Below are 56,439 nucleotides of genomic sequence, written 5' to 3' on the forward strand. Positions count from 1 at the left end.
CGCAACCAATATAATGCGCAGCAACTGCGCACACTATCATGGGAATTCGCCGGTTACGCCGCGCTCCTCCGCATTACCGCTTCCTCGCGATAAGCGATTTTATGCGCAGCTCGCCATAAGATCGCCCACGCATCGGCATAGGCGTCGTACACGCCGATCTGGTCGAGAGTGAGCTTATGTTCGAGGATGTCATACTCGACGCCGGCGAAGCTGAGCGCGCGTGCCGCATAGAGGCCCTGAGTCTTGAGGTCGCGGGAGATCAGCTCCAGCGCGGCGATTCCGCCACGGCGCAGGCTTTCGACGAACGCCTTGCGATCGGCGAACGCCGTGCCGGTCCCCCAGAGGCCGAGCCGCGTGGCATAGGCGAGGTTGTTCACGTCGGATGCGCCCGTCGCGGAGACGTAGAGGACGCGGGCGCGCGGCAGTAGGTTTTGCAGGCGAACGCCGGCGATCCCCTGATCGGACCCATCCTTTGCGCCGAAGCGGCCTTCGCCGCCGGCGACGCCCGCCATCTCGTGGGCTTCGTCGAACACGATCATGCCGTCGAAATCATCTCCCAACCAATCGAGGATCTGGCGGAGGCGCGTCCCCTTGTCGCCGCGATTGGAACGCAGCGTGGCGTAGGTGAGGAACAGCATGCCTTCGCCGGCGCCGACGGGGGTGCCGAGCTTCCACTGATTGAGATGCTGGATGTCGAGCGCGAGACCGCCGACGGCGGTCCAGTCGCGACGGGCATCCTCCAGCAGCGTTTCGGTCTTGGAGATCCAGACGTGCTTGCGGCGTCCGCGGAGCCACTGGTCGAGGATGATCGACGCGACCTGGCGCCCTTTGCCGGCGCCGGTGCCGTCGGCGAGGAAAAAGCCGGTTCGATAGGGCTTGCCCGTATCGTCGGGCGTCAGCGACAGTCCCTCCTCCACGGGCAGGAAGCGCCCGGTGAGGTCGCGCTCGAAGGCGTCGCCTGCATAGATCAGGGTCTCGAGCTGAGCGTCCGAGAGCACCTCGTCGTCGACGATGCGGGCCGGGAGCTGGGGTCGGAAGGACGGCCGCGGCGCGGTGATCGAACCCATGGCGATCGACTCCACCAGTGCGGTGGGATGCTCGGAAGCGCAGCCGATGACGATCCGGCTCGGACGATAGGGGAGGTAGATCCCGACGGCGTCGCCAACGGGTGCGGGGTCGGCCAGCACGGCATAGTCAATGTCGCGAGTAGCGGCTGCGATGATCGGGCGCGCGCCAGCTGGGGACAACAGGCGCGGGCGGGCCACCAGGCCCCCGAGAAGCGACGCCGGGCCAGCCTTCATGGAGCGGGGAGAGGGTGCGGCGATCGCCGGGGCGTTAACCGCGGTGACGTAGGCGAGGGCGGCTTCGAGCGTCTCACAGGCGACCATCCCGGCATCGCTGGGCGTTCCCTTCTCGAGCACCATGATCTTCACGGCGTGACCGGTGCCATGCTTCGCATAGGCGTTGGCCGGGAGCAGGAGGTGCAGGGACAGACCGCAGCCTTCGGTCGCGTTGATCCAGGCCCGGCTCGATGTGTCGACCCTGTCGGGAAGGATCGCGGCGCAGCGGCCTCCGGGGACAAGGCGCAGGAGGGCGGCGCGAAGGTGGCGGAACGCCGCGAGCGGGTCGGCATGGCGGCCGAGACTGCGCGAGAAGGGGGGATTGATGAGAACGGCCGTCGGGTGGATGCCTGGGGCCAGAAGGTCATGGATCAGCTCGGCATCGTGGCGCGTGACGGTCGTGTCGGGGAAGGCTGTCTGAAGCATCTCGGCCCGCGCGGGGTCGAGTTCGTTGAGCACGAGGCGGGCTCCGGCGCGGCGCGCGAAGGCTGCGAGCAGGCCAGTGCCAGCAGACGGTTCGAGGACAAGATCCAGAGGCGTGACGCGGGCCGCCAGCGCGGCCAAGTAGGCGATCGGCGCCGGCGTCGAAAATTGCTGAAGCTCGATCTGCTCTTCGCTTCGGACCGTGTGGGTAGGCAGGCTGGCGACCAGCGTGATGAGGTCGGCGAGGCATGCGGTCGGCGCGGAGGGCAGGGTAGCAGCCTGCAGGTGGAAGACCTGAGCCAGCTCCAGGACATCGTAAGCGTCGCGAAGCGACCAGCGGCCATCGGCGGCGGAGGTGCCATAGGCCTGTTCCATCACCCAAAGCAGCGTAGCGCGCTGAAGTGAGCCATTCTTGGCGATCGCCGCGGCAATGGCTTTGGCGGCGGTGATTGAGGGTTCGGCAAAGTCGAGTTCAAGGGCTGCAGCTGAGGTACGCATCGAGGAGCTCCGTTCTGTCGCCCGGTGCTCATCACCGGATCAATCAGCCGGAGGCTCCCTCTCCTCTGGAACCTTGACGGGGCAGCTAACGCCCCAGTTGCTGCCTTTCCTACCGTTTCGCTGTGATCCCGTAAGCTGCCGTTGCGACCAGTGGCATCTTCCGCCTATCATCGAGCTATGGATGACGATCGACCCGTATTGGGATCAACGGATGCAGACCGGCTGAATGGAGCGGTCGCGCTCGTCGGGTTGACCTACGGGTCCGAGAACTGCGGTCGCGTGTGGACGATTTTGAGACTCGGATGAATGTCTGACCCAGAGACCACACCCGAGATTCCAAAGTTACTTTATAAGTATCGTGCGCCAGACATCGACAAGCTGCGGCACATCTTGATTGATGACGAGCTATGGGCCTCCAATCCGACCGACTTCAACGATCCGTTCGACTGTTTTCCCTTCATCGATAAACGCGGAACATACGATGAGGCGAAGAACTGGATCGGCGTTCGACAAGGGCGCGGTGCCGCACCAGTGGGTCGCAACAAACGCCGCGCCTTCGCTCAGAGGATCGCGAAGGATGGCGTCGCAGCGATCAGCGAGAAGAGCCCGGCCGAGCTTTGGAAGGAATCGATCGCAGGTTTCGGCGTCGTGTCGTTCGCGGAGTCCTGCCAAAACATCCTTATGTGGAGCCATTACGCCCACAATCACTCGGGCGTCTGCCTCGAATTTGCCACCGCTCACGTCCCATTCAAGGGTGCAGGTAAGGTCGTCTATGATGTGAACAGGCCGGTGTTCCGGCCGCTAGACATCGACCGAACCAACCTTATGGAGCGCATCCTCCTTCGCAAGGCAGATTTTTGGGAATACGAGCAGGAATGGCGCTGTATCCAGATTAAGGAGGGCCCCGGCAAGATGCCGTTCCCGGCTGCGGCGTTGACCACGGTCATCTTGGGAGCCGCCGCAAAGCATGATTTTGTCGAAAAACTCGAATCTCTTATCACCCAACGCAAGACGCCCGTTCCCATCAAGAGGGTCGAGTTTGATCCGGAATTCTTCAAGGTTCATTTGAGACACGGCTGATCGAAGCTGAGGAGCCAATCCATCATTTGGGTATCTGCGGCTGTGACAGCTTTTCTCGGTTTACTCCCTGATACTTGGCCGACCGCTAACCGCCACTAGCTACTTTGACGCGCCCGCCAGGCATCATTCCAATCGTCATGATCCTCGGGAATGCGGCTGACAAGTTCGCGGCCATTCTCCGTCAAATGGTCGCGGGCCTTATCCAGCAGGCGTTCGGCGGCCCGTCCGCGATCGCCATAGACGATCACGCGCCGAACCTTTTCAGGAACGGCGACGAAGGCGAGCCGTTCGACGCCGCCCAGCGCCCAGGTGGGCGTCCCGAACCATTCCATCGCCGACAGCGCATCCTCGATCCCTTCGGCCAGGCCCAACTCGTCGGTGGCCGGCGCGAGCCTGATCGCCGCGGTGCCGAGCAGGCCCAGCGAGACCTTGGGCTTCGGGATCGGCTTGCGCAGCACGTCTTGCGCGTCGAGGAATGTGCGCTGGACGGCAACGACACCGAGGTCGCTCTCGACCGCAGCGATCATGGCAGGCATCGACCGCTTCTCGGCGCCGGAGCCGAGGACGGTCGCCGGGTTGAAGCGGAGCGCTCGGGGAAACGGCTCGGAGAGGCCGCGGGCGAGCAGATAGTCCTCGGCGAGGGTCCCGGCGATCGGCACGCTCGCTTTCCAGAGCCGTGTCGCGAGGGCACTCATGTCACGCTTCGGCTTGCCTTCGGGCATTGTTACGGCGGTTCGGTCGTGGAGGTGCCTGCGCTGCAGGGCCTTCATAACGTCGACGGGAGTGCAGCCGGCGAAGCAGTGAAAGAGGATGGCGGTATCGCCGAGCCGAACCGAGAGACTGGGGGTGCCATCGTTGTGGGCCGGACAGCGACATTCGCCACGGGTGCCGCGCCAGACACCGCCGAGTTTCTCGACGATGTTCTTGGCACGGATTTCAGCGTCCAGCGGGAGTCGCGCCATCGTGATCGTCCTGTGGCTCTGATAAACTTCGGTCATTCGGGCCTCCGGAAACATTGAACCGAATGGCACCCGGCATCCTCACCTCTGAGCTAACCTGGTCGATGAAAGGCGGGCAGCACCCGGGGAGGCCGGTTTGAGACGTCTCGACCGCATCCTGCAGCGGGGTTCGGGGCACAGAAACCGCGCATCCGCTCCGCGCCGCCCTAATGGCACCTGGCTGTGTCACGGCCAGAGCCCAGGACCGTGAGCAAGAGGGGAGGGCCGCCCCGAAAGATTGTGCTCCTGCCAGGCGAGGATCGTTACCCGGCAGGGCCGAGACCGTTTGCGGGCTCGGTCGCCGCCAAGCGGCGATAGAGCCGTGCCGAAGGCCGTCCACGCGCTGCATCACTCATTCTCGCTGTCGGCCTTGGCCAGGATCGAGAACGTATCCGCGACTAGCTCGGTGCGGTAAGTCACGTCATTGCCTTCGCCATGATTGTTCTCGCGGACACGCCCGGTGACGTGAACGAGATCACCCTTCCCGGCATTTTCGACCTGATTCGCGACGTTCGAGAAGCACACCACGCTGTTCCAAAGTGTGTCGGTCTTCCACTCGTCGCCATCTCGACGATTATAGTTCGCCGCTACGCTCACATACTTCACCTTTTCGCGCGGCGTAATCTTCCCGATGCGTCCGATGATCCGAAACTCGGCGATATTCTGTGGCATCTTTTCCTCCTTTGGACGTGGACAGGGAAAGCCGTTGAGATGGGGCTATTCGCCTCCGGTTTCGCGGTGCCGGAAGTGATATCGCGCCACGTTCTCGGGCGTCGCGTAGATCTGGTAGGCGTGGGTCCAGTCACGGCTGATGTCGCGCTGGGCGGTCGCGAGCGGCACGCGGTGCTCGCAAACCAGGCGCCAGAGGACGTAGGCGAGCACGTTCTTGTCGGCGGCGTTGGCCCGCCCGCGGCGGGGCTGGAGCCAGAGGTCGCGCCGATCGAGAGGCGCGCCGCCGATGGAGATCGGGATCAGATGGTCGAGTTCGTAGTCGGCCATGGTCTCGCCGGGATGCTGAAATTGCATCAGGCGGCGCTTGAGCGTCCCGGTGACAGCGTAGGGAGGGCGTGCCGATCGGGCGTATCCGGGTCGGCAGATCGTTGTGTCGATGTTCGCTTGGGTGATGGCGGGATCGATGGCGCCCGGCGTTTCGCGGGGTGGGAGGGTGCGGACCTGGTTGAAGGGCAGGATCGGGTCGCGCAACGCCTTGGAAAGACCGGTCACGGCGTCGCAGAGGGTGCCGGTTCCGGCAGCGGAGCAGCCCATCATGTCCGAGACACCGGCTGAGGACTGATCGGGCGACGGACGATGCACCAAAGCGACGGCAGCGACGACTGCCAAGCCGCCGAGAAGCGCCTTCGCCCTCAAGGTTGGCGCGCCTTGCGCCAGATATCCTCGCTGTCCTGCAGGATGGTCCATGTGGTTGACCCTGACATCTGCGTCATAGTCCAACATACAACATAGGACGATAATGGACAGTCACTTTCGACTCCGCCAGCCTGCCATGCAGCTGGCGTGACATTATTCGTCGCCGGAGAAGCGGGTATGCTGGGGCTGGGTTAGTCACAGCGTCTGCACGTAGGGACCGTCCGAGCGCTGAAGTCGCCGATCGTCGGTCCTGGAGTGAGCGCGAAGTGGAGCATGCGGGGGATCGGCGCCAAGCGGGCGCTCAATTCGCTATGCGGCGACAGCCTCGAGCATCGCTGCGGTCGGGCGGTCCCTCGGCGCCAGCACCACGACAGTGTCGGGCTTCGTCACGCGGCGCCCGCGCGTGTCGAATCGTTCCGTGTGCGGGATCACGTCTCGCAGCGATACCTTATATTCGGGAAGGTCGTCGCTGGCCTCGACTGCCTTCAGGTGCTGCTTGAACTTGGAGAGCGGCGCCGTGGAGCCGACCTTGAGGGCAAGGGCATCGAGCGGGAACTCGATCGACTCGCCTACGCAATGGCAGTGCGCGATCTCGTAGAGGCGACGCTCGATCGTCCCCAGCCGGAAGTAATCGTGGTTATAGTGATAGATGTGACCATCAAGCTGGATCGCGCGGTGAAGCCATGGGCACAAGCGGACCTTCACGACGCGCAGCTGCTGGTCGCCGTTGGGCATCTCGATATATTCGGCGGTCGCTTCCGAGAGCCAGGAGAACCAGCCCTTTTCGATCTTCGATCCGGTCTGGATGTTTGTCTTGATCTGTGTGCCCTGAAGGCGCTCGAGTGCATCGGTGAAGCGGTCGTAATCGCGCTTTGAGGGCCGGGCGACACCGGTGATCCTGAAGAAATCATGTGCGGTGAAGGTGAAGTTCTGATCGACCTCCTCCCCGCGACTAACCGCCTGGGCCATCAGCGACGCGACGTAGAGGATGATCTCTTTGTCGTACATCGTGGCGATACCGGTCGCGCTCGGCCTGATCTGGATGCTCAGCTTGCCGATCTTGAACTCAAGCTCCTTATCGATCGCAACCTTCGACAGGGCAAAGAACGGGAAATCCATCACGCTGCGCTCGCCGCGGACCTTGCCGTGGAGCGGACTGTCGGGTTCGAACAGGTTTCCCTGCCGAACGATGATGGATTGCTTGCCCGCCATGCCTTTCCCCTCGGCGCTGTTAATGTGCGACATCGAAGCATAGCGCGATTTTGCCGACGGGGCAGCTTTGCACGCAACGATCTGCCCGAAAGCACGAGTCTTTGACCGCGACTCCCGCCCTTAGCCCGGCTTCCGTGCGTCGCGCCAAAGGGGCGCGCTGGGGCGACTCGTGCTTTCGGGCATCTCGTCCCCCACGGCCCGCGATGTTTGGGCGTGCACCGCCCCTCACGACGATCTGCCCGAAAGCACGAACTGCCGGGAAACCGCACGCGCAATCTGACCGATAGACCGGGGGTCGCCGCCCGCCTGCATCGCCTTCATGTTGCCGGCGCGGCTGAGATCCTTGAGACCGTGGAACGTCCGCCCGAGGTTGAGCTCGCCCTTGGCCGCACGGCCGCTCATGCCGCGCAGGTACGCCCCCGGCCGCTCGACCTCTCCCGCCTGATACTTTCGGACCGTGGCGATAACCGAGGCCGCCGCGCCGCGCTGACCCATGATCCGGCAGGCCTCGTGCCAGGCGTGGCGGTGAATGTGGTGTTGATCGGCGAGGCGCTCGGCAAGCTGGACCAGCTCGCCCCAACCTCGGCGGCCAAGATCGAGCGAACCGCACAGTTCCGGCACGATCGACTCGATGAAGTCCAGATCGACGCCATGTTTCTCCAGGTCCTCTTCCACCTCCGACTGCGGCAGCATCGACCTCACGTCATAATCGCCACTACTCTTTTCCGCTAAGCCGCTACGGGTAACTGCTTTAGCAGTTTGGGGTTGAGTTGTAGTTGTAGAGTCGATGCAATGTGTTACATCCGCGGATGCATTATTATTGGTTTCGACGGGATGATTGAGCGCGTCGCGCTCGAGAAGTACGGCCGCGACGCGGCCTTCCAGGTCCCGGCCGCGCTGCTCGATCTGTTCGACACAGCCGGTGAGCAGCTGAACGTCTCGAACATAACGCATCTGCCGAGCGGCGCTCTGCGCCAGGGCGAGCTCTTCGTCGGCTCCGGTATTCTGGAGCGAGGCGTCCACAGCAGCCTGGGCAAGGCTGGCGGTACGCCGGCGAGCGGAGGCCAGCCGGCGCCGGAGAGCATCGATTTCCTCGTCCTCGCGAGCCCCTCGCTCGGCGATGGCCCTGAACTCGTCGATTCTCGTGCCGATCGGGCTCAGGACGATGCCGTAGGCCCATTTGATGGTGCCGTCGGGGCCTCGCGCGCCGCCACGGTTGCCGTTGGGGCTGTCCTTGTGACTGATCAGTCGGAGCGCGATCGCTCGATCGAGGAGGTTCTGGACCTGCCTGACCTTCAATCCCAGCTTGCGCGCCAGCTTGTCGTTGCGCGGCCAGACGATCGGGGTCGAGGCCGCCCGCCAGTCCTCGGGCTTCGTCCAGGCGAACAGCACGTCGACCAGCTGCACGACGCTTGGAGGGACGTTGAGATAGGCTGCCGCTCGCTTGAAGGCGGCGAGCGCCTGCCCGGGTCCATTGCCCTCAGGCAGGCCGCGAAATGCCTGTGCGGCGCGTTCGGCCTCGGCCGCGGCGCCATCGAAGCGGCGGAAGCCGGCGCCCGGATGATAGGCGTAGGTCATCGTTCGGTAACTCCCCTTGTCGGAGCCCGTGCGGACACACAAAGCCGTGGCGCCTGATGCGCACTTTCGCTTGTGATTTGAGGGGCGTTCCGCTAGGGAGTGATTGTCACCTCGCTCCTAGTGGGCACCCCGAAAAGCCCGGCCTCGCGCCGGGTTTTTCATGTCAGCACAGCATCTCCCTGCACGATCGTGGCGCCGTCGAGACGTGCGTCCTCGGCCGGCGGCGCGACCCCTTTCCGTGTCTCAGGACCTCCCGGTCCGAATCGACGAATGTCACGCAAGCTGATTGTTACCGACAGGGGAGGGGGCCGACGCCGCCGGATGCTCGTGCTATCGGGCAGATCGCCGGAAAAATGTTCGTGCTTTCGAGCAGAGCGTCCCGTTGGACGGTGAGCGCAGCCGCTCGCGGCTCGTGCTTTCGGGCAGAACGTCTCGATTCCGGCGCCTCGTGGGGATATGGCGGAGGCGATGTTCCTGGTCCGGGTTCGGGCTTATGGGTCGAAAGAGCACGATTCCCGGAACTTGTGTTGCGATCTTACGGGCATGTTGCCGAGATTGCAGCAGAGCCCATAGCGTCTCAACCTATTGATGTTGCCGAGATCGTGAGGCCAGGATGGGGTCAGTTGATCTCACTCTGTTCCGCTAAATCCGGCACATTTTGGGGGACCGATCGTGTCACTGACCACGCTCAAAGTCCGCCATGCCAAGCCCGGTCGGCACGCCGATGCGCACGGGCTCTACCTGCATGTTCGGGAGAGCGGCGCGCGATCCTGGGTGCTGCGCATCCAGCATCGGGGCAGCCGCCGCGACTTCGGCCTTGGCCCGGTTCACGAGGTGTCGCTCGCCGAAACCCGCGCACTCGCCGCGGAGCTGCGCAAGCAGGTGCGCACCGGGCTTGAGCCACAGCGCGAGCGACCGGGACGCCGGCGGTCCGCTCCGACCTTCGAGAGCGTGGCACGCGACTGCTAAAGCCCTGCGCGGCGGCTGGAAGGACCAGCGCCACGCCTCCTGGTTGTCGAGCTTCGAGCGCCATGTGTTTCCGCGCATCGGCAAGACGCCGAGCGATCGCGTCGACAGCGCGGCGGTGCTGAACGTGCTCGAGCCGGTATGGCTGTCCATCCCGGATACTGCGCGACGCATCCTGCAGCGGATCGGGGCGGTGCTGGACTTCGCGCACATCAAGGGCCTCGTACCGGAAGAGGTATCGCTGCGTTCGGTGACCCGCGGCCTGCCGCGCCAGAGTCGACAGGTCACCCATCGCGCCGCCATGACTTATGGCGACATCCCGGCGTTCATGCGGGTGCTGGCGGCGCTGCCACCCGCCGTCGGTCGCGACGCGCTCAAGCTGACCGTGCTGACAGCCGTCCGCTCAAACGAGACAAGGTACGCGACGTGGGGCGAGTTCGACTTGGGGGCCGGTACATGGTCGATCCCGGCGCGCGCATGAAGATGAAGGAGCCGCACGTCGTGCCGCTCGCGCCGCCGACCGTGGCATTGCTCCGCGACCTCAAGCTCCGCCGGATGGGTGTGTCGGAGCAGACCTTCTACCGGTGGAAGAAGGTGTACGGCGGGCTCGGCGTCGGCGGGCTGCGGCGGGTGAAGCAGCTCGAGGACGAGAACCGCAAGCTCAAGCAGCTGGTCGCAGACCTGAGTCTCGACAAGCACATCCTGCAGGACGTTCTGCCAAAAAGTTCTGGCGCCTGGGCGGCGGCGCGAGATCGTCGCGCACGTCCAGGCGTCTCATGGTGTCAGCGAACGGCGCGGGTGCGTGGCGCTCGGCGTCGATCGTTCGTCGGTGCGGTACGTGCCGCATATGTCAACGGGCACCGAAGTTTCCCCGATTGTGGGCGTTTAAATTCCCTGGTTTGGCGGCGGGTCAGGGATCGGTGATCAGCCGGTCTGGTGATCGTCGTTTTCCTTTTTCGGCGGCGTCCGCGCCGCTTAGGCTCGGCGGGCAGAGGTAGTGCCCCATGGCGTGGTGTAGGAACACCGATCCTCGGCAGGGTCCAAGGATGATCAGGCTGCCAGTGCTGGCAGGCTGATGCGTGGGTTATCGCTCAAGGTGCCGATTGTTTCCAGCGTCATGTAGCGACGCGACACCGACCACTCGTCGTTCTGCTCGAGCATGAGTGCGCCGACGAGGCGGATGACCGCGGCGGTGTTGGGGAAGATGCCGATGACGTCGGCCCGGCGCTTGATCTCCTTGTTGACGCGTTCGAGCGGGTTGGTCGACGAGATCTGTGCCCAATGCTCCTTGGGGAACGCCATGTAGGCGAGCACCTCTTCGCGCGAGCCGTCCATCATCACGGCGAGCTTCTCGTATCGCTCGCGCAACGCATCGGCGACGTGGCGCCACTGCTCGTGGGCGTCGTCAGCGTTCTCCTGGGCGAAGATCGTCTTCAGCATGGCGACGACGGCGGGGCGCTGCTTGGCACCGACATGGGCCAGCGCGTTGCGCATCCAGTGCACCCGGCAGCGTTGTTGCGTCGCGTTGAACACCTTGCCTGCGGCGCTGCGCAGCCCTTTGTGATCGTCGGAGATGACGAGCTTGACGCCGCGCAGCCCGCGATCGGCGAGCGCGCGCAGGAAGCTCTTCCAGAAGGGTTCGGCCTCGGACGGGCCGCTCGCGACGCCGAGCACTTCGCGCTTGGCGAGCGTGTTGACGCCCACTGCCACTATCACCGCGGTCGAGACGATCCGGCCGCCCTCGCGCTCCTTCAGGTAGGTGGCGTCGATCCACAGGTATGGCCACTCGCCTTCGATCGGGCGGTTGAGGAAGGCGTTCACCCGCTCGTCGATCTCGGTGATCAGCCGGCTCACCTGGCTCTTCGAGACGCCGGTGCCGCCCATCGCCTTCACCAGGTCGTCGACCGAGCGCGTCGAGATGCCCTGGATGTAGGCCTCCTGGATCACCGCCACCAACGCCTTCTCCGCCGTGCGGCGCGGCTCCAGGAAGCTCGGGAAGTAGCTGCCCTTCCTCAGCTTGGGGACCGACAGCTCGATCCGGCCCGCACGCGTGTCCCAGTTGCGTTCACGGTAGCCGTTGCGATGGTTCAGGCGGTCGGGCGAGCGGGTGCCTGCCGGCGCTCCCGTCTTTGCCTCGATCTCCAGGTCCATCATGCGCTCGGCGGCGAACGCTAGCATCTCGCGCACCAGGTCAGCATCCGCCTCTTGCTCGACCAGCTCGAGCAGGGCCATCTTGGCATCGGTCATCGTCGTCTTCTCCAGGTTCGAGTTCGCATCCGAACCCTAGCCGAAGACCGGCGATGGCCACCTCATCCGGGGCCGCTTCCTACACCACGTCCGGGGGCACTACCCGGGCAGATTTACGAGATGGCTGGCGCGCAGGTTTTCGGGGATGAGCGCGGCATGCTCGCGCGTGCGGTAACTCGAGCCTTCGATCTGGATGACGACGGCGTGGTGGAGGAGTCGATCGAGTAGCGCGGTGGCGACGACCGGGCTGCCGAAGATGTCGCCCCATTCGGCAAAGCCGCGGTTCGAAGTGAGGATCATGGCGCCCTTTTCGTATCGAGCGTTGACCAGCTGGAAGAACAGGTCCCGCCACCGGGCGTCACCGGCAGGTAGCCGATCTCGTCGACGACGAGCAGCGAGGCGCGGCAGAGGAAGCGGATGCGTTCGCGCAGGGGGCCTTCGCGTTCGGCCTTGGCGAGCTGCGCGACGAGGTCGGCGAGCGGGATGAAGTAGACAAGCTTGCCGGCACGCACCGCCTCGACGGCGAGTGCGGTGGCGAGGTGGCTCTTGCCGGTTCCCGGCGGCCCGAGGAGATGGACGACCTCGGCGCGGGGGATGAAGTCGAGCCCGGCGAGCGCCATGATTCGGTTGCGGTCGAGCGACGGCTGGAACGAGAAGTCGAAGCCGGCGAGCGTCTTGACCACTGGCAGCCGCGCCATGCGCAGCGCCGCCTTGATCCTTCGGTTCTCGCGTAGCGACAGCTCCTCGAGCAGCAGCTCGTCGAGCGCTTCGATGCCATCGATCTGGCCCTGCTCGATCCGGCGCAGCGTCGCGTCGAGCATCTCGAGTGAGCGGCTCGTGGCCGGCCGCACCCGGCTGATCAACCAGCTTCGTGCGGTTCTGCTCGAGCGCGCCATCATCCTGACGAAGCGGCGCTCATGCTTGGCGAAGAGGCTTGACGAGTTGATGGAGGATGGCGCGCTGGCGATCAGGTTGTTGCGGGATCTTCGGAACGAGTGGGCGAGCCTCGACCGGCGGATCGGCAGCTACGACGATGAGTTGGCGGCGTTGACCCGAGACGACGAGCAGGCGAGGCGGCTGGCGACGATCCCGGGGATCGGCGTGATCAACGCTACCGCGCTCCTCGCCGCGGTCGGCGACGCGTCCGCGTTCGCCAAGGGTCGCGATCTTGCGGCGTGGCTCGGGCTGACGCCACGGCAGCACTCAACCGGCGGGAGGACCAAGCTGCTGGGAATCAGCAAGCGGGGCAACAAGTATCTTCGCACGCAGCTGATCCACGGCGCGCGAGCCGCCTTGGTCCACTTCTCGAAGAAGCTCACGCCGGTCGGCGCGTGGGTGCGTCAGATGCTCACCCGCGCTCACCCCAACGTCGTGGTCGTGGCACTCGCCGCCCAGCTGGCGGGTACAGCGTGGGCGGTGCTGCGAAACGGCCAGAATTACGAGGATGGGGCCGCCTGGCCTGAAGAGGTTAGCGGCCGGCCTTCGGCCTCGCCGCTCACGATGTCTGTGGAGGTGAGGACAGATGGCGTAACGGTCGAACCGGCGCCGCGGCAGCCTGGCGAAAAATGTGGTGCTCGACAACGCGATCTTTATGAGGCCCGGAGTGCGCGGAACCCATCTTAGCCAGGGCTCATGCCCTGAGACCCGATACGTTGATGCAGACCAGCACGCCGTCCAACATCACCCTTGCAGACGGGGCGGGCCATACGTTTTCTGGCAAGCGGAGGAGAGGTTGAGGATGTTAAGTAGCGACCTGAGGCCAATTTGCTCGGGCGGGCGAGGGATCAGGCATCCGTCGAATTCAAACGCATCCGTATTAACACCTATGTCGGCATTGCTTTGTCGAATGCGGTCGCTTTGTTCATCATCCTGGCCACCGCCGCGACGCTGCAAGCGCATGGCACCACCGATATTCAAACGTCGTCGCAGGCGGCCGACGCGCTCAGGCCGATAGCAGGGCGGTTTGCGTTCCTCGTCTTCGCGGTAGGGATCATCGGCACCGGCATGCTCGCTCTACCGGTGTTCGCGGCATCTTATCCCTCAAGTTCCTTTTCGAGCGCGTCGAGGACGCGGTAACAGGGGAGAACCTGCCCGACCGAACTGCTCGGCTCGCGCCCCTCGCGGATCGCGGCGATGAACTCACGGTCCTGCAGCTCGATGCCATTGTTAGATACCGCGACGCCCGAAAGATCGATCGCCTCCTCCTTGCCCGTCACCAGATCGTCGTAGCGCGCGATCCAGGTGCCGTTATCGCAAATGTAGCGGAAGAAAGTGCCGAACGGGCCGTCGTTGTTGAAGGACAAAGACAGTGTGCAGATCGCATCGCTCTCGCTTTTGAGCTGGATCGCCATGTCCATCGCGATGCCGAGCTCGGGATGACGCGCGCCTTGCAGCGCGTTGGCCTGCACGATCGGTCCCGCCTGATAGGCGAAGAGATCGACGGTGTGCGCGGCGTGGTGCCACAGCAGGTGATCGGTCCAGCTGCGCGGCTGGCCAAGCGCGTTCAAGTTCTTGCGGCGAAAGAAATAGGTCTGGACGTCCATCTGTTGGAGGGCGATCTCGCCTGCGTCGATCCTATCGTGGATATATTGGTGCGAGGGATTGAAGCGGCGGGTGTGGCCGACCATTGCGACAAGGCCGGTCTCCCGCTGCTTGGCCAGCACCGCCTCGCCCTCGGCGAGGCTGTCACACAGCGGAATCTCGACTTGGACGTGCTTGCCCGCCTCGAGGCAGGCGATGGTCTGGCCGGCATGCATCTGCGTCGGCGTGCAAAGGATCACCGCGTCGACGTCGTCGCGGGCCAAGGCATCCGCGAGCTCGGTCGAGTGATGCTTCGCGCCGTACTTGGCCGCGACGTCTGCTGCCTGCCCCGCAGTGCGGCTGATGATCGATACGATTTCGACATCGGGGATGTTCTTGAGGCCATCGAGATGCTTGATTCCGAACGCGCCGGCGCCGGCGAGGGCGATGCGGGTCATGATCTTTCCTTTGCTTATTAGGCGGCGGCGGGAGTCGCCTCGGCGGGGCGAAGCACGATGTGTCCGACCGCGGTGTTGGAGGCAGGAACGTGGTAGAAGCGGTGAAGCTCCTCCGGTTCGGCGCCCAATGCGCCGCGCATGATGAGCCACATCACGAGCTCGATCCCCTCCGAGCCTGCCTCCCGCAGATACTCGATGTGCGGCATCGTGCGGAGCCGCTCGGGATCGGCGGTCAGATCGTCCAGAAACCGCTGATCCCAGGCCTTGTTGATCAGGCCCGCGCGCATGCCTTGCAGCTGGTGACTCATTCCGCCCGTGCCCCAGATCTGGACGTTGAGATCCTCGCGGAAGCTCGCCACCGCCTTTACGATCGCCTCCCCGAGCCGCCAGCAGCGGTTGCCGGATGGTGGCGGATAGGTGACGACGTTGACGGCGAGGGGGATCACCTTGGCCGGCCATGCGGCGGGCTGGCCGAACATCACCGACAGCGGGACGGTGAGGCCGTGATCAACGTCGAGTTCGTTGATGATCGTCATGTCGAATTCGTCGAGGATGCAGCTTTGCGCGATGTGCCACGCGAGGTCGGGATGCCCTTCGACCTCCGGCACCGGGCGCGGACCCCACCCTTCGTCGGCGGGTCTGAACCTCTCGCCGCAGGCGATGGCGAAGGTCGGGATCAGGTTCGCGTCGAACGCCGAGGCATGGTCGTTGTAGACCAGGATGACGACGTCGGGCTTCTCCTCGACCTCCCATCGCTTGACCCATTCGAAGCCGGCGAACACCGGCTGCCAATAGGGCTCGCCGGTCTTGTCGTTGTCGAGTGCCGCGCCGATCGCGGGGATGTGGCTCGAGGCCACGCCTGCGGTGATGCGCGCCATCAGCGGTTCTCTTCGGGAGCAATGGAAGAATTGGCGATCTCCGCCGCGGCGTCGGCGACCGCGTCCAGCCCCGCCTGCTCCCGCAGCGAACGCACGCCTGCGGGGTCGCGGCCGCCGGCGACCATCATCGCCTGATACCTTTCCGGCCCCATTCCGGTCATCGTGCCGACCGCCTGGAGGAAGCTCAGCCCATCGGTGGAGAACAGCTTCGCCAGGAAGTAGATGTTGCCGCCCTCGTCGAGCAGCTGGTTGTAGTCGCGCCGCAGGACGCCGTCGCGCTGGGCCGGCGTGAGCTTCCAGCCGTCGAGATAGGCATGCTCGTCCACCTTGAACGCGGCGCGGTTTTCGGGCTTCATCAGGCTCATCGCGAACTGGTTGAGGTGGTAGCCCGTCCGCGCACGCTTGGCGGTGTAGACACGCGTGCCCGGTATGTCGTCGAACTCGGCCAGATAGGCGTGGATATCGGTCGGGCTCGTCATACCATCTCCTCCGGCCAGTATAGGCGCATCGGATTGGCGACGAGCAGCTTGCGCTGGAGCTCCGCCGTCGGTGCGATGCGCGGAATATAGTCGACGAGCTTGCCGTCGTCGGGGATGTGGCTCTTCATGTTGGGATGCGGCCAGTCGGTGCCCCAGAGCACGCGGTCGGGAAAGCGCTCGACGATCGTCCGGGCGAACGGCACGACGTCGTCGTAGCCCGGGGGGCCGGAGGCCGACAGCCGTTCGGGGCAGGTGACCTTCGACCAGATATTGTCTCGCTCCATGAACGTGATGAACCGGGCGAGCTCGGGGCCGTGCGCGTCCTTGGACACGTCGGGCCGGCCCATGTGGTCGACCACCACGGTGGTCGGGATGGCAGTGAAGAAGTCCCACTTCTCGATTAGGTCCGCCGCCTCGAAATAGATGACGACGTGCCAGCCCAGCGCGGCGATCTTTTCGATGATGCCGAGATAATAGGCATCGGGCTGGGGATCCACCAGCCGCCTGACGTAGTTGAACCGCACCCCACGCACGCCGGCGGCGTGCATCTCCGCCAATTCGTCCGCGGAGACGTCGGGCTTCACGGTCGCGACGCCGCGCGCCTTGCCGTCCGAATGGACGAGCGCGTCGAGCATCGCGCGATTGTCGGCGCCATGGCAGGTCGCCTGGACGACGACGTTGCGTTCGAAGCCGAGATAGTCGCGCAGCGCGTAGAGCTTGTCGCGCCCCGCGTCGCAGGGCGTGTACTTGCGTTCGGGGGCGTAGGGAAAGGCGGCGCCCGGGCCAAAGATGTGGCAATGCGTATCCACCGCTCCGGCCGGCAGGCGGAACGTCGGCTTGGCCGGCTGCGGATGGAAGCAGCGCCAATCGAGGTCCATCGCGAAGGCAGGGGGCGTCAGCGTCACAGGCCGCGCGCCTCCAGCTGCGCATCGAGCCGCGGGAAGACCGTGCGCGCGTTGCCCGAGAAGATCGCCGTCCGCGCTTCGTCCGAAATGTCCAGCGCGTCGACATAGCGCTTGGTGTCGTCGAAATAATGGCCGGTCTGCGGATCGATGCCGCGCACCGCGCCGACCATCTCGGAACCGAACAGGATATTCTTGTGCTCGATCACCTCGGCAAGCAGGTCGATCCCAGGCTGATGGTAGACGCAGGTATCGAAGAAGACGTTGTTCATCAGGTGCCTGCCAAGCTCCCGCTTCTTGAGCATGTCGGCAAGCCCTCGGTAGCGCCCCCAATGATAGGGCACCGCGCCTCCGCCATGGGGAATAATGAAGCGCAAGCGCGGGAAATCGGCGAACAGGTCAGCCTGCAGCAGCTGCATGAACGCGATCGTGTCCGCAGCGATGTAGTATGCACCGGTGGCGTGCATCGCCGGGTTGCAGCTGCCGGAGACATGGATCATCCCCGGCACGTCGAGCGCGACCATCGCTTCGTAGAACGGATACCAGTAGCGGTCGGTCAGCGGGGGCGAGGCGAAATGGCCGCCGCCTGGATCGGGATTGAGGTTGCAGCCGACGAAGCCCGCCGCCACGCACCGCTCGAGTTCCGCGATCGAGCTGGTCATGTCGCTGGCCGGCGACTGGGGCAGCATGCAGACGCCGGCGAAACTCTCAGGATAGAGGCCCACGACGCGCGCGATCAGGTCGTTGCAACGGATCGCCCACTCCTTCGCCACTGCGGCGTCGCCCACGTGCGGCGCCATTGCGGAGGCGCGCGGCGAGAAGATCGTCATGTCGGCGCCGCGCTCGCGGATCAGGCGCAGCTGGTTCGCCTCGATCGTCTCGCGGATCTCGTCGTCCGAGATGGCGGGGTAGGGCGGGTTGGCCTCCCCCGCCTTGAACGCCGCCGTCTGCGCCTCGCGCCAGGCGTCGTGCCCCTTGGGCAGCACGGTGTAATGGCCGTGGCAGTCGATGATCATGCGGCATCCTCCAAGCTGAGCTGGGCGAGCTTGGCTGCGAGGCCTTCGCGAGGCGCGAGCAGGCCGAGCGCACCGATCGCGCCATGGCGGGCGGCGGTGGCGCGGCTGAGCGCGGTGCCGGTGCCGAGCGCGTCGAGCGTCTTCACCACCTCGTCCATCTCGGCGGCGCGGCGCAGGCCGTGGACCATCATTCGCTCGATGTTGTAATCGGCACGGGCGGTCCAGGCGGGCGGCGGCGGGCTGGCGTCGAGCGAGGCGAGCACCTCGTCGAGCACGCCGGCACGATCGGCGGCGAGCAGGCATTCCGCGGTCAGCGCCTCGATCCCCTTGACCATCACCGAGCGGAGCATCTTGATCGACGAGGCGCGGCCGACATCGCCGGGCACGACGCGGGCATCGGCGAAGCCGATATGGCCGAGTAGCGCGGCGCCCTCTTCGGCGTGCGGCCCCGAGACAAGCAGCGGCACGCCGGTGCGCGACGGATGGACCGGCGCCATCACCGCGACGTCGACGTAGCGCCCGCCCGCCGCCTCGACGGCAGCCGCGGCGTCCCGCTTGGTCTGGGGCGCGACGCTGTTCATGTCGAACCAGATGGCGCCGCGCGGCAGCAACGGCGCATCGACCGTCGCAGCGGCGAGCGCCTGGTCGGCGGTGACCAGGCTGAGCACGCCGACTGCGTCCGCCAGCGCCGTCGCGGCGCTGTCTGCGCCGCTGACGCCGGCCGCGGCAAGATCGGCTCGCTTCCCCGGGGCGGTAACCGGATCGTCGGTCTTGCAATCGTAGACGCTGAGCGTGGTGCGCGACGCGAGCCCGGGAGCGAATGCGGCGCCCGCCTCTCCGAAGCCGATGATCGCGATCCTCTCCCGCATGGTCCGCGCGATAGTCGCCCGACTATCAGGCGCCCAATCGGAAGGTCACGGCGCCTATTCGATTTCCTGAACCGTCACTAGATTTCTGTCTCGTCGAGATGCTCGAGGAAGCGGCGCTGGGCAGCCGTCGGCCGCCAGTCGGCTCGGTTGGTAACGCCGATCGTGCGTACGCACTGCGCGAGCGGTGCGCCGACAAAAGCGAGAATGCCGTTGGCCACCTCCAGCGCGACCTGCTCGGGGGAGAGCAGGGTCAGGAAATCGCCGCGGGTCAGCAGCCCGCGCAGCACCATCACCGAGCCGCACTCGATCGGTCGCGGCGGAGGCGTGCGCCCGGCGAACAGCTCTTCCCAATGCGCGCGCAGCGGCGAGCCGGGAGGGGCAACCGCCCAGGGGAAGGCGGCAAGCGTTGCGCGTGAGACCTCGGCAGCGCCCGCGAGCGGGTGCTGCGCTCCAGCGACCACCACCGGGCGATCCTCTATCAATGGGCGCTGGCGGAGGTCCGGCGGCACGACCGGACGGAGCGCGCCGATCATCAGATCGATCACGCCCTCGCGCAACGGCTCGATCAGCTCGCGCCAGCTGCCCTCGACGATCGAGAGAGTGACGTCGGGGCGCTCGGCAATCAGCCCGGCCACCGCGCGCGGCACCAGCGACGCGCGCGACAGCGGCATCGCCCCGATCACGATGTTGCCGCTGCCCTCGCCCGGCGGCCGGGTCTCCGCGATGGCGGCCGCGATCTCGGACGCCGCGAGGCGGATGCCCCGCGCCAACCGCCGCCCCGCGCCGCTCAGCGTGACGCCGCGCCCGCGCCGCTCGACCAGCGAGACGCCGATTACCTGCTCAAGATCACGTACCGAGCGGTGCAGCGCGGGTTGCGACAGCGCGGTCGCCTGAGCCGCGGTGACGAAGCTGCCGGCGTCGGCGAGCGCCAGGAACGCGCGCAACTGGGTCGCCGTCATTAGCCACTCGGGCCGGCCGAACCCGCGCGTGCCGCTCCGCTTCGCGGCGGAGAGATACTCGAACGCGGCTTCGACACGGTCGACGAGGAGCAATCCTGCGGATGTCGCCTTCATCCCGTCGGGCCGCCGCTCGAACAAGCTAACCCCGAGCTGCGCCTCGAGTTTGGCGAGACCTTGGGTCAGCGCAGGTTGCGACATGCCGATCGCATCTGCCGCCGCACTCATCCCGCCGCGACGGACGATCGCGCCGAGCGCACGGAGATGGTGCAGGTTGAGATCGAAGGGGGCCGGCATCGCTGCCCAGATATCATGAAAACTTATCGCGCGTCCGCAATTGCGATTTGCCTCGGGAAGCGCGCGGCGACACCCACCCACGACGGTAGGAGACTGACATGGCCGGGCGGGTGGTGCGCAACATCCAGCGCACCGATATGGCGGTAATCGACGGGCTTGGGGCGGCCGGCGTCGCGACAGTGCACGAGGCGCAGGGCCGCATCGGTCTGCTCGCGAGCCGGGTGCGGCCGATCTACGCCGGCGCTCGCATTGGCGGATCCGCCGTCACGATCTCCGCACCGCCGGGCGACAATTGGATGGTCCATGTGGCAATCGAGCAGCTCGGTCCCGGCGATGTCCTCGTCCTGGCGCCGACCAGTCCCTGCGAGGACGGCTATTTCGGCGATCTGCTCGCGACCTCGGCGATGGCGCGCGGATGCCGTGGCCTCGTGATCGACGCAGGCGTGCGCGACGTACGTGATCTGACGCAGATGGGCTTTCCGGTATGGTCGCGGGCGGTCTTCGCTCAGGGAACGGTCAAGGCAACGCTCGGCTCGGTCAACGTGCCGATCGTCTGCGCGGGAGCGGCGATCGTGCCGGGCGACGTGATCGTCGCCGACGACGACGGCGTCTGCGTGGTCAGGCGCGGCGATGCCGCGGCGGTCCTGGAGATGGCCCGCGCACGCGAGGCGGCCGAGGAGGCGAAGCGCCGCCGCCTCGGCGCGGGCGAACTCGGCCTCGACATCTACGGCATGCGCGGCAAGCTGGAGGCGGTTGGTCTGAAATATGAGTGAGGGGGGCGTGCCTTGTGCCTGGATGCGGGGCGGCACGTCGAAGGGTGGCGTCTTCCTCGCGGGCGATCTTCCCGCCGACCCGGCGGCGCGCGACGCCTTGCTGCTGCGGGTAATGGGGTCGCCCGATCCGCGCCAGATCGACGGGATAGGCGGCGCCGATCCGCTGACCTCCAAGGTCGCGGTTGTGCGCAGGTCCGCGCGCGAGGGCGTCGACGTCGATTATCTCTTCCTGCAGGTGTTCGTCGATCAGGCAATCGTCAGCGACAGCCAGAATTGCGGGAATTTGCTGGCGGCGGTCGGGCCGTTCGCCGTCGAGCGTGGCCTGGTCGCGGCGCGCGACGGCGAGACGCCCGTGGCCATCTTCATGGAGAACACCGGCCAGGTGGCGGTGGCGACGGTCGCCACGCCGAACAGGGTGGTGAGCTATGCCGGCGATGCGCGGATCGACGGGGTGCCGGGGACTGCGGCGCCGGTGCCGCTTGAGTTTCGCGATACTGCAGGTTCGTCGTGCGGGGCGCTGCTGCCGACCGGGAACGCGGTCGACATGATCGACGGCATCGCATGCACGCTGATCGACAACGGCATGCCCTGCGTGGTGCTGCGCGCAGCCGACGTGGGTGCGACCGGCTACGAGACGCGCGAAGCGCTGGACGCGGCGATCGGGCTCAAGACCCGGATCGAGGCGATCCGGCTGCAGGCCGGACCGCTGATGAACCTCGGCGACGTGACCGAGAAATCCGTGCCGAAGATGATGCTCGTGGCGCCGCCGCAGCAGGGCGGTGCCGTCACCGTGCGGAGCTTCATCCCGCATCGCGCGCACGCCGCGATTGGCGTGCTGGGGGCGGTGAGTGTCGCGACCGCATGCCTCGTGCCAGGCTCACCGGCGGCCGAGGTCGCGTCGGTGCCGGAAGGCGCGCGCAAGACGCTGTCCGTCGAGCATCCGACGGGCGAGATGATCTGCCTGCTGACGCTGGGCGCCGATGGCTTAATGCAGACCGCCGCGCTGCTGCGGACCGCGCGCAAGCTGATGGACGGGGCGGTATTCGCCTGATGCCTCTGGTCTGAAACTCCGTCGACCGGCGATTGAGAACAGAGGGCGTTTGTGTGCGATTCGCAAGCCAGTGGCCGGGCCGACCTGGCGTCATCAAAGTGGCAATCCCGCGTAGTTCTCGGCGAGGGACATCTGCGCCGCGCGGGAGCTGCGAATATAATCGAGCTCGGCGAGCTGAATACGGCGATCGATTGACGCTGTACCCGGAAAACGGTGCGTCAGGCCGGTAAGCCACCAAGAGAAGCGCACTGCCTTCCATACCCGCGCCAGCGCGCGCGCCGCATAGCTTTCCAACGCGGCATCGTCGTCACGGCGATAATGGCGGGCGAATGCATCGGCCAGGAAGGCGACATCGGACGCGGCGAGGTTGAGCCCCTTGGCACCGGTCGGCGGCACGACATGCGCCGCATCTCCTGCAAGGAACAGGCGGCCGTGGCGCATTGGCTCAGCGACGAACGAGCGCAACGGCGCGACCGACTTCTCCAGCGCCGGACCGCGCGAGATCCGGCTTCCGGCCCTCGGACCAAGGCGGATCTCGAGCTCGTCCCAAAGCCGCTCGTCCGGCCAGTTTGCGAGCGGCTCATCTGCCGGCACCTGGATATAATAGCGGCTGCGTGTCTTCGATCGCATCGAGGCGAGCGCGAAGCCGCGTTCATGGCTGGCGTAAATCACCTCTTCTTTGCAAGGGGGCACGTCCGCGAGAATGCCAAGCCAGCCGAAGGGATAGACCTTCTCGAACGTCCGCAACTGATCGGCCGGAAAGGCCGAACGACTCGCACCATGGAAGCCGTCACATCCGGCGATAAAGTCGCAGTCGATGCGGACATCCTCGTCTCCTGCTCGGCAGGTCACCGCAGGTGCCCTGGATGCGATGTCGTGAAGTGCGACGGCGTTAGCCTCGAACAGGATCGGGATGCCGCGCGCGAGTGCCGCCTCGATAAGATCACGTGTCAGCTCGGTCTGGCCGTAGATCGTGATCGTCCGGCCCACGAGGTCAGCGAGATCGATGCGCAGCGGCTCGCCGTCGACCAGGATCGAGAAGCCATGATGAACGAGCCCCTCGGCATCGAGGCGCCTGTCCACGTCCACGCGGCGCAGGAGGTCGACCGTAGTCTGTTCCAGCACCCCCGCGCGGATACGCGCCTCAACATAATCGCGGCTGCGCGCCTCCAGCACGACGCAGTCGATGCCTTCGCAGTGAAGAAGGTGCGCGAGGAGCAACCCAGCCGGTCCGCAGCCGATAATCGCCACCGATGTCCGCACGCCCACTCCTCTCGCTCAGGTCGGACGAGCCTAGCCGGGGCGCCTGGGCCGTGAATGGAGAGGACGCTGACATGCTTGCACTTATCGCTCGTGTGGTATCATGGTTGCGCATGCTCGCCCCCGGTGTTCCTCGTTATTCGCTTTATGGAGAGCCGGAGCATGGCGTTGACGATCGCTTCATCCATGTGGAGACGATCGCCCGACGCAGCGCCGCCGCCGATTGGACGATTCGTCCGCACTCGCACGGGGAGCTCGAGCATTTGCTGATCGTGGAGCGGGGCGGTGGCGAGATGCTTGTGGATGGCGATCGTGTGCCCTTTGCGCGGTCGATTCTCGCGGTGCCTGCCGGTGTCGCGCACGGCTTCCGCTTCGATTGCGCCACGGAAGGCCATATCGTTACCGTGGCCGGTCCGCTGCTGCGCCGGATCGCCACAAGCTATTCCCTGGTTCGGCGGCTGATCACGGCAGCGCGCGTGCTGCCGCTGCCGGAGGAAGTCGAACTGCGGCCGATGCTCGACGCGCTGATGGCGGAGACGGCGAGCACGAGGCCGCTGAATGCGATGGCTGGCGAAGCGCTGCTCCAACTTCTCCTCGTCTCCGCCTGCCGGCTGGTGCCGGAGGCAGAGGGTCAGTGTTCAGCGCCCCGCCGCCCGGCGCTGTTGGTCAGTCGCTATCGTCTGCAGATCGACCGGCACCTGCGCGACGGCTGGAGCATCGCGCATCATGCCAGTGCGCTGGGAACGTCGATCGCGAGGCTGCGGGCGGCATGCGTGGAGGTGACGGGCGCGCCGCCCATCCAGCTGATGCAGAACCGGCTGATCGCGGAGGCGCGGCGCCAGCTCGCCTATACCGATCGCACGGTGGCGGAGGTCGGCTATGACCTCGGCTTCGGAGATCCGGCATATTTTTCGCGCTTCTTCCGCCGCTGCACCGGGGTTTCGCCGGGAGGGTGGCGGATGGATCAGTCCAGCGAGAAGGACTCGGCCTCCATTGCCGTCTGAAATGCCGCGCGGTTATGCTTGCCGCAGACGCCGTTCGATCAGCGGCCTCAATTTATCAGCCCAAGCTGCCTTGCCCTCTTGACCGCCTGGGCGCGGCGGCTCACCCCGATCTTACCGTAGATACGATTCAGGTACCACTTCACCGAGCCTTCGGTGAGCCCCAGCGTTCCCGCAATCTCGCGGTTCATTCTCCCATTTCCGACGCTTCGCAGAATATCGATTTCCCTTGTATTGAGCACCTCGACCATGTGCGTATAATCCTGCTCGCTGAGGCTCGCGTCGCTGATCGGAGCCCTCGAGGACAGATTTCCGGTTTCCTCATCATGAAGTCGCGTTAGCGTGGCGATGAACGCGCCGTTGTGGGAGTTCTCGCTGTTGAACTCGCGCAGGACGCTCATCACAATCTCTCCCTCATCGAGAAAGGAGCGAAGGAAACGCGGCTCTCGGGCGAGATCGACGGCTTTCAGGAGGGTCCGATAGGCTTGGTTCCGGTCGCCTCGCAAGGCATCGCAGCCGCCGGCCATTATGCCCCATCGCACCGCGCTCAAGATCCAGCCCGAGGCATGGTTGTGATCGCGCCAGCGCCGCGCAACCCTACCTGCCTCGGCGATCTTGCCCGTCGCCTGAGCCTTGCGGACGGCGATGATCGCCTTGAGTTCATCGATAGTCGTCATGCCGACGGACGGCATGTGGTGGTCGAGACAGAGGGAAATATCCCCTTCCCTCGTATACCGGCCGACAATATCGGGCCGACCGCTATGGAGATGCAGACGCGCGGTTTCCGCAGCGACCGCCAGTCGAAGCCGCTCGAAACCCGAAGACGCTGCAAAGGCGATCGCGTCAGCGAAGGCTCGCTCGGCCATAGCCGTCTCGCCGCGCAGGAGCCGAAGGCGGGTCGACACAGAGAACTCCGCCACCAGCTGATCGACGTAGCCCATCTCACGCCCGACCTCCCGGTATTGGGCGACGATCGAGGCGGCGCGCTGAACCTCACCCGTCTCGTACAGCAGTTCGCTCAACAGCAGCGACGGGATGGCGGCTTGTGCCGAATCGGCGCCGTTCAATCGGATCGCGCATTTCAGGGCTTCGTCAAAAGCCGCTTCGGCGTGATCGGTACTCCCCTGCCGAAACAATGAAATCCCGATCACCGACGCATGCCAGATGAGAACGAAGATGCTACCCGTGCGCGCGTAATGCTCGCGTCCACGAGCCGCGCCGGACGCGACGTCGGACTTCAGAAGCCGGTGAGTATCGATATAAATACGGGAGGTAAACAACGTACCCAATATATAGTGATCGCTCGGCTTGGGCATTTCAGAAAGTTTGCGCCAAAGCGCTTCTGTTTCGCTCAAGCGATCCGTGAATAGCCCTAACATCATTTCGCGGTGGACCAGCAGGAAATTCAGCTCATCGAGATCGGGCGCAATCTCTGCTTCGGGCGAGGCTCCGAGCTGTAACAACCTCTGCCTCGCGGAATGCAGCAGTTCGTCGGCGTCGGTGAAGTGCCATCCTATGATTGAAAGCCAGGCCTTGGTCAGCAGGACGCGGGGAAAGCGCCCCAGGGCTTTCATTGGCACTTGCGTTGCAAGGGTTTCGATCGAGCCGAGCTCACCATTGTAAAACATCGACTGACAACGACGATCCAGGATTGCAGCCGCGCGTTCGTGGTCGCAAGCGCGTACCGCATAAGCAAAAGCTTCTATCAGATGTCCTCGTTCGGCGAACCAATCACTCGCGCGAATAGCTATTTCTGCGGGCGCCGCAGGGTCGCGATCGATTAGGCGCTGCAGCAAGAAATCGCTAAAAAGGTGGTGATAGCGGTACCATTCGTCGTTGTTGTCCAGCGAGTATATGAACAGTCCCAAGCTCTCCACCTTGCGGATCATGCGCTTACCGTTTTCCGTCCCGGTAACGGCATCGACGAGCGCCGGTGTGATGCGTTCTAGCGGCGCGGTTCGCATCAGGAAGTCCTGTAACTCCGGGGTCTGCTGGACGAGGACTTCTTCGGCGAAATAGGAGCCGATCGAGCGTCGGCGCTCGCCGATATCGGCGCCGAGCCGATACTGATGCGTACCGTCGCGAAGCGCGAGGCTTACCAGCCGCAGCCCGGCTGCCCAGCCCTCGGTCCGGGAGCCGATATCTTCGATCTGCTCGGCGCTGAGTTCCGTTTGACCGGTGACGGTGAAGAATTCTTCGATTTCGGGCCGGGAAAACTTTAGGTCATCTGCATAGACCTCGAACAATTCCTCGCGCACCCGCATCCTGCCGAGTTGAATGGGGAGGGCGCGTCTCGAGCCGACGATAAGGTGCGCGTGTGCCGGAAGGACGTGCAGTAGCTCGTTCAAGGCTGCGTGGCTCACGCTTGTCGTCAGAAAATGAGCGTCGTCGAGAAAGAGATAGATTGGCGCATCGACCGAGGTCAGAAGATCGCTCGTCGCGGCCGCTAGCGCCCTCGTTGTCGCAAAGCCCTCCGCCGTCAGAAGCTCGGCGACGGACTCGATCCTCACCCCCGAAAGTTCCAGCGATCGCAGGATGCTGGAAAAGAGATCGAGCGGACCCTGATCACCCGCGTCCAGCCCAAGCCAGGCCGTCACTCCACCTTCCGCAGACAGCAATCGCGACCATTCGGCGAGCAGGCTGGTCTTTCCGTAGCCCGCCGCCGCCTGGACCAGTGTCAGCCGGGCGGTCCGGACGTTCTCGATCGCGCGCAGCAGCCGTTCTCGGCGCACCAGCGTGCCGGAACCGACCGGCGGAATCAGCTTCGCCCGAATCATTCGCCTCTCCACCGACCCTGTTTTCTCACGACTTTCGGCATGCCAACCTTCGTTAGGTGACAGCTAATCTGCCTGCACACAAGAAGATGTCGATCACTGAACTGCGATCGGACCACTCCGTTCGCGTGTACGTAAAGTGGACGGCAACGATCGTCCGGGCTGGAGAGGATCGGGCGATGCACTCGGTATCGGCAAGTAGACGAGGCAATTCGCTGAAGGCCATCAGGAGTTTTACATGAAAGCTGCCAACGCTACGACGGCGCCCGCCACCGTTGAGGAACTCGACGTACTCGTCGTCGGAGCCGGTTTCGCGGGCCTGTATCAGCTTCACATGCTGCGAAAGAAGGGATTCACCGTTAAGGTCCACGAGGCCGGTCCGGGGCTGGGTGGCGTATGGTACTGGAATTGCTATCCGGGCGCGCGAGTGGATTCGGACAGCTACCTCTATCAGTTCTCCGATCCGGGCCTATGGAAGGACTGGAGCTTCAGCGAGCGATTCCCCGGGGGTCCGGAAATCCGCCGCTATTTTGAGCATGTCGACAATGTCCTCGATCTGAGCCGTGACATCCGGTTCAATCGTCGCGTCGAAAAGGCCCGTTTCGACGAGCAGCGCCATCAGTGGATCGTCGAGCACGACGATGGCTCCATCGTGCGCGCGCACTATCTCGTCCTCTGCACCGGCTTTGCGGCCAAGCCCTTTATCCCGACGATCAGGGGCCTCGAGACGTTTGCGGGGGAATGCCACCATACCGGGCTGTGGCCACAGAACGGCCTTCGGGCCGCCGGAAGGCGGATAGGCGTCATGGGAACCGGCGCGAGCGGTGTCCAGGTCATTCAAGAGTTCAGTAAGGTCGCAAGGGCGCTGACCGTCTTTCAGCGCACACCCAACCATGCCTTGCCGATGCGCCAGGCAAAATACGATCAGCACATTTCGCAGAAGATGAAGCTGGGTTTCCCCGCCATGTTCGAAAACCGGCCGAAGACGTTCGGGGGCAACGACTTCGACTTCCTTCCTCAATCCGCCCTTGAGGTTTCGCCCGAAGAACGGCTCGCGGTCTATGAGGATCTCTGGAATCAAGGTGGATTCAAGCCGTGGGTCGCAACCTATCACGACGTACTATCCGACATGGAGGCGAATGAGTCGGTCTATGCTTTCTGGCGCGACAAGACTCGCCAAAGGATCAACGACCCGGCGGTGGCCGAGAAACTGGCGCCGATGGTCCCGCTGCATCCTTTCGGCGTCAAACGGCCGAGCCTGGAACAGGACTATTACGAGGCCTTCAACCAGGACAATGTGACGCTGGTCGACCTCCGCGAAAATCCTATCGACCATGTCAATGCGCAGGGCGTCGTCACCGCCGACGGTGTGCAACACGACCTTGACGTCTTCGTCCTCGCCACGGGCTTCGATTCGGTGACTGGCGGTCTGACCAGCATCGACATTCACGGGACGAAAGGCGAGACGCTCAGGGAGAAGTGGGCCGATGGGGCAAGCGCCTACCTCGGCCTGGCGACATCCGATTTTCCAAACCTGTTCTTCGTATACGGGCCATTGAGCCCAAACGCGTTGTCGGTCGGGCCGGTCAGCGCCGAGGTCCAAGGCGCCTGGATCGTCAAATGCCTCGAATATATGCGTAACGGGCAGCTTTCTCAGATTGAGGCTACCCCGCAGGCCGAGCAGGTCTGGAACGATCATCTGAACGAGATCGCCGAAACCACCTTATTCCCGCGCGCCGACTCTTGGTACATGGGGGCCAACATCCCCGGCAAGAAGCGCCAGCTCCTCGCCTATCCGGGGGGCCTTCCCCTCTATCTGCAAAAATGCCGAGAGGTCGACGAGAACGAATACGAGGGCTTTGCGCTTAGCTGAGCCTGGAACGGTACAGCGGTCCGCTGGGGACGGACTCGGTCAGGAGAGCGTAGAATGGCCCATGACGTTACATTGGCGGACGACGACAAGGTTATCCTCTCCTTAATGGCGGCCAACGGAATTCCGCCATACGAATCAATGACCCCCAAGCAGGCTCGCTCGGCTATGGCGCAGTTCGCGGCGATCGCATTCCCCAGGATGGCGGTCGGCAGCGTCGAGGACCTCTCTATTTCCGGCGCGGACGGCATCCTTAAGCTGCGCCTGTACACGCCGCCGGCAAAGCCCAGCGGCCTCACGCCCGCGCTCATTTTCCTTCACGGCGGCGGCTGGATGCTCGGGGACCTCGAGAGTCACGACGACATCTGCCGCAAGTTCTGCGTGTCGCTGGCCATGCCCGTCCTCGCCGTCGATTATCGGTTGGCGCCCGAGCACCGCTTTCCTGCGGCCGTCGAAGACGTCTTCACCGCCGTGCGCTGGTTGTCCGACAATGTGGAACGCTTCGACATCGACCGTGAGAAAGTCGCGATCGGCGGGGACAGCGCCGGTGGCAACTTGGCGGCCGTGGCGGCGATCGCGGCAGCGCGGGGTATGCTACCCGCCTTAGCCTACCAGATCCTGTTCTATCCGGTGACCGATCTGGGGCGGGAGAGCGAAGGCTATGCGCGCGTTACGAGCGGCGTGCCCGTTGCCGCGCCGACCATGCGTTGGTTTCGCGATGCCTATCTCGGCTCACGGCAGGACGGGGAGGATTGGCGCGCATCGCCGTTGCGCGCGGACGACTTGGCGGGCGTTGCTCCGGCGTTCGTCATGACGGTGCAGCATGATCCTCTGGCGGAGGAGAGCGCCGCTTATGTTAGCCGCTTGATGAAAGCGGGAGTTGCGGTGACGCACCTGCATTATTCGCAGCATTTTCACGGCATCATCAACATGGGAGCGATGATCCGCGATGCGGAGGCGGCGATGGCAAGCGCCGTCGCGGCACTGCTAGCGCATTTCCGGCCCTCCGCGTCCGCCGGCTGAGTTCTCGCACCAATCTCGTCAACCGTGCATCCGAGGAGAGCTTGTCATGTCCGGGTTCGCAGCAAAGACCGTGCTGGTAACTGGTGCGGCGACCGGGATCGGGCGCGCGACCGCGCTGGCCTTCGCGGCGCAAGGGGCGTGCGTGATGATCGGCGACATCGATGATCGTGCCGCGGAAACCGTGGCGCTCATCAGCCGGGCCGGTGGAACGGCGGCGTTCGAACACTGCGACGTCGGCGACGCGATGCAGACGACAGCGCTGGTCGAAGCGTGCATCACGCGCTTCGGCCGATTGCATATCGCCTTCAACAATGCCGGGGTTCTCCCGCCGGCGGTGCCCTTCCACGAGATCGTCGAAACAGACTTCGATCGAATTATCGCGACCGACCTGAAGGGGGTCTTCCTCTGCATGCAGGCAGAGATCAGGCACATGCTCGAGCATGGCGGCGGCGCGATCGTAAACACGTCGTCGGTCGCCGGCATCGTCGCCGATCCGAACATGGCTTCCTACGTTGCGGCCAAGCATGGCGTTGCGGGCCTGACCAAGGCAGCCGCGGTCGAATATGCCCAGCGAGGGATTCGCGTTAATGCGATCGCTCCCGGCTTCATCGTCACCCCGATGACCCAGCCATGGGCGGATTCGCAAGTATTCCGGAACGCCTTCTTCGCCCAGAACGTCATCGGCCGCGCCGGAACGGCGGAAGAGGTAGCCGGAACCGTGCTTCACCTCTGCTCGGACGCGGCGAACTTCATCAACGGAGCGCTCTTCGTAATCGACGGCGGTCAGACCGCCCACTGAAGATATACCGCACGCGCCGTGTGATCGCCAAGCCCACCAGCGGCCGCATGAATGCCACCAACCTTCGTTAGGTGACGTCAGATTATGGAGCGGGCAACAGGATAAGGAGAATGGATCAGACGATGACTGATCGCTCACTGCGGACACAAAGCGGCGACGACGATCGCCGAATAACGGGGAGGATAGGGGTATGGATTACTCGGCAGCGATAGGGACGTTCGTGTCGGGCATGGCGAAGGCCCGGCATCTGACATTGCTGCTCGCCGTCGCGGGCGGCGCGCTCACCACCTCCGAAGCCGCCGCACAGACCACCGCGCAGCCCGAGAGTGCGCCCCCGGCAGACCAGAGCGCCGCGCCAGCGGCGCCCGTGAAGAAAAAAGGATCCGTTACCGACGAAGGGTCGGTTTTCCGGGACATAATCGTGACCGCGCAGAAGCGCAGCGAAAATATCCAGAAGGTAGGCATCTCTATTACCGCCTTCAGCGGCAGCCAGATGCGCCAGCTGGGCCTCCGTAACGCGATCGACATCGCCAAGGTCACTCCGGCCGTCAGCATTTATCAAATTCACCCGTCGGTTACGAGCATCAACATCCGGGGCGTCTCGCAGAACTACTTCGCCGACCATCTGGAGGCGCCGATCGCGGTCTATCAGGACGATGCCTATCTCGGCTCGACCAGTTCGGTCGGCGTGCGGACCTACGACGTCGACCGCGTCGAGGTGCTTCGCGGCCCGCAAGGCACACTGTTCGGACGCAACGCAACTGGCGGCCTGATCCATTTCGTCTCCAAGGGTCCAACGGACAAGTTCGATGCTTATGAGGAAGTCACGGCCGGCGGTTACGAATATGGCCACGGCTTCATCGAGACCGAAGGGGCCGTAGGCGGCCCGCTCTCGGATAACGTCACGGCCCGGCTCTCCTTCGCGACGACCAACGACCAGGGGCCTTGGCACAATTCCGTCGGGCCAGCCCCTGGCAACAACAATGAATACGACGCCCGCCTACAGCTGCGGTGGGAAATCGATCCCGCCACAAGGCTGGATTTGAACGGTTCGATCTCGCTCAACCGCAACATGCGCGGCGCTGCCTATACTACGCGCGCGGTGCAGCCCGACGCCCACGGGCTCGGTACCGCGCTCGCTCCTGACGAATACGGTACATACGTCAATTTCGCCTCGCCTACCTTCGCGCCCATTCAATCGCCCTGCGAGGGATGCGACCTGACCGGGTATCGCCAGGGATCCAATCCATTCAAGCTGCAAGAGGACGATCCCGGAAGCTTCCGGCGTACCATCTATTCAGGAACGGCCAAGCTAACGCACGACTTCGGGCGAATAAACTTCGTGTCCGTTTCCAACTACCAGCATATATCGAAGAGTTTTTCCATCGACACCGACGGCGGCCCTTCGGTCCTGTTCGATTATGGTACGCAGATGAAGTATCGGCAGTTCTCGGAGGAAGCTCGCGTATCGGGCACTTCCGACAAGCTGAAGTGGGTCGCCGGATTCTTCTATCTCAATATGAAGGGCCGTTACGGCGTCGATGGTCTGTTCGATCTCGGCCCATATATCGGCCTGACCTGCACCGCACCCGCCTGTTATGGCGGCTCGCCCGTAACCGACTCGTTGCGCGCCAGCTACGAACTGAACGTGAAGAGTTGGTCCGGCTTCGCTCAGGGAGACTATTATCTGACGCCCGATTTCTATGTCACGGGCGGACTTCGCTACACCGACGACCAGAAGACATTCGATTACCGCTTCCATGATTCGTTGGGATTTCAGGCGGTCCTGACGGGTGGCTCCCCGACCGTCGACTATAATCCTGCTACCGATCCAAGCGCTGACCGAAGCTTCAAGAACATTTCTGCTAAAGCTCAGGTAAACTGGACGCCGAGCAGCAATCTCCTAGTTTATCTGGGTTATTCCCGTGCCAATAAAGGTGGCAACTGGAGTGCTCCGATTTTTCCTCCGGTCGTTACCTCGGCACTCCCTCACAAGCAGGAGGTCCTCACCTCCATCGAAGGTGGTGAAAAGCTTCGAATGCTCAATGGTGCCTTAACTCTGAATAGCTCGGTCTATTATTACTATTACAAGAATTACCAAGCTTTTGCGATGCAGAATCTTGTACAGACGATCTTTAACGTCAATGCGCGCGCCTACGGCGGCGAGGTAGAGCTCCGTGCAAATCCGCTCCTAGGCTTGGATCTGGGGCTGTCGACCGCGTTCATCCACAACACGGTCTACGATACGCCATTGCCAGACGGCACGTTCGCGGATCGTAAGCTACCAAACGCGCCGAAAATCTCGCTCAATGGTTTGCTGCGCTATTCTTTCGACGCGCTCGGCGGCAAGCTCGCCGCACAGGCCAATGCACAATATTTTGGCGCGCATTACATGACCGTCCTCAATGAGCCCACCAACCACGAGAACGGGTATGTGACTGTCGACCTCCGGCTGGAATATACTAGTCCCGATGCTCACTGGTCGGCTGCCGGCTTCGTCCGCAATGCGAACAATGCCCGCTACCGCATCTACGGGCTCGACGTCTCATCGCTCAGCTATGCCGCGGGCGTCTACGCGCCGCCCCGCACCTACGGCATGACCCTCGGCTGGAAGTATTGATGATCCAGCGAAGCTCCACCCGAGCCCTGCGCGCTTCTGAGAGGTCCGGCATGTCGCCCTTACCGTCCGCCGGCGTCGCGGCCACGGACATCGATCCGTTCGAAGATTCCGTTCTACTCGAGCCATACGACGTCTATCGCAGCTGGCGTGACGCCGGCCCCGCCGTCTGGTCGACCCGCCACCAGCTATGGATCCTCGCGCGGTTCGACGAGGTGAAGGAGGCGCTGCTCGATCACGAGACTTATCGTTCGGGCAAAGGCGTCGGTCTCTATCCCGCGGCGAACAGCGCCCTCGAGGGGACTGTGCTGGCGAGCGATCCGCCGTATCATACGCGTCTTCGGCGGGTGCTGGCGGAGCGGATGTCCCCGCGCGGGCTGAGGGCGTTGCAGGACGATGTCGAGGCGTCTGCCGCGTCACTCGTCGACAGCCTGATCGAGGAGAGAACCTTCGATGCCGTGCCGGCGCTGGCGCAGAAGTTTCCGCTGACCGTCGTGGCCAAGCTCATCGGCCTGCCGGACGGTGACCAGGGGCAGCTGCTCGAATGGGCCGATTGCGGTTTCAACACCTTCGGCCCCGGCAACGAGCGCACCGTCAGATCGATGGTCAAGTTCGGGGAGATGTTCGAATATATCGCAACCCTGGATGCCGATCCCGGAAAGCTGCGGCCGGGCAGCATGGGCCGCGAGATCTATGAGGCCGCGGAGCGCGGTGAGATACGTTTCGATCAGTGCGGACGGCTGATGGCGGCGTACCTCATGGCCGGTCTCGACACGACGATCTCCTCGATCACCAATGCCGTCCATCTCTTCGGGACATTTCCCGATCAGTGGGATGTGGTGCGAGCCGATCCCGCTCGCATACCCCATGCCTACAACGAGATTCTGCGGATCGAATCGCCTGTCCAGGCCTTTCGGCGGACCCTCGCCAGAGATGTTCGTCTCGGCGATGTCCTGATGCGCGAGGGCGACGCGGTCCTGCTCCTTTATGGCTCCGCGAACCGCGACGAGCGCCATTGGGACGAGCCCGATCGCTTCGACGTGCGCCGCCGCGCCGGCGATCATCTCGCGCTGGGCTTCGGTATCCACAACTGCGCCGGCCAGGGCTTGGCCCGGCTGGAGGCCCACGCGCTGATCGCCGCGCTGGCGGGCAAGGTCGCGCGGTTCGACGTCGGAACGCCGCATCGCCACTTGAACAACGTCATCCGCAGCATCGAAAGCCTGCCGTTGAGCCTGGTAGCGGAGAGATCGAGATGACCGAGGCGCCGAAGGTATTGCTGGTCGTCACGCAGGACACCAAACAGTTGGAAAGCCGGTTCCTGCGCGAATGCCTCGAGAACGGCGGATGCGAGGTCATCCATCTCGATCCCAGTGTACGCGCGAACCTCGGCGGCGCCGAGATCGGACCCGATGAGATCGCCGGCGCGGCCGGAACGACGATGGCGGATGTCCGTGCGATCGGCCATGAAGGCAAGATCCAGGAAGTGATGATCGCCGGCGCGACGAAGCTCGCGCTCGATCTACACGCCCGCGTCGGCTTGTCGGGCGTTCTGTCGATCGGCGGCTCGATGGGGACCACGTTCGGCACAGCGATCATGCGCGCCTTTCCCTATGGCGTGCCCAAGCTGATGATCTCCACGCTCGCCTCCGGATTTACTGCGCCCTTCGTCGGGCTCAAGGACATCGCGATGCTGAATGCGGTGTGCGATGTTTCCGGTATCAACAGCATCACTCGTGAAGTATACCGCAACGGAGCCTTCGGCCTGGCCGGGATGGCGCGAGCCTATGCTCCCGCCGCGGCCGACACCCGGCCGCTCGTTCTCGTCAGCGCGCTCGGCACTACCGAAGGCGCCGCGCGGGGGGTACGCGAGGGTCTCGAGGCCATTGGCTACGAAGTTATGGTGTTCCACACCACCGGCAATGGCGGGATGACGATGGATGCGCTCGCGGCGGAGCGCGACGTGGCGGCGGTGGTTGACATCTCGCTCGTCGAGGTCAACGACTTTCTCAACGGCGGGATCTGTAGCGCGGGACCGGAGCGCGCTACGGCGGGGTTGAAGCGCGGCATTCCGACGGTCATGGCGCCGGGCAACGTCGATTTCTACATCATGCCCTCGCCGATGGCCGTCGGCGAACGTCCTTTCGAGGGCCGCCGCTTCCATATCCATAACGCCGCGCTCACCGCGGTCAGGACGACCGAGGACGATCTAAAACGCCTGGCGGACCATCTCGCGGGAATACTGCGTGAGGCCCGCGGGCCGGTGCGCTTCTTGATCCCGCTGGACGGCTTCTCGAGCCACGATAGCCCCGCCGGACATATCCATGCGCCCGAGCTGCCGCCGAAGTTCGCGGGCTATTGCCGGAAAGTGATGCCGGCCAACGTCGAGCTGCGGACGCTCGATACGCACATCAACGATCCCGCATTCGGCGCTGCGGTGGTCGCCGCAGTGCGCGATCTCACGCGGGGCAAATCGATCGCATGAGCGAGGATTTCCTCCTTCTTCCGGAAGACATCGCCGAGATCGTCGCACTGCTCGACGGCAGCGGCTATGAACGGCTCGACGTACGCACCGCGCGCTTCTCGCTCCGCCTCGCACGCGCCGGCACGAGCTGGTCCCAGGTGTGGGAGCACCTGGCGGCCGATGAGCCGCTGGAGGGCGGCGGCGTACCGCCCGTGACGGCGCCGGACGGCAGCGACCGAGCGGCCGAGGCCGAGGGCATTGTCGCGGTCCGCCCGCCGCTTCCCGGCACCTTCTACCATGCGCCGAAACCGGGTGCGCCGCCCTTCATCGCGATTGGCGACGCGGTGAACCCGGACATGGTGGTCGGTATCATCGAGACGATGAAGGTGATGAACAGCGTCGCCGCGGGCGTGGCGGGCGAGGTCGTCGAGATCGTCGCGGCGGACGGCGCGATGGTGGATGCGGAAGACGTGCTGATCCGGATCAGGGCGGGCGGATGACACTGCCATGATCCGGCGCCTGTTCATCGCTAACCGCGGCGAGATCGCGCTGCGCATTACCCACACCGCGCGCCGCATGGGCATCGAGACGATATTGGGCGTGTCGGAGGCTGATCGCACGTCGCTCCCCGCGCGGATGGCGGACCACGTCGTCCTCCTAGGCCCGGCGCCGTCGTCGCAGAGCTATCTCGACGTGGACCGGGTCGTCGCCGCCGCCGCCGGGGCAAAGGCGGACGCCGTTCATCCCGGCTACGGCTTCCTCTCGGAAAACTCCCGCTTCGCCCGGGCCGTCGCCGCGGCGGGGATGATTTTTATCGGCCCGTCTCCTGAAAGCCTCGATGCGATGGGCGACAAGCTGAAGGCTCGCGCTGTCGGCCTCGCCGCAGGCATGGCGGTGGTGCCGGGCGGCGAGGCCGAAGACAGGGAAGCCGCGCGTCGGCGGGCGAACGAAACCGGCTATCCTCTGCTGATCAAGGCGGTCTCCGGCGGCGGCGGCCGCGGCATGAAGCGCGTCAACCGCGATGACGAGCTGGACAGCCAGATCGCGCTGGCAATGGCCGAAGCGCAGGCTGCATTCGGCGATCCCCGGATATATATCGAGCGCTACATCGCACGCGGGCGCCACGTGGAGGTGCAGGTTCTCGGCGACGGCAGACGCGCTATCCACCTCGGCACGCGCGACTGCTCGATCCAGCGCCGCTTCCAGAAACTGGTCGAGGAAGCGCCGGCACCGGACATCCCCGAGGAGCGGCACGAGGCGCTGCGCGCCGCCGCCGTCCGCCTGGCGGAGTATCTTGGCTATAGCGGCGCGGGCACGGTCGAATATCTCGTCGATGCCGAAAGCTTCGACTTCTACTTTCTCGAGATGAACGCGCGCATCCAGGTCGAGCACCCGGTGACGGAGGCGGTGACCGGAATCGATCTGGTCGAGCAGCAGCTCCTGATCGCCGACCGCCAGCCACTGGGGATAGCCCAGGACGACGTAAAGGTCACCGGCCATGCGATCGAGGTACGCATCAATGCCGAGGACTGGACTGCGGATTTCCGGCCGTCGCCTGGCAAGGTGGCGCGCGCCGCCTGGCCCGCCGGCCCCGGCATCCGCGTCGATACGCATATCGAGAGCGGCGGCGCGGTGCCGCCCTATTACGATTCGCTAATGGGCAAGCTGATCGTCCAGGGGGCCGGGCGGCGCGAAGCGATCGCGCGTATGGCCGCAGCGCTCGACACGCTTGAGATCGACGGCGTGGCGTCCACAGCACCGATGCACCGCGCGATCATGGCCGACCCGCGCTTTGCCGCCGGCGCGGTCGACACCCGCTTCTTCGAGGAGCTCGCGCGTGGCTGAGATCGATCTCGTCGACGTGTCGATCCGCGACGGAAACCAGAGCCTGTGGGGCGCGACCGGTCTCGCCACGCGCCAGATGCTCGAGATCGCGGGCAAGCTCGATCGGGTGGGCTTCCGCGCGATCGATTTCACCTCCTCGAGCCATATGGCCGTCGCGGTGCGCTATTTCCGCGACAATCCGTGGGAGCGAATTCGCCGCATGCGCGCCGCAATGCCGCGTACGCCGCTCCAGTTCATCACCACCGGCCTCCGCTTCATCGCCTGGGAGCAGGCCGATCCCGATTTCATGCGGATTGTCTACCGGCGGCTGCAAGCCTGCGGCATCCGCCGCTTCATTCTACTCGAGCCGACGCACGACGCCGCGGCGGTGATCGAAGCGGCGCGGATCGTGAAGCAGGAGGGTGGGGCCGAGACGATGGCCGCGCTCACCTTTACCCTCTCCGACGTGCACGACGACGCCTTCTATGCCGGCTTTGCCGCGAAGCTCGCGGGCAACCCGGACATCGACCTGTTTTACGTCAAGGACCCGTCGGGGCTGCTCTCGCCGGAGCGCGCGGGCACCCTGATCCCCGCGATCCGTGCGGCGATCGGGCGCAAGCGGCTCGAGGTGCACCTGCACTGCACCATCGGACTGGGTCCACGCGCGAGCCTCGCCGCGGTGGAGGCAGGCGCGGAGGCCGTCCACGTCGGCATCGGCCCGCTCGGCAACGGCACCTCTCTGCCGGAGGCGGAGCGCATGATCGCCAACCTGCGCGAGGCCGGGCATTTGCCCAAGGTTGACGCCGCTGCGCTGGCATCGGTGGCGCATTACTGGCGGCGGCTCGCCACCGCCGAGGGGCTGCCCTCGGGCAGACCTCAGGAGTTCGACGCAAGCTTCCTGCGGCACCAGATCGCCGGCGGGGTGATGACGACGATGCTGCGCCAGCTGACGGAAGTGAAGCTCGAGCACAGGCTGGCCGACGTGATCGCCGAGACCGAGCAGGTGCGCGCCGAGTTCGGCCAGCCGATCATGGTCACGCCCTTCCCGCAGATGGTGTGCAGCCAGGCGCTGTTCAACGTCGTCGCAGGCCGGCGCTATGCCCAGGTTTCCGATCAGGTCATCCGCTATGTGATGGGTAGATTCGGCCGCCCAACTCGACCGGTGGACGCCGCGGTCGAAGCCGCGATTCTCGATCGTCCGCGCGCGAGAGAGATCGAACGCGAGCCGGCGGTGTTGGCGCTCGCGGAAATGCGAGCCCGCTTCCCGGGCGCAATGCCCGAGGAGGAATTCCTACTCCGCGCAGTTATGCCCAGCGACCAGGTCGACGCGATGCTCGCCGCCGGTCCGGCAAAGGCGCGCTACTCGCCGGATGCGGCGCCCATCGTGGCGTTGCTACGCCAGCTCGCGGCGCGGCCGGCGGCGCGCGACCTCGTGGTCGAAAGGCCCGGTCTCCGGCTGGCGCTCCACGCGGGAGGCGCCGTTGGCTAACATCGATGCGGCGATCGCGCAGCGCATCCGCGAGGTGCGCGGGATGGTAATCGACATGGACGGTACGCTGGTGCTGGGCGACGCGGCGAGCGGCGGCCACATGGCCCTGCCGGGCGCCGCGGCGCTGCTGGTCGCGCTCAAGCGGCGCGGCATTCCATTCCGCGTCTTCACCAACGGAACCGCCAAGCCACCGGCGGCTTATGCGGCGAGCCTGCGAGCGGCCGGGCTCGACGTGACCGACGCCGAGCTGATGACCCCCGCGTCCTCGGCCGCCGCCTGGTTCCTCGCGCGCGGCATCAGGCGCGTGCGCGTCCTCGGGCGCGAAGGCGTCCAGCAGCCGCTGCGCGAAGCCGGACTCGACGTCGTGCAGCCCGGCGCGAAGGCCGAAGGCGTCGAAGCGGTATTCACCGGCTGGTATCGCGAGTTTACCTTTCCAGATCTCGAGGCGGCATGCCGTGATATATGGGCCGGAGCGCTGGCGACGACCGCGTCGAACGTTCCCTTCTTCGCGGCCCAGGGTGGCCGCGCAATCGGCGCGAGCTTTGCAATCAACGCGATGATTCGATCGCTGACGGGCAAACGGGCGAAGGTCCTCGGCAAGCCTTCGCGAGCCGCGTTGCGCTGCGCCCTGACGCTGATGGGGCTGCCGATGGCGGCGGAGAAGGCGCTTGTCGTGATCGGCGACGATCCCGCGCTGGAGATGCGGATGGCGAACGCCGCCGGCGCGCTATCCATCGGTGTCACCAGCGGCCTCAACGATGCGGGCACTTTCACTGCTTTGACGCCGGCCGATGCCGCGCACGTCGTGCTGCCCGGGTTACCGCCCTTGCTGGAGCTATTGTCTCGATGTTCGTGAACCGCAGAGCAGTGCAGATCGAGTGGGGCGATTGCGACCCCGCCGGAATCGTCCATTATCCGCGTTACTTCGCGATGTTTGACGCCGCTACCGCGGCGCTGTTCGCCGCCGCGCTCGGTTATGGCAAGCTCGAGATGATCGGCAGGTTCGGGATCGTCGGCTTCCCGATGATCGATACGGGCGCGTGCTTTCTTGCGCCCAGCCGGTTCGGCGATCTGGTGACGATCGAGAGCAATGTCACCCGTTTCGGCCGCAGCAGCTTCGAGGTGGCGCATCGCCTCCTGCGCGGTGCCGCGATCGCCATCGAGGCGCACGAGAAGCGCGTCTGGGCCGGCCACGACGCCGGCGATCCCGCGCGGCTCAAAGGCCGACCTATTCCGCACGAAGTGATCGACGCGCTGTCGACCTTCGCACCCCCGTTGCAGGAGAGCTGAAATGTCAAAGGTGATGATCACCGTTGCCCCCACAGGGGGCATGGCCTCCAAGGCTCAGAATCCCAATTTGCCCACCCAGCCGGCGGAGATCGCCGAGTCGGTTCACCGCGCCTTCCGGGAGGGCGCCTGCATCGCGGCGCTCCACGCCCGCCGGCCGGACGACGAAGCGACCTGCAACGCCGACATCTACCGGGACATCAACGAAAGCATCCGGGCGCGCTGCGACATCGTCATCAACAATTCCACCGGCGGCGGATCGAGCGGCGACATGCTCAAATCCCGCCCTGACGGCCTGTACGAGTCCAATTTCGAGGAGCGGCTGAAGGGATGCGAGGCGGGCGCCGAGATGGCCACGTTCGACGGCATGACCTTCGTCGACGTGCATGGCGGCAAGGAGATCGTCGTCATCACGCCTCCCAGCCGCTGCGAGACGTTGGTCAAGCGCATCATTGATCGCGGCATCAAGCCTGAGTGGGAAGTGTTCGCCCCCAACCACATCCTGCAGGACGTGACCCGCCTGATCCAGAAGGGCTATGACAAGCCGCCCTACTATATCAACATGGTGCTGGGCGCCGACAAGGGCTTCCAGGGCGCGATGCCCTACAGCCATGACGTCCTGACTGCGATGATCGCGGCGCTGCCTCCCCAATCGATCTTCTGCGTTTCGGCGATAGGCCCGGCGCAGCTTCCGGCTACGACCCAGGCCATGCTGCTCGGCGGCCACGTGCGCGTCGGCCTGGAAGACAATAATTACTACAGCCGCGGAGAGCTCGCCACCAACGAGCAGCTTGTCGCGCGCACCCGGCGGATCGCCGTCGAGCTCGGCCTCGAGATCGCCACGCCCGCCGAGGCGCGCGACATAATCGGCCTGCGGCAACCCGTCGCGAATGTCGTGCCGGACGTCGCGTGATGGCCTATCCTGAGCCGTTCGACCTCAGCGGAAAGGTTGCGGTCGTCACCGGCGCGGCCGGCGGACTGGGAGCCGCCTTCGCCGCAGCAATGGCGCAGGCCGGTGCCAGCGTCGCACTGCTTGATCTCGACACCGAAGGTCTCGCCGCCACGGTGGCCGACGTGGAGAAGCTGGGCAAACCAGCGATAGCGGAACGATGCGACATCGCCTGCGAAAGCGACGTTATCGATTCAATTGCGAACGTACTAGAGCGCTTCGGTCAGATCGATATTCTGATAAACAACGCTGGGATAAGCGATCCCGAGCCCATGCCCGTCCACGAATTTCCCACGGCGCACTGGAACAAGGTGGTTTCCATCAACCTCACCGGGCAGTTCTTCTGCGCCCGTGAGGCACTGAAGCCGATGGTGGCGGCAGGGCGAGGCAAAATCATCAACGTCGCCTCGATGTGGGGGCTCGCGGGACCGTCCAGCGTCGCGCCGTTACCGGCCTATGCGGCGACCAAGGGGGCCATAGTTAATCTTACTAGGGAATTGGCGTTGCAGTATGCGGCAATGGGAATCTGCGTAAACGCGATCTGTCCTGGCTTCTTCCGCACGGCTCTTGGGCCTTATGAGGATCCCGGTTTCCTCAAGAGGATCACCGATTTTACTCCAATGGGCCGCATCGCCGACGTGAGCGAGATAAAGGGTACGGCCATTTATCTCGCATCTGCCGCTTCCGATTTCATGACTGGGGCAACAATAGTTATCGATGGAGGATGCCTGGCAAAGTGATAGCCGCATCAAGATCATAGAATTGATCGGAAAACACCCGCTGGGAGTCATCGGTGCCAGCGGCATCGAGCACCGGCCCGAAGGCGCGCACACGCTGCCAGAGTGTCCTCGATAACGGGCGATGATATCGGATGTAATTGCGCGCAATAATGAGCGCGCACCACAGCAGTAGAGCCAACGAGATCCAGAGGGCGGTCAGCGGGTTGCCGAAGATAAGAACGACAAGCCTGTATACCGGGTTAACATGCGACTCCATTGGCCCCTTAATTCCTGCCCCTCGACAAGGTGATAACCAGACTGCAGTGACGACGCACGCGAGATGCCTGATTTTGCGGGAATGACTCCGATGAGAATCGAAGCCGAACCCGCGCTACTCCGCGGTCTCCAAAATCGTGCACAGCCGCGAGCAGCTTTCCTCGGGTTGAAGCTGGATAACCTTGACCAACGCGGTGTCGCCGCTCTTGAGCATGACATTCGCGCACGCGCGCCGCCATGTGCTCGGCGCCGCCAACATCGGTCTCCTCTACCTCCGGCGCGCTCGATCGTGTCAGTGGGCAGCGCCTTGGTTAGCGTCAGGGTGAAACTATGCCACGAGTGGCGTGCCGCCGTGCTGGCAGTCCGGCCCAGCGGATTGGCGCACCGCAAGGTATGATGCCCGTGACGCGGGAATTCATGGCCGCACCCGCGCAGCGTAATGATCACCCGGGTCTTCAGAACCAATCTCTTTTAGTGATCGCGCTATGGGCTCCGCCCAACCTGTCCGTCCGCGTCTGCGCGAATCGGTAAGCACGCCCACAATTGCAAAGCGGTCGTGGATCAGCAGCGCGTCGATAAGCGCTCTAGCCTCGTCAAGATCCTTCGCGCGCTTGGAGCGATTGGCGGGATCGCGGCGCTGGGCGAGGATGAGCTTATGGACGGCGAACTTTGCGGGCTGGGGAACTGAGACAACTATCCCGGCGCCCCAGAGGACGACCGTGGGCACGGGATCGCGGATCAGCCAGTCGAGGTATTGCAACGGCACGGCACTGGCACTTAGGGCCTTGAGGGCTACGGGATTGGTGTCGGTCCTGCTGCGGGTGGGCGTTAGCAGGTCGACGAGATAGCCTTCCGCGTTGCGATAGCGCGACGAAGGCTCGCGCGGATCGAGTTGAGGGATTCCCGCGAAGGTCGGATCGGCTCGGCGCAGGATGTCCTCCATCCGCTTCGGCGGGTCGGCGGCGATAGCGATCCGTGCCGTCGCGAGATCGAGGTCACCGGTCATCAGCGTGGGGGCGGGAAGGCGGCTGCCGATGAGCGGTTCGAACTTCATGTAGGCACCGGTGCCGACGAGAACCGCACCTCGCTTGAACAGGCCGGCGAAGGCGAGGGCATCGAGCGCGGCGCCGTGGGTCCGATCCGGACCGGCCAGCCCATGCCGCCGAGGCATCGACACGATCTGGCGGCGGCTCTTCGCCAGCTCTCCGCCTTTGCGCAAAGTTGCGGCCTGTTCCTCTGCCGCCGGATCGCCAACCTGGCCGACGAAGCGGTCGACGCGGTCACGGCCGACGGGCAACTTCGCATAGATTTATTCGATACTGTCACGCGCACGCGTATAGACGGAGCCGGGCAGCGGAGCGGTATCGACCTGCTGCACGAGGTCGGCGAACATCGTCCGGATAAGGGGCTGCAGTTTTTAGATCGCTCATACAAACGGAAATAACGTATCTGTCTGTATAATCAATTTACCGCCGGAAAGCGGTAATCGGGAAGCTCAAATGCTCGGTGCAACGGAAGCCCGTTTTACACCATAGAAAATCGTCTGGGCCAATTTACGAAAAACGGGAAATTTCCGAGGCAGCTGGCAGCTTGGGAAGCTATTACACTCCTGACGATCTGGTCGGGCTGATCCTCGACGAGACGCTGGAGCCGCTCATAACGGAGCGCCTAGACGCCTTCCGTGCCGCGCTCGAAAAGCTCAACCCGAAGGACGCCGAAGACTATTGGCGGCGCGAGTTGCGCGACGCGGACCCCGGCGAACGCCATACTCTCGTTGCGAGTATGCGACCCGGCGATGGGCTCGGGGCACTTCCTCGTCAGCCTCGTCGATACGCTCGCCGATAACGTTCTCGACGCGATGTCGGAGGCGGCCTCGCTCGGCGCCGACCGTCTGCGCACCTAGCGGCTGAACAGCGACGTTGCTGCGACCCTCGCTCGGCCCGAGAGCGCCAACGCCTTTGCGCGCGAGCAGTACGAAGGTGCGCGAGCGCAGTACGCCGAAGCCATGGCGGCTTGGAGACGGCAGGTGGACGCCTGCCAGGCTGGTGATTACGGGAAATGCGATCGCCCTCGGTAAGAAGTTTCTATGTGCGTCGATGGAGTAGCGCTCCGTAGCCGGCACTGCACCCGCTTGTAGACTCTGTCTCGGCCCTACCCTTTCACGACGATCGGATGGGCGATGCGGACGTCGTCGAGCAGACGCTCGATGTCGGCGATCTCGCGCGAGCCGCCCGGCGGCGTCACCGACCAGTTGCAGTGGGGGTGGGTGGAGATGTCGCGAAGCTGGATCGGACCAAGTGCTATCCGCCAGCGGCGCTGGCTCCCGCCACTCTTTCGAGCAAGCGTACTGATCAGAAGGTCTTGAAGCTCGCTCGCCTTCATCCGGCGCACCCGATCAAAGCGCGGAGGGTGGCAAGGCGGCCACGGAATGGTTGTGGTCCGACCCGATCTAAAAGTCCGCGCATCGGCTTTAAGCCGACTCAGGAGGCACGGCCGGCGAGCTCCGCCTCGAGCCGGGCGAACAGCGCATCGAGAGCCGGCCGGTCACTGTCCGGCAGGGCGCCGCGCCGGCGTCGAACCTCGTGGATCAGCTCCCGCCAGTAGGTCAGCGTCTCCCCATAGACGGGATGACCTTGTAGCCGGGTCGCGCTTGCGATCGCAGCGCGTAGGTTCTCGGTGATCGAGCCATGCAGGTCCATGAGGGCTCCTTTGCGCCAACGATGCCGGTCATAGCGCGCTAATTGGGTTGCGCGGACCAGAATCAGGAGTTCGCCGGGCGAAGATCATGTCCCAGGCTATGTCAATTTGGCTTACTGCTGCCCGCGCAAAGTTTGGGACCGATTGTGGATAGCGCCTTGAGCTGCCATAGACTTCTGTTGGCACAACAGAAGGTTAGCGCTTGACCTTGGTGATCCTACGGTCACGGATCAGCACTCCGGATCAATTCGAGCTGCACGGCCGTGTTGGACAGATCGGTGCCGACCTCGGCGAAGATCATTTCGAACACCGGGCCGTAGCCAATGTTGCGAAAACGACGCTGCACCTGCTTCACATAGTCCGCGAGCTCGCCGGCGATGATCGGCGAGATCCGTCGATATTGGGTTGCTGGACTGGTCGCGTGCTGAACGAAGGAGTCGGGATCGACCGTTGCCGAGCATTTCCTGATAACCCGGGCGACCACCTGATCTCGCGAGCGAAGCCGGTAGCGCTTCTTCATCAGGTCGATCTGCTGGATCGTGCCTTCCGAGAGCGCCATGTTGAGATTGCGGTGACCGGATGCGTAAAGCTCATCCCGTTGCTGCTGGACCAGCTGCTTCATCGACATGCGCGGAGTCGCGGGGCTGAGTCTCGCCATGCCGTTCGATTAACGCCACGTCATCTGCCGTGTCAATTCGCCGCGCACCAGATGCTGTAAATTGGTTTATGCTGCATGGCGACGCCCGGCGGATATAAGGTCAGCGAACTCGTGGGGGGAGGAGCCGTCCGCGATCACGCATGGTTGAATCACCGGATGCCGAAGTATCTCGATGCGGAGGAAATAGTACAGCCTGCCGCACGACTGTTCGGCGAGCGATTGAAGAGCCGTCGACAGAAGATGGGGCTGACTCAGGCGCAATTGTTCGAGCAGACCGGCATCACCGCGGCCTACATCTCCTTTATCGAGCGGGGGCGCGCTAATCCGACGCTCGACATGATGGTCAAGCTCGCTGATGCGGTCGGGCTGGAGGCCTGGAACATGATCAGGCCGGACGACGAAGCGAACAGTTCCGCCAGCTAGTAGAGCTGACAATGCGGGGCTGCGAGCGACGACAATGCGGCGCTAAACGAGACGCCCGTGGCGCGGGTAGGTCGGCGCTACGCGGATGTCCCGTCGGTATCAGGCCGAGCGACATGGCTGCCATCGCGGGAACTCTTGGGATGGGGTTCGGCGGCATCCTTGCCCTGGCCGCGATCAAAGCGCTCGAGGAAGTTGAAGAGCGTGGACCGCGCCACGCCTAGCTCCTGGGCAACATCGGTTGCCGTCGCACCCGGTTTGTCCAGCTTCGCCCGGATCTCCGGCAGCTGGCTGGGATCGAGCAGGCGCCTCCTACCCCGGGAAGCGGTGTCTACCGGATGCGTCTTGATGCCGTGCAGGTAGCGATAGTGATTATCGAGGGCCTCTAGCAGCGCGTGCAATTTGTCGTCGGCGCGCGGCTCGATGACGATCCCTGCTGAGATGATTTCGAAACCGACGCCACTGCGCAGGAACTTGCTCATCACGCTGACCAACGTGGTGGTCGAGAGGGTAATGCAGGATAGATCGTAGAGCTTGATCCGATCGCCTGGACCGAGCCTGATCCCATGGCGTGCGAGAAGATCGCCGAGTTTGTTGAAGCTCTGCCTGCCCGCCACGACCACATAATCGTCAGCTTCGAGGCACGCCTTCTGGTCGTCGATGGTCGCGGACCCCTGACATTCCGCAAGAAAAGCGACGGTGGTGCTCAATCTGCTGCCCTTCGCTCCATGATCGCCTCAAGGTCGGAGACCATGCGTGCGCGGACGCTAGGATATCCCAAAGGCAGGGTTTCCTATGCGAATCGCCACGCAGCGGCAACCTGGTGAACGCCAGCGGCGGCCGGCATCTCGGCTGCGCAACGAACTGTTTTAGCTCGAAAGTGGTTGGCAAATGAGACTTGCCTGCTCCGTCAATATCGTCCACTGGTTTAGGTGGACTGTAACGGCGGAGGAGCAACATGCTTCCGGCAGGGCTTACGGCGAAGGCTATTCAGCTCTGCGCAGCAGGGCTAGGGGCGGGCGGATCTCCGGCCCCGGCTCCGTACGCGCTCACCGTCCGCGCCGGTGCGATCCTCACCCGCCAGCCTGAAACCCGGGGCGATGCGGAAGCGACAGTCCAAGACCTGATCGCGCTCGGCGCTGACTTCGAGGCCGGGCCGCTCGCCATCAATGGTCGGGATTTTGCAACTTTTGGGGTGACGCCCGCCTCGGTGTTCGATGTCTGTGCGCTCGCGCATGTCGAGGACGGCGCCAAGCCAGTCTCGACGTCCGGACCTGCCACGGTATCGAGCGTCACCGCGCTGCTGCGCACGGCGTTCGGCGCGCGGATAACCGATACGATCCGGCCAATGAACGCCAGCTATGGCGCACGCTACAGCTGGCACAAGTTCGGCCAGGCGATCGACTTCGTCCCCGCAGGTGGCGTGGATACGATCACCCGGGAGCAGATCCGCGCCCTCATGGCCGCGAGCAACATTCGGATTATCGAGCTCCTCGGTCCGGGCGACCGCGGACACTCGACCCATTGGCATCTCGCCTTCGCCCGACCGGGACAGGTGATCGAACAGCCCCGGCCGGTCGAGGGGGACGAGGATTGGATCGTCAACGTCGCCAGCACGGATGATTTCCGCCCCATCAACGAGACCGATTCGAGAAGCGCGCCCGCATCGAGTGCTCAGGCCGCTGAGAAGGCCCCGCCGCAATGGGACGTGTTTGCAGCGGCCGAATGGCGTGCAGCGCGTGGAGGTGGCTCATGATCGCACGTTTGCTCAACAGGCTCGCCGGCGTGGCCGGCGGGCTGGCATACCCCATCGCAGGCTTGGTCGCGCTCACGGCGCCGCAGCCTGCCTTCGCCTCCGATTGGGGCTGTCAGGTCATACTTTGCCTCGCCACCCCAGGCTCGCCCACGACCTATGCGGCGTGCGTTCCGCCGATCACGAAACTCTGGAACGTACTCGCCTTGGGCGGCTCCTTCCCGAGCTGCACGGGGGTCGGCATCCGCACGAAGAAGGTCAAGCACGGCTATGATCTGACAGTCACGCAGTCGGATGGCTCCTCGTCGAGCTACGCACTCGACACCCGCACGCAGACGGTGACCCAGCAGTGATCTACGACGTCCCCGCCATCACCGTGCTGGCGCACCAATGCGCCCCCGAGATCGCGACGGAAGCGGTCGTGCCGCTCGTCGTGACGGAGAGCGGCGGAGATAGCCTGCAGATCAACGTCAACAAGGGGCCGCGCGTACGCGCCGGATCCGTGGTCGAAGCCGCGGCGATCGTCCGCCGCTACGTGGCGGCGGGGTATACCGCCGACGTCGGATTGGCGCAGATCAACTCCGCCAACTTCGCGCGGCTCGGTGTCACGGTCGAGCAGGCGTTCGACCCTTGCACCAACCTGCGGCTCGCCTCCCTGCTTCTGCAGCAGGGCTACGGGCTCGCAAACCGGTATTATAGCGGCCTCGACGCCATCTCGGCGACCTATTCGCTCTACAACACCGGCACGCTGACCCGCGGCTTCCGCAACGGCTATGTCGGGCGGGTCTGGATGGCTGCCAGCACGATGGGCTCGGTACAGGCCGTTCCCCCGCTGCCGGCCACTGGTGCCGCATCGAACGGGGCGGCAGCCGCGGTAGTGAAGCCTGCGAGTGAGCGCGACCCTTGGATCGTCGGGCAAGTCGCGTCCAACGTGATCGAGGTTTTCAAGTGAGCGCGGAGAACAGCGTCGCGCGTAGCGGGCGCGAGGCCGATCCCCAGACCGAACGGATCGCCTTCGAAATTCCGCCCGAGCTGGCGACCCGGTACGAGGTGCGCGTCGTCGAGGGGGCGGGCGGCGGTGAGCAGCGGCTCGGCCTGTTCCGCCCCGGGGACCGCGTGATCCCGGCGATCGAGATCACCGACAGCCGCATTGTGGCGCGGCGCGAGGACGCAGAGACGATCGCGAGCCTGGTGAAGATCGCTCAGCACAACAGCTGGGATCGGATCGAAGTCGATGGCTCCCCCGAGTTTCGAAAAGCTGTGTGGTCCGCTGCGACGCGGGAGGGGCTGACGGTCAACGGCTACGAGCCTACCTTCGCCGAACAGGAGCGCATGGCGGATTTGAGACGGGGCGTACCCGCCAATCGCGACGCTACGGTGGTCGAGCAAGCGCGCCCGGTTCCGCAGACCGATGCCGGCGCCGCTACAACCCTCACGCATTCGGCTCCGGGTCAGTCTGCGGCTCGAAACGATGGTTCGCTGTCGGAGGCCGACCGGCGGCTCTTGCTGACGCTCAGCCGGCACACCGAAGACCGCAAGGTGCTTTATGGGGAGCTCGGCGACAACAGGGACGCTTTCCAACGGGAAGTCCATCTCGAGCGGATCGATGTGAATCGGGAAGCGCTCGAAAGTGCGCTTGAGCGGGCGCTGGAGAGCCCGACGCTGGTGAGGGCGTTCGACAGCTCCGGCTACGAGTCCGGCGCTCTGCGTCAGATGGGCAAGGGTGGCGCTTGGGACACGGAGGTCGCTGACGCGATCTATCTTGTCCGATCGGGCCTCCATCGGGATACGATGACGAAGGAGGCTGGCGCTGCTGCCACACTGGCCGACGAGCTTGATGCCGATCGGGAAGACCGGTCCGTCGCGGAGCCGACCGCCCCGCAAAGCCGAAGATCAGACTCTGAACAGCCCCGGACGCGGGATGAGCAGGAGCGGGACGCGGCCGCCGGGCGCCGGCAGGAGAGCGACGAGCTCGCCGAACTCTTCCTTCACGGCGGGATGGAGAGAGTATCGGCGGAGCCCCGACTAGCCAACGCGCTGCAGGCGCAGGCGGCGATGGAACAGCATATCGGCGAGGTCTTCGACGGTGACGCGCACCACATGGTCTCGGCGAACCTCGAGAGTCGGAAAATGATCTCGGACGTGCTGCGGCGCGGCCTGGATGTCTCGGTCCGCGAGCCCACGCCGGTTCGACAGATCGAGGCGATGCACACCCACCCCGAATTGGAGAGGTAGTTCGACATGGAGGATCGTATGAAGTTCACACCCAGGCTGGGTCGGCTGATGTCCGATCGCCGTGCCCGCCAGCTCGTCGGCTTTGCCGGCGCATTGGCTCTTATGTCGATCGCGCAGCCAGCATGGGCCGACGGCACATCCATCGAGAGCGGTCTGACGACAGTAAGGACCTGGCTGATCGGCATTTCTTCGGTGGTCGGCGCCATCGCCGTGATGGGTGTGGGATACGCGAAGCTGACCGGCCGGATGGAGTGGGGCCGCGCTGTCACCGTGCTGATCGGCATCGGCATCATCTTCTCGGCGACGACGATCGTCGGCTGGATGAGTACCGCAAGTGGCTGAGGTCGAGAAGCTCGCCGAGGACAAGGTCTTCCTCGCCATGACCAGACCGGCCGTGTTCATGGGATTGCCGCTCGAAGCGATCCTGCCGATCATCATGGTCAGCATGATCATCTGGTCGATCATGCACAATCCCTTGTACCCGCTAGCCGCTTTCGGGGCACTCTACTTCCCGGCGCGGATGGTCGTTCACTACGACTACAATGCCTTCCGGCTCTGGGGCCTGTGGTTTCAGACGGTGTTCCTTTCGAAGAACCGCAAGTTTTGGGGCGGTGGGAGTTACTCGCCCGTTCGCCTTGGCAAGAGCGTCAAGCGGAAGCAGTTCGGCAATGACTGAAACCAGGTTGAAGCATAAGAAGGTGGCGGTCCGCGAGACGGATGACGTCAAGTTCATCCCCTATACGCGGCACGTCGACGACACGGTTGTCGCCCTCGACGACGGCTCGCTCATGCGCATGTACCGCGTCGATGGGCGGCCGTTCGAAACCAGCGACATTGCCGATCTGAATAGCTGGCACAACAAGCTCAACATTACCTGGCGCGCGATCGGCGACGACCGCATCGCGCTGTGGACCCATCTCGTGCGCACCGCGACGGACCCGGTCCTGAGTGGCGACTTCCACTCCGACTTCGCGCGCCAGCTCCAGGACCGTTACTCCGAGACACTCAAGGAGAAGGTCCTCTACCATAACGAGTTCTACGTGACGCTCGTCGTGCGGCCTTCCAGCATGGCCAGCGACCAGGTCTCGCGCTTTTTCGGCAAGCAAAAGACGCCGGGTGAGTTCGATGACCGCGCGCTCACGATCATGGCGGACAAGAGCCGCGATTTCGAGTCCCTGCTTGCCGACGCGACACCGGAGCGCCTGTCGATTTACGAGCGTGACGGCATCCTGTTCTCGAAGCCCATGGAGGTCCTGCACTTCATCCTAACGGGCGACCGCATCCGCATTCCGCTGCTCGACGGCCGGTTGGGGCAAGCGCTCTACCAATCTCGCGTGGTCTTCGGGCGCGAGGCGGCCGAGATCCGCCTCGCCCACAAGTCACATTACCTCGGCATGTTCGGTGTGCGCGAATATGTCGCCAGCACCCGGACGGGCCAGTTCAACAGCCTGCTGAAGCTCGACTTCCCTTATGTGCTGACCCAGAGTTTCGCGCCTCTGGTGAAGCAGGACGCGAGCGAGCGCTTCACCAAGAAATATAAGCAGATGACGTCCTCGGACGATGCCGGCGTCAGTCAGGCCGTTGAACTCCTCGACGGGGTCGACGACCTCATGGCGAACCGCTTCGTCATGGGTGAGCATCACCTTTCGATCTCGGTCATCGACGACGATCCGCGTCGCCTCCTCGACCGCCTCTCGATCGCGCGCTCGGCCGCGGCGGACACCGGCATGGTGATGGCGCGCGAGGACGTGGCGCTTGAAGCCGCCTTCTGGGCGCAGCTCCCCGGCAATTTCCGGATGCGCGCGCGCCCTGCGGTCATCAACAGCCGCAATTTCGCGGCACTGAGCCCGTTCTACACCTTCCCGGCCGGGCGGAAGTCCGGAAACCACTGGGGCGAAGCGGTGACGCTGCTCAAGACGCGCGCGGGCTCGTCCTTCTGGTTCAACTTTCACCGCGCCGATATCGGCCACACGCTCATCATCGGCCCGACGGGAGGCGGCAAGACGGTTCTCCAGAACTTCCTCCAGGCCCAGCTCGAAAAGACCGGCGCCCGGCAAGTGTTCTTCGACAAGGACCGCGGCGCCGAGATTTTCGTGCGCGCCTGCGGGGGCACCTATCTCGCGCTTCGCAATGGCGAGCCGACTGGTTTCGCGCCCCTCAAGGGACTGGAACCCACCCACGATAACATTGCCTTCTTGCGCCAGTTCGTGCGGGTGCTTGTCAGGCGCGAGAATCGGCCGTTGACGGTCGGCGAGGATCGGCTGATCGACGAGGGCCTCGATGCCGTGATGCGACTGCCGTCGCATGCCCGCTCCCTCGGCGCGCTACGCGAGATGCTGGGCTACGCTGACGCTGAGGGGATCGGGGCGCGGCTCGAACGCTGGTGCCAGGGTGGTTCGCTCGGCTGGGCATTCGACGGACCGGTTGACGAAGTTTCGATGGCAGCCCGCCTCGTCGGGTTCGACATGACCGACTTTCTCGAGAACCCGGAAATCCGCACACCGACCATGCTCTACCTCTTCCACCGCGTGGACGAGCTGCTCGACGGACAGCGGGTGGTGGTCGATATCGACGAGTTCTGGAAGGCGCTCCAGGACGATGCGTTCCGCGCCTTTGCACAGGATGGCCTGAAGACCTTCCGCAAGCGCAACGCCTTCATGGTTTTCGGCACGCAGTCGCCGGCGGACGCGCTGCGCTCGCCGATCGCGCACTCGATCATCGAGCAGACCGCGACCAAGATCCTCCTGCCCAATTCCGATGCGAAGCGATCCGATTATTGCGACGGGCTGGGCCTGACGGATGCCGAGTACCGGCTGATCCGGGAGGACCTGACCCCGGAAAGCCGCTGCTTCCTTGTCAAGCAGGGCCACACGTCGATCGTCGCCAAGCTCGACCTGGCCGGGATGCCCAACGAGCTCAAGGTGCTTTCGGGGCGCGAGGAGACCCTCGTCGCCATGGAAGAGGCCATCGCCGCTGCGGGGGACGATCCGGCGGCCTGGCTGCCGGCTTTCTATGCCAACCAAAGGAGAAGCTGAGATGTGGATCAAGCGTACCTTGATGGGAATTGCGGCACCCGCCGCGGTCGCTGTCTTTGCCCCGCCGGCTGCGGCGCAGGGCATCCCCGTGTTCGATACCACGACCTACCTTCAGGCGCTGCAAACCGCGAGGCAGACGCTGACGATGGTGGAGCAGGGCAAGCAGCAGATCGAGACTGCCGCGAACCAGCTCCAGTCACTCCAGAAGCTCACCAATATGAGCGAGATCGCGTCGACCCTGAACCTGCCCTCGGTCCGCAACCTCCTGCCGGCGACGACGACCGACGTGTCGACGCTGTTCGGGGGCGATCTCACGAAGCTCGGCTCGTTGGGGACGCTCGCATCGAACATCCAGTCGCGCTACCGCCCCTCGTCCACGGGATCCTCGGATGCGGATGCGGCCTATGCCCAGGCGCTGAAGGATTCTACCGGATCGGCTGCGACGACGGCCGCGCTCGGTGAGAATACCCTGAACATCGCGCAGACCCGAACGCAGGCATTGGATCAGCTGCGGCAGCAGCTCGCCAGCGCCAAGGATCCAAAAGACGTGATGGACCTGCAGGCCCGCATCGCGGTCGAGCAGGCGCAGCTTCAGAACGACCTTCTCAAGATGCAGGCGATTCAGATGGCCCAAGCTGGCGAAGGTGATCTCGCTATTAGCTCGGCTCTGCTCGCAGCCGGGCGAAATGACTCAGCGTTCTTCCAGGCTAACACAATAAGGAAATAAGTATGCGCAGGTTGCTTGTGCCGGCAGCGTTCTTGTTCGTGTGTGGATGTCAACCGGCCGTCAAGGTTCCGACCTCGCAGGAGCTTGTCGGTAATCCGCAGCTTCTCGCCGAGTGGCAATCCAAATGCAACACGGGTGAGTACAGTCAGTTGGCGGCCGCCAAAAAGGCGAACCTGTGCTCTACTACGCAGGATGCCAGTATGACAGTTACCCAGATGGAGGCGGGTAAGAAGGATTCCGACTTCTTTGGAAATATGTCGAAGAGAAAGTGAGACCCGGCCGAATTACCAGTCAATAGAGGTAGAGTAGATGGCTTCGCCACCGGACATTATGACGCTTTTCACAACCATGTACGGGTATGTGGAGAGCGCCATCGCGGGCGCGGTCGCATCGTTCGGGTCAGGCTTGGTCAGCTTCGTTGCGGCACCGCTCGCGCTGGCCGCTACTATCTACTTCCTCCTTCTCGGGTTCGCCGTCCTCCGTGGCGCCATTCAGGCCCCGCTACGAGAACTCGTGTTCCAAGCCGGAAAGGTCGGGTTCGCGCTCGCTGCCGCCAGCGCGGTTGGGTACACCACCTTCGTGGTCAACGTCGCCACGAACCTGCCTAGCGAGATCATCTCGGCAGGATCCGGAACGCCAGTGACAAATCCGGGCACCACGTTCGACAGGTATGTTGCCGACACGGGCAAACTCGCTCAGCGGATGACCGATGCCAACAACAAGGTTCAGGCCCAGTCCTCGCGTGGCCTGACGGACTTTCAGACTCCTATCGTTAAGCTGACAGCATCGATCGTGCTCTACGGGTGTATCATCATCCTCTACACCTTCGCATTCCTGTCCGCGTCTATCGGGTTCTGCATCGTCGTCTTCGCGAAGTTGGCGGTATCGATCTGCGTGGCGCTCGCGCCGCTTGCCTTGGCGTGCCTCTTGTTCAACTCGTCTCGCTGGCTGTTCGATGGATGGCTGAAGCAAACCGCCAATTACATCCTGCTGATGGTCATCATGGCGATCATGACCAAGTTCATCACTGGTCTGCAGGAAGCGGCGATGGACGGCATTCTGGGCTCGGTCGGCGACGGGTCCGGTTTTGTGACCCTGGAGAACACCTACATCGCCTTGAACGCGGGCGTGATGATCGTCGCCACTCTCGCCTGCTGCGCGATCTACATCGTCGGCTCGATATTCTTCTTCCAATCCCCGTCGATCGCCGCCGGCATCGCTGGTGGCGCCTCCTCTGGCGGCCACGGCTTCCTCATGACCGGTGCGAACATGATGGCCAATCGCCTGATGTTCCGGCGGGCCACGCAGGCCACGGCGCGTGGTGGCTCGCCGAGCGCGGCCGGAGGCTCGCTCACCCGAGCCGCCTGACCACATGCTCGACACTCCCACCAGGAACTCAGGACACCAACAGCGCGGCAACGCCCGAACGGAGATCGTATGAGAAGGCTGACCATCGCGGCGTTCGCCGCGCTCGCACTCAGCGGCTGCACCGGCGCTCACATCAAGAAGCCGGCGGTGTGCGACGGCAGGCATCGTCGGCCTGCGAACCTCTATGGCTCGATCCTGCCGACCCTGCCGGTGCCGCTTCCGGCCTCGCAGGGTGGCGGGCAGTCGATGGTGGCTCCTGGGCCGGCTCCCGGTCCGGGCGCGCTCCCAGCGCCTCCTCCCGCGCCCCCGACGGCACCGGGGCCGGCCCCCGACGCCGGCAGCACCCCCACCCCGCCCCAGACCGGGGGCCCGACCGCGCCGACGTCAGCGCCACGCACGTCCAAGCGGGACGACGAGCTGTCCTACCTCTCATGCTGACAAAGGGATCGACGCCATGCCCGCGGTGAAGGCCGAGGATAACGAGAAGTATTTCGAGACCTCGCGGACGTGGGAGTACGATCGGTTTCGGGCTGCTGCGGGCCGTGAGAAGCTCGCCTGGACCATCGCGGCGATCGCCGTCGCGCTTGCCATCGTGTGTGCGTTCGCGCTTGCGATGCTGATGCCGCTCAAGACGGTGCAGCCCTACGTGATCCGGGTCGACAAATCTTCGGGCGAGACGGAGATCGTCACTGCGCTCAAGGGGCCGCACCCACGGACCTACGAGGACGCGGTCAACCGCTACTTCATCTCCCAATATGTTCGGTTACGCGAGGGCTGGCTCAACGACGCCGCCCGCGAGAACGCTTATGCAATCATGCTCATGAGCGACCAGCTCGAGGCCCAACGCTACCTGGGCGGCGTTCAATCGAGCAACAGGAACGCGCCGTCCAACGTCTACGGCGACAAGGGCTTCGTCTCGATCTCAATTCGATCGATCAGCTTCCTGAGCCCGACGGTTGCGCAGGTCCGCTACACCAAGATCATCACCTATGGGCAGAGCGCTCCAGTTGCACAGAACTGGAATGCGATCCTGACCTTCAAATACACGACGGCGCCCGAGATGGAGAAGGATCGCAACCTCAATCCGCTCGGCTTCCAGGTAGTCAACTATCGCTCTGATCCAGAGGCGTGACATGAACGAAGCATCCAGCACTCCGGAAACCGGCGAGCGCGTGGTCATTCCTTTCCTGCCGGCGCTGCGGAAGAAGCTGGCCAAGCGCCTATCGCCACCGGCAACCGAGCTCGTCGTGACCGATGTCGGCGCCAGGAGCCGCTTCTGGCGGGGCGT

At 64.4% G+C, this 56,439-nt stretch carries 57 protein-coding genes and 2 pseudogenes (1 of these 59 only partly in view); 37 read left to right on the forward strand and 22 right to left on the reverse strand.

Annotation, left to right across the window (positions count from 1 at the left end; translation table 11 throughout):
- Positions 1-53: 53 nt before the first annotated feature.
- Positions 54-1,904: a strawberry notch family protein gene (locus ASE22_RS06400; RefSeq protein WP_235538122.1), complete on the reverse strand. Its 1,851-nt coding sequence runs from the start codon at positions 1,902-1,904 to the stop codon at positions 54-56.
- Positions 1,905-1,931: 27 nt separating this feature from the next.
- Between ASE22_RS06400 and ASE22_RS27500 the strand changes: the two genes are divergently transcribed.
- Complete coding sequence (locus ASE22_RS27500; RefSeq protein ID WP_235538123.1) at positions 1,932-2,168, forward strand: hypothetical protein; 237 nt, start codon at positions 1,932-1,934, stop codon at positions 2,166-2,168.
- Between the two features lie 399 nt (positions 2,169-2,567).
- Entirely contained in the window at positions 2,568-3,341 is a 774-nt protein-coding gene (locus ASE22_RS06405; RefSeq protein WP_056356504.1) for a DUF2971 domain-containing protein, read from the forward strand.
- Between the two features lie 95 nt (positions 3,342-3,436).
- On the opposite strand, the gene ASE22_RS06410 is transcribed toward ASE22_RS06405, so the two are convergent.
- The 5 genes from ASE22_RS06410 to repC form a co-directional block, all read right to left on the reverse strand.
- On the reverse strand, positions 3,437-4,339 hold the full coding sequence (locus tag ASE22_RS06410) for a DUF7146 domain-containing protein (protein WP_082591510.1): 903 nt from the start codon (positions 4,337-4,339) through the stop codon (positions 3,437-3,439).
- Positions 4,340-4,687: 348 nt separating this feature from the next.
- A complete protein-coding gene (locus tag ASE22_RS06415; RefSeq protein ID WP_056356506.1) occupies positions 4,688-5,011 on the reverse strand; it encodes a single-stranded DNA-binding protein in 324 nt (107 codons plus the stop codon).
- A 45-nt stretch (positions 5,012-5,056) separates the two neighbouring features.
- Complete coding sequence (locus ASE22_RS27505) at positions 5,057-5,794, reverse strand: hypothetical protein (protein WP_235538124.1); 738 nt, start codon at positions 5,792-5,794, stop codon at positions 5,057-5,059.
- A 222-nt stretch (positions 5,795-6,016) separates the two neighbouring features.
- Complete coding sequence (locus ASE22_RS06425) at positions 6,017-6,919, reverse strand: replication initiator protein A (protein WP_056356508.1); 903 nt, start codon at positions 6,917-6,919, stop codon at positions 6,017-6,019.
- Positions 6,920-7,144: 225 nt separating this feature from the next.
- Positions 7,145-8,497, reverse strand: coding sequence for a plasmid replication protein RepC (gene repC / locus ASE22_RS06430; RefSeq protein WP_056356511.1), 1,353 nt, complete (start codon positions 8,495-8,497; stop codon positions 7,145-7,147).
- Between the two features lie 672 nt (positions 8,498-9,169).
- Between repC and ASE22_RS27510 the strand changes: the two genes are divergently transcribed.
- From ASE22_RS27510 to ASE22_RS27980, 3 genes and pseudogenes are all read left to right on the forward strand, one after another.
- Positions 9,170-9,466, forward strand: coding sequence for an Arm DNA-binding domain-containing protein (locus ASE22_RS27510; protein WP_056384077.1), 297 nt, complete (start codon positions 9,170-9,172; stop codon positions 9,464-9,466).
- The gene (locus ASE22_RS27515) at positions 9,393-9,944 is read left to right on the forward strand and encodes a tyrosine-type recombinase/integrase (RefSeq protein WP_414819873.1); all 552 of its coding nucleotides are present in this window, start codon (positions 9,393-9,395) and stop codon (positions 9,942-9,944) included. Before ASE22_RS27510 ends, ASE22_RS27515 begins: the two co-directional genes overlap by 74 nt.
- A gap of 68 nt (positions 9,945-10,012) precedes the next feature.
- Positions 10,013-10,200 (forward strand): annotated as a pseudogene (locus ASE22_RS27980) (transposase); the annotation flags it as partial.
- A 313-nt stretch (positions 10,201-10,513) separates the two neighbouring features.
- On the opposite strand, the gene ASE22_RS06450 reads toward ASE22_RS27980, so the two are convergent.
- Complete coding sequence (locus ASE22_RS06450) at positions 10,514-11,710, reverse strand: IS256 family transposase (protein ID WP_056356516.1); 1,197 nt, start codon at positions 11,708-11,710, stop codon at positions 10,514-10,516.
- Positions 11,711-11,809: 99 nt separating this feature from the next.
- A pseudogene (gene istB / locus ASE22_RS06455) lies at positions 11,810-12,609 on the reverse strand (IS21-like element helper ATPase IstB).
- Here istB and ASE22_RS06460 point away from each other — a divergent pair.
- Together ASE22_RS06460 and ASE22_RS27270 are read left to right on the forward strand one after the other, a co-directional pair.
- A complete protein-coding gene (locus ASE22_RS06460; RefSeq protein WP_056356518.1) occupies positions 12,548-13,333 on the forward strand; it encodes an IS110 family transposase in 786 nt (261 codons plus the stop codon). The pseudogene istB and the gene ASE22_RS06460 sit on opposite strands and share 62 nt — an antisense overlap.
- 141 nt (positions 13,334-13,474) lie before the next feature.
- Positions 13,475-13,786: a divalent metal cation transporter gene (locus tag ASE22_RS27270; protein WP_056356519.1), complete on the forward strand. Its 312-nt coding sequence runs from the start codon at positions 13,475-13,477 to the stop codon at positions 13,784-13,786.
- Here ASE22_RS27270 and ASE22_RS06470 read toward each other — a convergent pair.
- The 7 genes from ASE22_RS06470 to ASE22_RS06500 all read right to left on the reverse strand — a co-directional run bounded on the left by ASE22_RS06470 (position 13,744) and on the right by ASE22_RS06500 (position 20,085).
- Positions 13,744-14,688 (reverse strand): Gfo/Idh/MocA family oxidoreductase, encoded by a 945-nt coding sequence (locus tag ASE22_RS06470; RefSeq protein WP_056356521.1) that lies wholly within the window; start codon positions 14,686-14,688, stop codon positions 13,744-13,746. The genes ASE22_RS27270 and ASE22_RS06470 overlap by 43 nt on opposite strands.
- Positions 14,689-14,705: 17 nt before the next feature.
- A complete protein-coding gene (locus ASE22_RS06475) occupies positions 14,706-15,566 on the reverse strand; it encodes a class III extradiol dioxygenase subunit beta (RefSeq protein WP_056356523.1) in 861 nt (286 codons plus the stop codon).
- On the reverse strand, positions 15,566-16,045 hold the full coding sequence (gene ligA, locus ASE22_RS06480; RefSeq protein ID WP_056356525.1) for a protocatechuate 4,5-dioxygenase subunit alpha: 480 nt from the start codon (positions 16,043-16,045) through the stop codon (positions 15,566-15,568). Before ligA ends, ASE22_RS06475 begins: the two co-directional genes overlap by 1 nt.
- Positions 16,042-16,923 (reverse strand): amidohydrolase family protein, encoded by an 882-nt coding sequence (locus tag ASE22_RS06485; RefSeq protein ID WP_056356526.1) that lies wholly within the window; start codon positions 16,921-16,923, stop codon positions 16,042-16,044. Before ASE22_RS06485 ends, ligA begins: the two co-directional genes overlap by 4 nt.
- A 23-nt stretch (positions 16,924-16,946) precedes the next feature.
- Positions 16,947-17,963: an amidohydrolase family protein gene (locus ASE22_RS06490; protein ID WP_056356528.1), complete on the reverse strand. Its 1,017-nt coding sequence runs from the start codon at positions 17,961-17,963 to the stop codon at positions 16,947-16,949.
- Complete coding sequence (locus ASE22_RS06495) at positions 17,960-18,832, reverse strand: NAD(P)-dependent oxidoreductase (protein ID WP_056356530.1); 873 nt, start codon at positions 18,830-18,832, stop codon at positions 17,960-17,962. Before ASE22_RS06495 ends, ASE22_RS06490 begins: the two co-directional genes overlap by 4 nt.
- A gap of 77 nt (positions 18,833-18,909) precedes the next feature.
- Positions 18,910-20,085 (reverse strand): LysR family transcriptional regulator, encoded by a 1,176-nt coding sequence (locus ASE22_RS06500; protein WP_056356533.1) that lies wholly within the window; start codon positions 20,083-20,085, stop codon positions 18,910-18,912.
- A 98-nt stretch (positions 20,086-20,183) separates the two neighbouring features.
- On the opposite strand from ASE22_RS06500, the gene ligK reads away from it, so the two are divergent.
- Positions 20,184-20,858, forward strand: coding sequence for a 4-carboxy-4-hydroxy-2-oxoadipate aldolase/oxaloacetate decarboxylase (ligK, locus tag ASE22_RS06505; RefSeq protein ID WP_056356535.1), 675 nt, complete (start codon positions 20,184-20,186; stop codon positions 20,856-20,858).
- Positions 20,851-21,909 (forward strand): 4-oxalomesaconate tautomerase, encoded by a 1,059-nt coding sequence (locus ASE22_RS06510; protein ID WP_056356537.1) that lies wholly within the window; start codon positions 20,851-20,853, stop codon positions 21,907-21,909. Before ligK ends, ASE22_RS06510 begins: the two co-directional genes overlap by 8 nt.
- Positions 21,910-22,002: 93 nt before the next feature.
- On the opposite strand, the gene pobA is transcribed toward ASE22_RS06510, so the two are convergent.
- Complete coding sequence (pobA, locus tag ASE22_RS06515; RefSeq protein WP_056356603.1) at positions 22,003-23,172, reverse strand: 4-hydroxybenzoate 3-monooxygenase; 1,170 nt, start codon at positions 23,170-23,172, stop codon at positions 22,003-22,005.
- Positions 23,173-23,282: 110 nt separating this feature from the next.
- On the opposite strand from pobA, the gene ASE22_RS06520 reads away from it, so the two are divergent.
- Positions 23,283-24,173, forward strand: a complete 891-nt coding sequence (locus ASE22_RS06520; RefSeq protein ID WP_056356539.1) for a helix-turn-helix domain-containing protein — start codon at positions 23,283-23,285, stop codon at positions 24,171-24,173.
- A gap of 47 nt (positions 24,174-24,220) precedes the next feature.
- Here ASE22_RS06520 and ASE22_RS06525 read toward each other — a convergent pair whose 3' ends face one another.
- The gene (locus tag ASE22_RS06525; RefSeq protein ID WP_156407238.1) at positions 24,221-26,947 is read right to left on the reverse strand and encodes a helix-turn-helix transcriptional regulator; all 2,727 of its coding nucleotides are present in this window, start codon (positions 26,945-26,947) and stop codon (positions 24,221-24,223) included.
- A 235-nt stretch (positions 26,948-27,182) separates the two neighbouring features.
- Between ASE22_RS06525 and ASE22_RS06530 the strand changes: the two genes are divergently transcribed.
- From ASE22_RS06530 to ASE22_RS06590, 13 genes are all read left to right on the forward strand, one after another.
- The gene (locus tag ASE22_RS06530; RefSeq protein WP_056356542.1) at positions 27,183-28,817 is read left to right on the forward strand and encodes a flavin-containing monooxygenase; all 1,635 of its coding nucleotides are present in this window, start codon (positions 27,183-27,185) and stop codon (positions 28,815-28,817) included.
- A 54-nt stretch (positions 28,818-28,871) separates the two neighbouring features.
- Positions 28,872-29,837, forward strand: a complete 966-nt coding sequence (locus ASE22_RS06535) for an alpha/beta hydrolase (RefSeq protein WP_082591512.1) — start codon at positions 28,872-28,874, stop codon at positions 29,835-29,837.
- A gap of 46 nt (positions 29,838-29,883) precedes the next feature.
- Positions 29,884-30,636: an SDR family NAD(P)-dependent oxidoreductase gene (locus ASE22_RS06540; protein WP_056356546.1), complete on the forward strand. Its 753-nt coding sequence runs from the start codon at positions 29,884-29,886 to the stop codon at positions 30,634-30,636.
- 190 nt (positions 30,637-30,826) lie between these two features.
- A complete protein-coding gene (locus ASE22_RS06545; RefSeq protein WP_056356548.1) occupies positions 30,827-33,256 on the forward strand; it encodes a TonB-dependent receptor in 2,430 nt (809 codons plus the stop codon).
- A 50-nt stretch (positions 33,257-33,306) separates the two neighbouring features.
- The gene (locus ASE22_RS06550) at positions 33,307-34,509 is read left to right on the forward strand and encodes a cytochrome P450 (protein ID WP_056356550.1); all 1,203 of its coding nucleotides are present in this window, start codon (positions 33,307-33,309) and stop codon (positions 34,507-34,509) included.
- Positions 34,506-35,735 carry a Tm-1-like ATP-binding domain-containing protein gene (locus tag ASE22_RS06555; protein ID WP_056356552.1) on the forward strand — a complete coding sequence of 410 codons (1,230 nt, stop codon included), beginning with the start codon at positions 34,506-34,508 and terminating at the stop codon, positions 35,733-35,735. The genes ASE22_RS06550 and ASE22_RS06555 overlap by 4 nt, the downstream gene beginning before the upstream one ends.
- Entirely contained in the window at positions 35,732-36,214 is a 483-nt protein-coding gene (locus ASE22_RS06560) for an acetyl-CoA carboxylase biotin carboxyl carrier protein (RefSeq protein ID WP_056356554.1), read from the forward strand. The genes ASE22_RS06555 and ASE22_RS06560 overlap by 4 nt, the downstream gene beginning before the upstream one ends.
- A gap of 7 nt (positions 36,215-36,221) precedes the next feature.
- The gene (locus tag ASE22_RS06565; RefSeq protein ID WP_056356556.1) at positions 36,222-37,559 is read left to right on the forward strand and encodes an acetyl-CoA carboxylase biotin carboxylase subunit; all 1,338 of its coding nucleotides are present in this window, start codon (positions 36,222-36,224) and stop codon (positions 37,557-37,559) included.
- Positions 37,552-39,027, forward strand: coding sequence for a biotin carboxyl carrier protein (locus tag ASE22_RS06570; RefSeq protein WP_056356558.1), 1,476 nt, complete (start codon positions 37,552-37,554; stop codon positions 39,025-39,027). Before ASE22_RS06565 ends, ASE22_RS06570 begins: the two co-directional genes overlap by 8 nt.
- Positions 39,028-39,082: 55 nt before the next feature.
- A complete protein-coding gene (locus ASE22_RS06575) occupies positions 39,083-39,883 on the forward strand; it encodes an HAD-IIA family hydrolase (RefSeq protein ID WP_268801323.1) in 801 nt (266 codons plus the stop codon).
- Positions 39,880-40,317 (forward strand): acyl-CoA thioesterase, encoded by a 438-nt coding sequence (locus tag ASE22_RS06580; RefSeq protein ID WP_200956570.1) that lies wholly within the window; start codon positions 39,880-39,882, stop codon positions 40,315-40,317. Before ASE22_RS06575 ends, ASE22_RS06580 begins: the two co-directional genes overlap by 4 nt.
- 1 nt (position 40,318) lies before the next feature.
- On the forward strand, positions 40,319-41,227 hold the full coding sequence (locus ASE22_RS06585; RefSeq protein ID WP_056356562.1) for a 3-keto-5-aminohexanoate cleavage protein: 909 nt from the start codon (positions 40,319-40,321) through the stop codon (positions 41,225-41,227).
- On the forward strand, positions 41,227-42,003 hold the full coding sequence (locus ASE22_RS06590) for an SDR family NAD(P)-dependent oxidoreductase (RefSeq protein ID WP_056356563.1): 777 nt from the start codon (positions 41,227-41,229) through the stop codon (positions 42,001-42,003). Before ASE22_RS06585 ends, ASE22_RS06590 begins: the two co-directional genes overlap by 1 nt.
- 670 nt (positions 42,004-42,673) lie before the next feature.
- Here ASE22_RS06590 and ASE22_RS06595 read toward each other — a convergent pair.
- The 4 genes from ASE22_RS06595 to ASE22_RS06605 form a co-directional block, all read right to left on the reverse strand.
- Positions 42,674-43,555, reverse strand: a complete 882-nt coding sequence (locus ASE22_RS06595; RefSeq protein WP_056356565.1) for a GSU2403 family nucleotidyltransferase fold protein — start codon at positions 43,553-43,555, stop codon at positions 42,674-42,676.
- Between the two features lie 854 nt (positions 43,556-44,409).
- A complete protein-coding gene (locus ASE22_RS26070; RefSeq protein WP_082591514.1) occupies positions 44,410-44,640 on the reverse strand; it encodes a hypothetical protein in 231 nt (76 codons plus the stop codon).
- Positions 44,641-44,738: 98 nt separating this feature from the next.
- On the reverse strand, positions 44,739-44,957 hold the full coding sequence (locus ASE22_RS06600; protein WP_056356567.1) for a hypothetical protein: 219 nt from the start codon (positions 44,955-44,957) through the stop codon (positions 44,739-44,741).
- A gap of 221 nt (positions 44,958-45,178) precedes the next feature.
- On the reverse strand, positions 45,179-45,613 hold the full coding sequence (locus ASE22_RS06605) for a hypothetical protein (RefSeq protein ID WP_235538127.1): 435 nt from the start codon (positions 45,611-45,613) through the stop codon (positions 45,179-45,181).
- 75 nt (positions 45,614-45,688) lie between these two features.
- On the opposite strand from ASE22_RS06605, the gene ASE22_RS06610 reads away from it, so the two are divergent.
- Positions 45,689-46,036 (forward strand): helix-turn-helix domain-containing protein, encoded by a 348-nt coding sequence (locus ASE22_RS06610; protein ID WP_235538128.1) that lies wholly within the window; start codon positions 45,689-45,691, stop codon positions 46,034-46,036.
- A 77-nt stretch (positions 46,037-46,113) separates the two neighbouring features.
- On the opposite strand, the gene ASE22_RS06615 is transcribed toward ASE22_RS06610, so the two are convergent.
- Entirely contained in the window at positions 46,114-46,743 is a 630-nt protein-coding gene (locus ASE22_RS06615; protein WP_156405551.1) for a helix-turn-helix domain-containing protein, read from the reverse strand.
- A gap of 248 nt (positions 46,744-46,991) precedes the next feature.
- Here ASE22_RS06615 and ASE22_RS06620 point away from each other — a divergent pair, with 248 nt between their 5' ends.
- From ASE22_RS06620 to ASE22_RS06675, 13 genes are all read left to right on the forward strand, one after another.
- Positions 46,992-47,789, forward strand: a complete 798-nt coding sequence (locus tag ASE22_RS06620; protein WP_056356573.1) for a hypothetical protein — start codon at positions 46,992-46,994, stop codon at positions 47,787-47,789.
- Positions 47,786-48,139 (forward strand): hypothetical protein, encoded by a 354-nt coding sequence (locus tag ASE22_RS06625; protein ID WP_056356608.1) that lies wholly within the window; start codon positions 47,786-47,788, stop codon positions 48,137-48,139. The genes ASE22_RS06620 and ASE22_RS06625 overlap by 4 nt, the downstream gene beginning before the upstream one ends.
- On the forward strand, positions 48,136-48,738 hold the full coding sequence (locus ASE22_RS06630) for a lytic transglycosylase domain-containing protein (RefSeq protein ID WP_056356575.1): 603 nt from the start codon (positions 48,136-48,138) through the stop codon (positions 48,736-48,738). Before ASE22_RS06625 ends, ASE22_RS06630 begins: the two co-directional genes overlap by 4 nt.
- Positions 48,735-50,021, forward strand: a complete 1,287-nt coding sequence (locus ASE22_RS06635; protein WP_056356577.1) for an LPD7 domain-containing protein — start codon at positions 48,735-48,737, stop codon at positions 50,019-50,021. Before ASE22_RS06630 ends, ASE22_RS06635 begins: the two co-directional genes overlap by 4 nt.
- A gap of 48 nt (positions 50,022-50,069) precedes the next feature.
- Positions 50,070-50,363 carry a TrbC/VirB2 family protein gene (locus ASE22_RS06640; RefSeq protein ID WP_235538129.1) on the forward strand — a complete coding sequence of 98 codons (294 nt, stop codon included), beginning with the start codon at positions 50,070-50,072 and terminating at the stop codon, positions 50,361-50,363.
- On the forward strand, positions 50,356-50,697 hold the full coding sequence (locus tag ASE22_RS06645) for a type IV secretion system protein VirB3 (protein WP_082591515.1): 342 nt from the start codon (positions 50,356-50,358) through the stop codon (positions 50,695-50,697). Before ASE22_RS06640 ends, ASE22_RS06645 begins: the two co-directional genes overlap by 8 nt.
- Positions 50,690-53,056 carry a VirB4 family type IV secretion/conjugal transfer ATPase gene (locus tag ASE22_RS06650; protein ID WP_056356581.1) on the forward strand — a complete coding sequence of 789 codons (2,367 nt, stop codon included), beginning with the start codon at positions 50,690-50,692 and terminating at the stop codon, positions 53,054-53,056. Before ASE22_RS06645 ends, ASE22_RS06650 begins: the two co-directional genes overlap by 8 nt.
- Position 53,057: 1 nt before the next feature.
- Complete coding sequence (locus ASE22_RS06655; protein ID WP_056356584.1) at positions 53,058-53,783, forward strand: type IV secretion system protein; 726 nt, start codon at positions 53,058-53,060, stop codon at positions 53,781-53,783.
- 2 nt (positions 53,784-53,785) lie between these two features.
- Positions 53,786-54,055, forward strand: a complete 270-nt coding sequence (locus tag ASE22_RS06660; protein ID WP_056356586.1) for a hypothetical protein — start codon at positions 53,786-53,788, stop codon at positions 54,053-54,055.
- Between the two features lie 58 nt (positions 54,056-54,113).
- Positions 54,114-55,151, forward strand: coding sequence for a type IV secretion system protein (locus ASE22_RS06665; protein WP_056356588.1), 1,038 nt, complete (start codon positions 54,114-54,116; stop codon positions 55,149-55,151).
- Positions 55,152-55,220: 69 nt separating this feature from the next.
- A complete protein-coding gene (locus tag ASE22_RS26075; RefSeq protein WP_082591516.1) occupies positions 55,221-55,589 on the forward strand; it encodes a lipoprotein in 369 nt (122 codons plus the stop codon).
- Between the two features lie 16 nt (positions 55,590-55,605).
- Positions 55,606-56,283, forward strand: a complete 678-nt coding sequence (locus ASE22_RS06670; protein ID WP_056356590.1) for a virB8 family protein — start codon at positions 55,606-55,608, stop codon at positions 56,281-56,283.
- Between the two features lies 1 nt (position 56,284).
- Positions 56,285-56,439, forward strand: partial view of a TrbG/VirB9 family P-type conjugative transfer protein gene (locus ASE22_RS06675; RefSeq protein WP_056356592.1) — the start only. 853 nt of this gene lie beyond the right edge of the window; 155 of the gene's 1,008 nt are visible here — the first part of the coding sequence; its start codon is at positions 56,285-56,287; its stop codon lies beyond the right edge, outside the window.

This window comes from Sphingomonas sp. Root720 (genome assembly GCF_001428605.1).
In the GTDB taxonomy this organism is placed as follows: domain Bacteria; phylum Pseudomonadota; class Alphaproteobacteria; order Sphingomonadales; family Sphingomonadaceae; genus Rhizorhabdus.

Excerpts from the sequence above, each read along its gene's own strand:
- ASE22_RS26075 (WP_082591516.1), top strand. The coding sequence starts at position 55,221 with ATGAGAAGGCTGACCATCGCGGCGTTCGCCGCGCTCGCACTCAGCGGC.
- ASE22_RS27505 (WP_235538124.1), bottom strand. The coding sequence starts at position 5,794 with ATGTTGGACTATGACGCAGATGTCAGGGTCAACCACATGGACCATCCT.
- ASE22_RS06585 (WP_056356562.1), top strand. The coding sequence starts at position 40,319 with ATGTCAAAGGTGATGATCACCGTTGCCCCCACAGGGGGCATGGCCTCC.
- ASE22_RS06550 (WP_056356550.1), top strand. The coding sequence starts at position 33,307 with ATGTCGCCCTTACCGTCCGCCGGCGTCGCGGCCACGGACATCGATCCG.
- ASE22_RS06640 (WP_235538129.1), top strand. The coding sequence starts at position 50,070 with ATGTCCGATCGCCGTGCCCGCCAGCTCGTCGGCTTTGCCGGCGCATTG.
- ASE22_RS06485 (WP_056356526.1), bottom strand. The coding sequence starts at position 16,923 with ATGGACCTCGATTGGCGCTGCTTCCATCCGCAGCCGGCCAAGCCGACG.
- ASE22_RS06410 (WP_082591510.1), bottom strand. The coding sequence starts at position 4,339 with ATGACCGAAGTTTATCAGAGCCACAGGACGATCACGATGGCGCGACTC.
- ASE22_RS06670 (WP_056356590.1), top strand. The coding sequence starts at position 55,606 with ATGCCCGCGGTGAAGGCCGAGGATAACGAGAAGTATTTCGAGACCTCG.
- ASE22_RS06475 (WP_056356523.1), bottom strand. The coding sequence starts at position 15,566 with ATGGCGCGCATCACCGCAGGCGTGGCCTCGAGCCACATCCCCGCGATC.
- ASE22_RS06520 (WP_056356539.1), top strand. The coding sequence starts at position 23,283 with ATGCTCGCCCCCGGTGTTCCTCGTTATTCGCTTTATGGAGAGCCGGAG.
- ASE22_RS06490 (WP_056356528.1), bottom strand. The coding sequence starts at position 17,963 with ATGATCATCGACTGCCACGGCCATTACACCGTGCTGCCCAAGGGGCAC.
- ASE22_RS06405 (WP_056356504.1), top strand. The coding sequence starts at position 2,568 with ATGTCTGACCCAGAGACCACACCCGAGATTCCAAAGTTACTTTATAAG.
- repC (WP_056356511.1), bottom strand. The coding sequence starts at position 8,497 with ATGACCTACGCCTATCATCCGGGCGCCGGCTTCCGCCGCTTCGATGGC.
- ASE22_RS06600 (WP_056356567.1), bottom strand. The coding sequence starts at position 44,957 with ATGGACCTGCATGGCTCGATCACCGAGAACCTACGCGCTGCGATCGCA.
- ASE22_RS06450 (WP_056356516.1), bottom strand. The coding sequence starts at position 11,710 with ATGACCGATGCCAAGATGGCCCTGCTCGAGCTGGTCGAGCAAGAGGCG.
- ASE22_RS06590 (WP_056356563.1), top strand. The coding sequence starts at position 41,227 with ATGGCCTATCCTGAGCCGTTCGACCTCAGCGGAAAGGTTGCGGTCGTC.
- ASE22_RS06555 (WP_056356552.1), top strand. The coding sequence starts at position 34,506 with ATGACCGAGGCGCCGAAGGTATTGCTGGTCGTCACGCAGGACACCAAA.
- ASE22_RS06560 (WP_056356554.1), top strand. The coding sequence starts at position 35,732 with ATGAGCGAGGATTTCCTCCTTCTTCCGGAAGACATCGCCGAGATCGTC.
- ASE22_RS06665 (WP_056356588.1), top strand. The coding sequence starts at position 54,114 with ATGACGCTTTTCACAACCATGTACGGGTATGTGGAGAGCGCCATCGCG.
- ASE22_RS06425 (WP_056356508.1), bottom strand. The coding sequence starts at position 6,919 with ATGGCGGGCAAGCAATCCATCATCGTTCGGCAGGGAAACCTGTTCGAA.
- ASE22_RS06495 (WP_056356530.1), bottom strand. The coding sequence starts at position 18,832 with ATGCGGGAGAGGATCGCGATCATCGGCTTCGGAGAGGCGGGCGCCGCA.
- ASE22_RS06530 (WP_056356542.1), top strand. The coding sequence starts at position 27,183 with ATGAAAGCTGCCAACGCTACGACGGCGCCCGCCACCGTTGAGGAACTC.
- ASE22_RS06650 (WP_056356581.1), top strand. The coding sequence starts at position 50,690 with ATGACTGAAACCAGGTTGAAGCATAAGAAGGTGGCGGTCCGCGAGACG.
- ASE22_RS06565 (WP_056356556.1), top strand. The coding sequence starts at position 36,222 with ATGATCCGGCGCCTGTTCATCGCTAACCGCGGCGAGATCGCGCTGCGC.
- ASE22_RS26070 (WP_082591514.1), bottom strand. The coding sequence starts at position 44,640 with ATGAAGGCGAGCGAGCTTCAAGACCTTCTGATCAGTACGCTTGCTCGA.
- ASE22_RS06605 (WP_235538127.1), bottom strand. The coding sequence starts at position 45,613 with ATGGCGAGACTCAGCCCCGCGACTCCGCGCATGTCGATGAAGCAGCTG.
- ASE22_RS06545 (WP_056356548.1), top strand. The coding sequence starts at position 30,827 with ATGGATTACTCGGCAGCGATAGGGACGTTCGTGTCGGGCATGGCGAAG.
- ASE22_RS06510 (WP_056356537.1), top strand. The coding sequence starts at position 20,851 with ATGAGTGAGGGGGGCGTGCCTTGTGCCTGGATGCGGGGCGGCACGTCG.
- ligA (WP_056356525.1), bottom strand. The coding sequence starts at position 16,045 with ATGACGAGCCCGACCGATATCCACGCCTATCTGGCCGAGTTCGACGAC.
- ASE22_RS06500 (WP_056356533.1), bottom strand. The coding sequence starts at position 20,085 with ATGCCGGCCCCCTTCGATCTCAACCTGCACCATCTCCGTGCGCTCGGC.
- ASE22_RS06525 (WP_156407238.1), bottom strand. The coding sequence starts at position 26,947 with ATGATTCGGGCGAAGCTGATTCCGCCGGTCGGTTCCGGCACGCTGGTG.
- ligK (WP_056356535.1), top strand. The coding sequence starts at position 20,184 with ATGGCCGGGCGGGTGGTGCGCAACATCCAGCGCACCGATATGGCGGTA.
- ASE22_RS06535 (WP_082591512.1), top strand. The coding sequence starts at position 28,872 with ATGGCCCATGACGTTACATTGGCGGACGACGACAAGGTTATCCTCTCC.
- ASE22_RS06610 (WP_235538128.1), top strand. The coding sequence starts at position 45,689 with ATGGCGACGCCCGGCGGATATAAGGTCAGCGAACTCGTGGGGGGAGGA.
- ASE22_RS06540 (WP_056356546.1), top strand. The coding sequence starts at position 29,884 with ATGTCCGGGTTCGCAGCAAAGACCGTGCTGGTAACTGGTGCGGCGACC.
- ASE22_RS06655 (WP_056356584.1), top strand. The coding sequence starts at position 53,058 with ATGTGGATCAAGCGTACCTTGATGGGAATTGCGGCACCCGCCGCGGTC.
- ASE22_RS06660 (WP_056356586.1), top strand. The coding sequence starts at position 53,786 with ATGCGCAGGTTGCTTGTGCCGGCAGCGTTCTTGTTCGTGTGTGGATGT.
- ASE22_RS06620 (WP_056356573.1), top strand. The coding sequence starts at position 46,992 with ATGCTTCCGGCAGGGCTTACGGCGAAGGCTATTCAGCTCTGCGCAGCA.
- ASE22_RS06470 (WP_056356521.1), bottom strand. The coding sequence starts at position 14,688 with ATGACCCGCATCGCCCTCGCCGGCGCCGGCGCGTTCGGAATCAAGCAT.
- ASE22_RS06575 (WP_268801323.1), top strand. The coding sequence starts at position 39,083 with ATGGACGGTACGCTGGTGCTGGGCGACGCGGCGAGCGGCGGCCACATG.
- ASE22_RS06415 (WP_056356506.1), bottom strand. The coding sequence starts at position 5,011 with ATGCCACAGAATATCGCCGAGTTTCGGATCATCGGACGCATCGGGAAG.
- ASE22_RS06625 (WP_056356608.1), top strand. The coding sequence starts at position 47,786 with ATGATCGCACGTTTGCTCAACAGGCTCGCCGGCGTGGCCGGCGGGCTG.